This is a genomic window from Mycobacterium angelicum, from assembly GCF_002086155.1.
In the GTDB taxonomy this organism is placed as follows: domain Bacteria; phylum Actinomycetota; class Actinomycetes; order Mycobacteriales; family Mycobacteriaceae; genus Mycobacterium; species Mycobacterium angelicum.
Map to the genome: position 1 here is coordinate 113,498 of NZ_MVHE01000004.1, position 57,671 is coordinate 171,168.

General features: G+C 66.1%; 50 protein-coding genes and 3 pseudogenes (2 of these 53 running past the window's edge). 30 read left to right on the forward strand and 23 right to left on the reverse strand.

Going from position 1 to position 57,671, the window contains the following annotated elements:
* The 5 genes from BST12_RS04445 to BST12_RS04465 form a co-directional block, all read left to right on the forward strand.
* Nucleotides 1–918 carry the 3' portion of an MFS transporter gene (locus tag BST12_RS04445; protein WP_276029719.1) on the forward strand. Its footprint begins 387 nt before the window's first position, so only the last 918 of its 1,305 coding nucleotides appear in the window; its start codon lies beyond the left edge, outside the window; its stop codon occupies nt 916–918.
* The gene (locus BST12_RS04450) at nt 915–2,444 is read left to right on the forward strand and encodes a glycosyltransferase family 2 protein (RefSeq protein WP_139801485.1); all 1,530 of its coding nucleotides are present in this window, start codon (nt 915–917) and stop codon (nt 2,442–2,444) included. The genes BST12_RS04445 and BST12_RS04450 overlap by 4 nt, the downstream gene beginning before the upstream one ends.
* 97 nt (nt 2,445–2,541) lie before the next feature.
* Entirely contained in the window at nt 2,542–3,834 is a 1,293-nt protein-coding gene (locus tag BST12_RS04455) for an MFS transporter (RefSeq protein ID WP_083111792.1), read from the forward strand.
* On the forward strand, nt 3,818–4,777 hold the full coding sequence (locus tag BST12_RS04460) for a thiamine pyrophosphate-dependent dehydrogenase E1 component subunit alpha (protein WP_083111793.1): 960 nt from the start codon (nt 3,818–3,820) through the stop codon (nt 4,775–4,777). The genes BST12_RS04455 and BST12_RS04460 overlap by 17 nt, the downstream gene beginning before the upstream one ends.
* A gap of 75 nt (nt 4,778–4,852) precedes the next feature.
* Complete coding sequence (locus BST12_RS04465) at nt 4,853–6,073, forward strand: sensor histidine kinase (protein ID WP_211281202.1); 1,221 nt, start codon at nt 4,853–4,855, stop codon at nt 6,071–6,073.
* Here the strand turns inward: BST12_RS04465 and narL are convergent.
* Nucleotides 6,070–6,720: a two-component system response regulator NarL gene (narL, locus tag BST12_RS04470; protein WP_083111795.1), complete on the reverse strand. Its 651-nt coding sequence runs from the start codon at nt 6,718–6,720 to the stop codon at nt 6,070–6,072. The two genes, BST12_RS04465 and narL, sit on opposite strands and share 4 nt — an antisense overlap.
* 232 nt (nt 6,721–6,952) lie before the next feature.
* Between narL and BST12_RS04475 the strand changes: the two genes are divergently transcribed.
* The gene (locus tag BST12_RS04475; protein WP_083111796.1) at nt 6,953–8,173 is read left to right on the forward strand and encodes a sensor histidine kinase; all 1,221 of its coding nucleotides are present in this window, start codon (nt 6,953–6,955) and stop codon (nt 8,171–8,173) included.
* An 83-nt stretch (nt 8,174–8,256) separates the two neighbouring features.
* Here BST12_RS04475 and BST12_RS04480 read toward each other — a convergent pair whose 3' ends face one another.
* Both BST12_RS04480 and BST12_RS04485 read right to left on the reverse strand, forming a co-directional pair.
* A complete protein-coding gene (locus BST12_RS04480; protein WP_083111797.1) occupies nt 8,257–9,876 on the reverse strand; it encodes an FAD-dependent oxidoreductase in 1,620 nt (539 codons plus the stop codon).
* 14 nt (nt 9,877–9,890) lie between these two features.
* Nucleotides 9,891–10,568, reverse strand: a complete 678-nt coding sequence (locus tag BST12_RS04485) for an IclR family transcriptional regulator (protein ID WP_083111798.1) — start codon at nt 10,566–10,568, stop codon at nt 9,891–9,893.
* Between the two features lie 80 nt (nt 10,569–10,648).
* Between BST12_RS04485 and BST12_RS04490 the strand changes: the two genes are divergently transcribed.
* Genes BST12_RS04490 through BST12_RS04525 form a run of 8 tightly spaced genes read left to right on the forward strand, consistent with a single transcriptional unit; the run spans nt 10,649 to nt 19,759 of the window.
* Nucleotides 10,649–11,512, forward strand: coding sequence for an alpha/beta fold hydrolase (locus tag BST12_RS04490; protein WP_083111799.1), 864 nt, complete (start codon nt 10,649–10,651; stop codon nt 11,510–11,512).
* Entirely contained in the window at nt 11,512–13,197 is a 1,686-nt protein-coding gene (locus BST12_RS04495; RefSeq protein ID WP_083111800.1) for a bifunctional 3-(3-hydroxy-phenyl)propionate/3-hydroxycinnamic acid hydroxylase, read from the forward strand. The genes BST12_RS04490 and BST12_RS04495 overlap by 1 nt, the downstream gene beginning before the upstream one ends.
* Nucleotides 13,145–14,065 (forward strand): 3-carboxyethylcatechol 2,3-dioxygenase, encoded by a 921-nt coding sequence (locus BST12_RS04500; protein WP_245850057.1) that lies wholly within the window; start codon nt 13,145–13,147, stop codon nt 14,063–14,065. The genes BST12_RS04495 and BST12_RS04500 overlap by 53 nt, the downstream gene beginning before the upstream one ends.
* Nucleotides 14,062–15,792 carry an FAD-binding protein gene (locus BST12_RS04505; RefSeq protein ID WP_083111801.1) on the forward strand — a complete coding sequence of 577 codons (1,731 nt, stop codon included), beginning with the start codon at nt 14,062–14,064 and terminating at the stop codon, nt 15,790–15,792. The genes BST12_RS04500 and BST12_RS04505 overlap by 4 nt, the downstream gene beginning before the upstream one ends.
* A gap of 4 nt (nt 15,793–15,796) precedes the next feature.
* On the forward strand, nt 15,797–17,107 hold the full coding sequence (locus tag BST12_RS04510; protein ID WP_083111802.1) for an LLM class flavin-dependent oxidoreductase: 1,311 nt from the start codon (nt 15,797–15,799) through the stop codon (nt 17,105–17,107).
* A 20-nt stretch (nt 17,108–17,127) separates the two neighbouring features.
* Nucleotides 17,128–17,955, forward strand: a complete 828-nt coding sequence (locus BST12_RS04515; RefSeq protein ID WP_083111803.1) for a coniferyl-alcohol dehydrogenase — start codon at nt 17,128–17,130, stop codon at nt 17,953–17,955.
* Nucleotides 17,943–18,932, forward strand: coding sequence for a cyclase family protein (locus tag BST12_RS04520; protein WP_083111804.1), 990 nt, complete (start codon nt 17,943–17,945; stop codon nt 18,930–18,932). The genes BST12_RS04515 and BST12_RS04520 overlap by 13 nt, the downstream gene beginning before the upstream one ends.
* Nucleotides 18,932–19,759: an alpha/beta fold hydrolase gene (locus BST12_RS04525; RefSeq protein ID WP_083111922.1), complete on the forward strand. Its 828-nt coding sequence runs from the start codon at nt 18,932–18,934 to the stop codon at nt 19,757–19,759. The genes BST12_RS04520 and BST12_RS04525 overlap by 1 nt, the downstream gene beginning before the upstream one ends.
* Here the strand turns inward: BST12_RS04525 and BST12_RS04530 are convergent.
* Entirely contained in the window at nt 19,747–21,411 is a 1,665-nt protein-coding gene (locus tag BST12_RS04530) for a multicopper oxidase family protein (protein ID WP_083111805.1), read from the reverse strand. The two genes, BST12_RS04525 and BST12_RS04530, sit on opposite strands and share 13 nt — an antisense overlap.
* A 121-nt stretch (nt 21,412–21,532) precedes the next feature.
* Between BST12_RS04530 and lpqS the strand changes: the two genes are divergently transcribed.
* The 4 genes from lpqS (at nt 21,533) to BST12_RS04550 (ending at nt 25,409) form a co-directional block, all read left to right on the forward strand.
* Nucleotides 21,533–21,928: a putative copper homeostasis (lipo)protein LpqS gene (gene lpqS / locus BST12_RS04535; protein WP_083111806.1), complete on the forward strand. Its 396-nt coding sequence runs from the start codon at nt 21,533–21,535 to the stop codon at nt 21,926–21,928.
* A 154-nt stretch (nt 21,929–22,082) separates the two neighbouring features.
* On the forward strand, nt 22,083–23,204 hold the full coding sequence (locus BST12_RS04540; protein ID WP_139801493.1) for a PLP-dependent cysteine synthase family protein: 1,122 nt from the start codon (nt 22,083–22,085) through the stop codon (nt 23,202–23,204).
* Nucleotides 23,204–24,472 carry an MFS transporter gene (locus tag BST12_RS04545; protein ID WP_083111923.1) on the forward strand — a complete coding sequence of 423 codons (1,269 nt, stop codon included), beginning with the start codon at nt 23,204–23,206 and terminating at the stop codon, nt 24,470–24,472. Before BST12_RS04540 ends, BST12_RS04545 begins: the two co-directional genes overlap by 1 nt.
* A 55-nt stretch (nt 24,473–24,527) precedes the next feature.
* Nucleotides 24,528–25,409 (forward strand): PPE family protein, encoded by an 882-nt coding sequence (locus BST12_RS04550; RefSeq protein WP_083111808.1) that lies wholly within the window; start codon nt 24,528–24,530, stop codon nt 25,407–25,409.
* Between the two features lie 9 nt (nt 25,410–25,418).
* Here BST12_RS04550 and BST12_RS04555 read toward each other — a convergent pair whose 3' ends face one another.
* The 3 genes from BST12_RS04555 to BST12_RS04565 all read right to left on the reverse strand — a co-directional run bounded on the left by BST12_RS04555 (nt 25,419) and on the right by BST12_RS04565 (nt 29,808).
* The gene (locus BST12_RS04555) at nt 25,419–26,141 is read right to left on the reverse strand and encodes an SDR family NAD(P)-dependent oxidoreductase (protein WP_083111809.1); all 723 of its coding nucleotides are present in this window, start codon (nt 26,139–26,141) and stop codon (nt 25,419–25,421) included.
* 9 nt (nt 26,142–26,150) lie between these two features.
* Entirely contained in the window at nt 26,151–26,918 is a 768-nt protein-coding gene (locus BST12_RS04560; protein ID WP_083111810.1) for an SDR family oxidoreductase, read from the reverse strand.
* Between the two features lie 88 nt (nt 26,919–27,006).
* A complete protein-coding gene (locus BST12_RS04565; protein WP_083111811.1) occupies nt 27,007–29,808 on the reverse strand; it encodes a helix-turn-helix transcriptional regulator in 2,802 nt (933 codons plus the stop codon).
* An 88-nt stretch (nt 29,809–29,896) separates the two neighbouring features.
* Here BST12_RS04565 and BST12_RS04570 point away from each other — a divergent pair, with 88 nt between their 5' ends.
* From BST12_RS04570 to BST12_RS04615, 10 genes and pseudogenes are all read left to right on the forward strand, one after another.
* Nucleotides 29,897–30,703 (forward strand): SDR family NAD(P)-dependent oxidoreductase, encoded by an 807-nt coding sequence (locus BST12_RS04570; protein WP_083111812.1) that lies wholly within the window; start codon nt 29,897–29,899, stop codon nt 30,701–30,703.
* A 16-nt stretch (nt 30,704–30,719) separates the two neighbouring features.
* A complete protein-coding gene (locus tag BST12_RS04575) occupies nt 30,720–31,556 on the forward strand; it encodes an SDR family NAD(P)-dependent oxidoreductase (protein WP_083111813.1) in 837 nt (278 codons plus the stop codon).
* Nucleotides 31,557–31,710: 154 nt separating this feature from the next.
* Nucleotides 31,711–32,367, forward strand: a complete 657-nt coding sequence (locus BST12_RS04580; RefSeq protein WP_083111814.1) for a TetR/AcrR family transcriptional regulator — start codon at nt 31,711–31,713, stop codon at nt 32,365–32,367.
* A 13-nt stretch (nt 32,368–32,380) separates the two neighbouring features.
* A complete protein-coding gene (locus BST12_RS04585) occupies nt 32,381–32,575 on the forward strand; it encodes a ferredoxin (RefSeq protein ID WP_083111815.1) in 195 nt (64 codons plus the stop codon).
* A 51-nt stretch (nt 32,576–32,626) separates the two neighbouring features.
* Entirely contained in the window at nt 32,627–33,811 is a 1,185-nt protein-coding gene (locus BST12_RS04590) for a cytochrome P450 (protein WP_170062050.1), read from the forward strand.
* 38 nt (nt 33,812–33,849) lie between these two features.
* Nucleotides 33,850–35,016 (forward strand): amidohydrolase family protein, encoded by a 1,167-nt coding sequence (locus tag BST12_RS04595; RefSeq protein ID WP_083111924.1) that lies wholly within the window; start codon nt 33,850–33,852, stop codon nt 35,014–35,016.
* Between the two features lie 44 nt (nt 35,017–35,060).
* Nucleotides 35,061–36,230 carry a M24 family metallopeptidase gene (locus tag BST12_RS04600; RefSeq protein WP_083111925.1) on the forward strand — a complete coding sequence of 390 codons (1,170 nt, stop codon included), beginning with the start codon at nt 35,061–35,063 and terminating at the stop codon, nt 36,228–36,230.
* Entirely contained in the window at nt 36,220–37,338 is a 1,119-nt protein-coding gene (locus BST12_RS04605; protein WP_083111817.1) for a M24 family metallopeptidase, read from the forward strand. The genes BST12_RS04600 and BST12_RS04605 overlap by 11 nt, the downstream gene beginning before the upstream one ends.
* A gap of 90 nt (nt 37,339–37,428) precedes the next feature.
* Nucleotides 37,429–37,762: pseudogene (locus BST12_RS04610) on the forward strand (CoA transferase); the annotation flags it as partial.
* Nucleotides 37,763–37,764: 2 nt separating this feature from the next.
* Entirely contained in the window at nt 37,765–38,571 is an 807-nt protein-coding gene (locus BST12_RS04615) for an SDR family NAD(P)-dependent oxidoreductase (RefSeq protein WP_083111818.1), read from the forward strand.
* Nucleotides 38,572–38,573: 2 nt separating this feature from the next.
* On the opposite strand, the gene BST12_RS04620 is transcribed toward BST12_RS04615, so the two are convergent.
* The 9 genes from BST12_RS04620 to BST12_RS04660 form a co-directional block, all read right to left on the reverse strand.
* Nucleotides 38,574–40,016, reverse strand: a complete 1,443-nt coding sequence (locus BST12_RS04620; RefSeq protein ID WP_083111819.1) for a nitrate/nitrite transporter — start codon at nt 40,014–40,016, stop codon at nt 38,574–38,576.
* Nucleotides 40,017–40,127: 111 nt separating this feature from the next.
* Nucleotides 40,128–40,871: a respiratory nitrate reductase subunit gamma gene (gene narI, locus BST12_RS04625; protein WP_083111820.1), complete on the reverse strand. Its 744-nt coding sequence runs from the start codon at nt 40,869–40,871 to the stop codon at nt 40,128–40,130.
* The gene (gene narJ / locus BST12_RS04630) at nt 40,868–41,536 is read right to left on the reverse strand and encodes a nitrate reductase molybdenum cofactor assembly chaperone (RefSeq protein ID WP_083111821.1); all 669 of its coding nucleotides are present in this window, start codon (nt 41,534–41,536) and stop codon (nt 40,868–40,870) included. The genes narI and narJ overlap by 4 nt, the downstream gene beginning before the upstream one ends.
* Complete coding sequence (narH, locus tag BST12_RS04635) at nt 41,533–43,128, reverse strand: nitrate reductase subunit beta (protein ID WP_083111926.1); 1,596 nt, start codon at nt 43,126–43,128, stop codon at nt 41,533–41,535. Before narH ends, narJ begins: the two co-directional genes overlap by 4 nt.
* A gap of 11 nt (nt 43,129–43,139) precedes the next feature.
* The gene (locus BST12_RS04640; RefSeq protein ID WP_170062048.1) at nt 43,140–46,805 is read right to left on the reverse strand and encodes a nitrate reductase subunit alpha; all 3,666 of its coding nucleotides are present in this window, start codon (nt 46,803–46,805) and stop codon (nt 43,140–43,142) included.
* A gap of 285 nt (nt 46,806–47,090) precedes the next feature.
* Nucleotides 47,091–47,927 (reverse strand): SDR family NAD(P)-dependent oxidoreductase, encoded by an 837-nt coding sequence (locus BST12_RS04645; RefSeq protein WP_083111822.1) that lies wholly within the window; start codon nt 47,925–47,927, stop codon nt 47,091–47,093.
* Nucleotides 47,928–47,938: 11 nt separating this feature from the next.
* Nucleotides 47,939–48,778 carry a mycofactocin-coupled SDR family oxidoreductase gene (locus tag BST12_RS04650; protein ID WP_083111823.1) on the reverse strand — a complete coding sequence of 280 codons (840 nt, stop codon included), beginning with the start codon at nt 48,776–48,778 and terminating at the stop codon, nt 47,939–47,941.
* A gap of 21 nt (nt 48,779–48,799) precedes the next feature.
* Nucleotides 48,800–50,002 carry a cytochrome P450 gene (locus BST12_RS04655; protein ID WP_083111824.1) on the reverse strand — a complete coding sequence of 401 codons (1,203 nt, stop codon included), beginning with the start codon at nt 50,000–50,002 and terminating at the stop codon, nt 48,800–48,802.
* A 168-nt stretch (nt 50,003–50,170) separates the two neighbouring features.
* Nucleotides 50,171–50,830 carry a TetR/AcrR family transcriptional regulator gene (locus BST12_RS04660; RefSeq protein ID WP_083111825.1) on the reverse strand — a complete coding sequence of 220 codons (660 nt, stop codon included), beginning with the start codon at nt 50,828–50,830 and terminating at the stop codon, nt 50,171–50,173.
* Between the two features lie 176 nt (nt 50,831–51,006).
* On the opposite strand from BST12_RS04660, the pseudogene BST12_RS34800 reads away from it, so the two are divergent.
* Nucleotides 51,007–51,660 (forward strand): annotated as a pseudogene (locus BST12_RS34800) (acyl-CoA dehydrogenase family protein); the annotation flags it as partial.
* 60 nt (nt 51,661–51,720) lie between these two features.
* Nucleotides 51,721–52,182, forward strand: a pseudogene (locus tag BST12_RS34805) (acyl-CoA dehydrogenase family protein); the annotation flags it as partial.
* Nucleotides 52,183–52,266: 84 nt separating this feature from the next.
* Here BST12_RS34805 and BST12_RS04670 read toward each other — a convergent pair.
* The 7 genes in view from BST12_RS04670 to BST12_RS04700 are tightly spaced (at most 4 nt apart) and all read right to left on the reverse strand, a layout consistent with a single transcriptional unit that may run on beyond the window.
* A complete protein-coding gene (locus BST12_RS04670) occupies nt 52,267–53,043 on the reverse strand; it encodes an acyl-CoA dehydrogenase family protein (protein ID WP_083111827.1) in 777 nt (258 codons plus the stop codon).
* Nucleotides 53,044–53,046: 3 nt separating this feature from the next.
* Nucleotides 53,047–54,135, reverse strand: coding sequence for an acyl-CoA dehydrogenase family protein (locus BST12_RS04675; protein WP_083111828.1), 1,089 nt, complete (start codon nt 54,133–54,135; stop codon nt 53,047–53,049).
* Nucleotides 54,132–54,551, reverse strand: a complete 420-nt coding sequence (locus tag BST12_RS04680; protein ID WP_083111829.1) for a nuclear transport factor 2 family protein — start codon at nt 54,549–54,551, stop codon at nt 54,132–54,134. Before BST12_RS04680 ends, BST12_RS04675 begins: the two co-directional genes overlap by 4 nt.
* Nucleotides 54,535–55,755: a metal-dependent hydrolase family protein gene (locus BST12_RS04685; RefSeq protein ID WP_083111830.1), complete on the reverse strand. Its 1,221-nt coding sequence runs from the start codon at nt 55,753–55,755 to the stop codon at nt 54,535–54,537. The genes BST12_RS04680 and BST12_RS04685 overlap by 17 nt, the downstream gene beginning before the upstream one ends.
* 3 nt (nt 55,756–55,758) lie before the next feature.
* Complete coding sequence (locus BST12_RS04690) at nt 55,759–56,082, reverse strand: hypothetical protein (RefSeq protein WP_083111831.1); 324 nt, start codon at nt 56,080–56,082, stop codon at nt 55,759–55,761.
* Nucleotides 56,066–57,355: an aromatic ring-hydroxylating oxygenase subunit alpha gene (locus BST12_RS04695; RefSeq protein ID WP_083111832.1), complete on the reverse strand. Its 1,290-nt coding sequence runs from the start codon at nt 57,353–57,355 to the stop codon at nt 56,066–56,068. Before BST12_RS04695 ends, BST12_RS04690 begins: the two co-directional genes overlap by 17 nt.
* A gap of 4 nt (nt 57,356–57,359) precedes the next feature.
* Nucleotides 57,360–57,671, reverse strand: the 3' portion of a protein-coding gene (locus BST12_RS04700) for a carboxymuconolactone decarboxylase family protein (RefSeq protein WP_083111833.1). It continues 222 nt past the right edge of the window; the window shows 312 of its 534 coding nt (coding positions 223–534); its start codon lies off the right edge, out of view; the stop codon is at nt 57,360–57,362.

Sequence of the window (57,671 nt, forward strand, 5' to 3'; positions counted from 1 at the left end):
GACGCGGTGCGTCCAGCACTGGGCGCGTCGATCGTGCAGCATGTTCCGGATCCCGGGGAACGAGCCAAACTCGACGGCTGGCGCTTCGGCTGGATCGTCAGCGCGGGCCGTGCCGTCACCGGCGGACTCGGCGGGGTGCTGATCGGCTGGTCCGGGGTGCCCCTGCTGTACTGGATCAACGGTGTCGCCTGCGCTCTGTTCGCGGTGGTCGCGGCCTGCTGCATTCCAGCCCGCTGCACGCCGGCCCGGCGCTGCGCCGCCCGCGCGCGCAAATCGGCGCGCATCACCTACCGGCAGGCGTTCGCCGACCGTCGGCTGGTGCTGCTTTTCCTGTCCGGCCTGGCGACGCTGACGGCGGTCCGGGGTTTGTACGCCACCGTGCCGATGCTGATGGCCGACCGCGGCCTGGACGCCGGCCAGTTCGGCGAGGCGCAGTTGGCCAACGCCCTGCTGGGTCTCCTCCTTACCCCGGTGTTGACGCCCTGGCTCAGCAAGATCGTCAGCCGCACCAACCCGCGGCTCGACATCTTGGCCGTCGCCAGTATCTGGACGGCGCTGTGCATGGGGGCGGTCGCGCTGGCGCGGACCCCGCTGGCATTCATCGTCGCGACGGCGTTGTGCACGCCGGGCGAGATCGCCTGTCTGGTGATCGCGGCCGGTGTCGTGCACCAGATTTCGCCGCAGGGCAGCGGTGGCCGCTACCACGGGGCCTGGTCGATGGCCCTGGCCATCGCGTCGGTGATCGCCCCGATCATGGCGTCGAGCTGCCTGATGCACGGCGGCCACCAGATGGTCGCGTTCGTCACGGTCACGATCGGCCTGATCGGAGCGGCGCTGTGCCTGCCGTTGGCGCGTGCCCTAGGACACAACTCCCGTTCATTTCAGTTACTACGACCGAAGCGGAGCTATTCATCTTGAGCGCTGACCACCTTCGACGGACGCCGGCCGAGTTAGCTGACCTGCATGCGTTGCCGGTCCGATCCCAAGACCGCGTGTTTGCCGAGTCACCCGACGAGATCGCGCACGCGATCATGCACGACTTCGCCGAGAACAACCCGGACATGTCTGCCCGCCATGGGATTCGGACATGGCAGAAGCGCGTCGCCCAGGTTGTGGCAATCGCCTGCGTCGTCGGCGCGGTGCTGGCGCCCTCGGTGCTCCTGGTGGCCCTGCTCGCCGTCACGACGGTCATCGTGCTGGTGTCGTTCGTCGTCGCGATGGCCGGTCTGCAGTATTCGTTCGGCAAGGGTCGGGGACGCGCGCCGGTCCCGCAACTGGCCGACGAACAGCTGCCCACTTACACCGTGCTCGTCCCGGCATACCGCGAGGAAGAGGTGATCGGTGACCTGGTCGGATGCCTGGCCAAGCTGAACTATCCGGCCGACCGGCTCGAGGTGCTCTTCCTGGTGGAGACCACCGACTTCGAGACGCTGGACGCCATCACCGCGGCCAAGCCGCCGTCGTACATGCGGGTGGTGCCGGTGCCACCGGGACCGCCGCGCACCAAGCCGCGTTCGTGCAACGCGGGGTTGCTGGTCGCCAAGGGCGAATTGCTGGTGATCTTCGACGCCGAGGACCGGCCGGAACCCGATCAGCTGCGCAAGACCGCCGCGCTGTTCGCCGCCAACTCCGGCCGGCTGGCCTGCGTCCAAGCGGTGTTGCAGACCAGCAACGTGCGGACCAACCTGCTCGCGCACTGCTTCGGCGTGGAATACGCCCGCCGTTTCCGCCTGACGGTTCCTGGCCTGGCCGCGCTCGGCGCGCCCTTCCCGCTGGGCGGGACCAGCAACCACTTCCGCACCGAGGTGCTGCGTGAGGTCGGCGGCTGGGACGCCTGGAACGTCTCGGAGGACGCCGATCTGGGTATGCGCCTGCACGCCTTGGGTTACCGATCAGACGTCGTCGACTCCGTCACCTACGGTGACGCGCCGGATCGGTTGCGGGACTGGATATCCCAGCGTACCCGTTGGCACAAGGGATTCATGCTGACTGCGCTCGTGCACACCAGGACACCGCGCGAGACGATCCGCCGGTTCGGCCCGCACGGCCTGCTGACCCTGGTGGTCTTCGTTCTCGGTATGCCGGTCCAATTCCTCGCTCAGACAATGATTTTCGGACTCAGCATCGCCGACACGTTCGGCTACGGCGGCGTGCTGGGAGTGGAAGTCGACCCCGCCGCCATCGGCACGGTCCAGGCCGTCAGCACGGTGACCTGGTTGGTGGCGACCTATCTGGCCTACGGCGAGCAACGGGGCAGCCATCTGCGCGCGATCGCCGCATTGCCCGTGTACTGGGTGGCACACTGGGCCGCCGCGTGGCGCGCCCTCTATCAACTCATCACCGCGCCCTTCCTGTGGGAGAAGACAGCACACCGCGGTGCCGTTACGACCGGGCTCGCAGCAAACGGTGAGCGATTGCCCTTGACGGCCTATGGGGCCGCGTAAGCCCGCGCTGTCCCCCGATCGGGGGAACGGGCGTTCGTCTCATTGTCGGACCGATCGGAGGTACTGGCCGCAGCCCAACGCCTCTACCTTGGCTTTTGTGTCCAACGTGGCAGCCGTCACAGTTCTGGATCGGGTACCGATGACCGATCCGGTACTGACGGCCGCCAAGCCCGACCGGGTTCGCTATCCCGCGGTGATCTGGGTGCTGCTGGGCGGCAGCCTGCTGGTGCGCGCGGCCGGGTTCGCCTATCCCTTCCTGGCCTTTCACGTGGCAGAACGCGGCAATGCCGCCGGCGCGGTCGGCCTGGTTCTTGCCGGCTTCGGTCTGGGCTGGGCAGCCGGACAACTGCTCTGCGGGTGGCTGGTCGACCGGCTCGGCGCCCGCCCGACGCTGGTGGCGACCATGTCGGTGGCGGCCACCACGCTGGTTCTGCTGGCCGGCGCGCACACCGTCCCGGCATTGCTGGCCGGAGCGCTGATCGCCGGCCTGGTTTGCGATGCGCCACGTCCGGTGCTGGGTGCCGCGATCACCGCGCTGGTTTCCGATCCCGGTCAGCGCGCGAAGCTCGACAGTTTGCGGTTCGGCTGGATTCTGAACGTCGGGGCCGGGATCGCCGGCGGCGTCGGCGGTCTGTTGGCGGGCTGGTGGGGTACCCCGGTGCTCTACTGGATCAACGGCATCGCGTGCGCCGGCTTCGCGATAGTTGCGGCCCGTTTCATCCCGAGTGGCTCCGTGCCGAGCATGACCGCGAAAGCCGGTTACCGCCAAGCGTTTTCGGACACGCGCCTAGTTCTGCTGTGCGTATCGAGCGTGGCCACGCTCACCGCGATGATGGGTTTCATCACGGCGGTGCCGATGCTGATGCGCGCATGCGGATTGGGCGCCGGGGCTTACGGCTTCGTGCAGTTGGTCAATGCGCTGGCGGTCACCGCGCTTACGCCGTTGCTGACGCCGTGGCTGAGCAAACAGCTGGCGACTCGTACCAGGCTGGACGTCCTGGCCGGCGCCGGAGTGTGGATGACGGCATGCATGGCAGCGGCCGCACTGGCCCACACCACGGCCGGTTTCGCTTTGGCTACGGCCGCGGGCGCGCCCGCGGAGATCGCCTGGTTTGTGGTCGGCGCCGGCTTGGTGCACCGAATTGCGCCGGCCGCCAATGCCGGTCGCTATCACGGCACGTGGTCGATGACGACAGCGATCTCCGCGGTCATCGCCCCGCTCCTGGCGTCGTGGAGCCTCGGGCATGGCGGACGTCTACTGGTTGCCGCCGCCGCGGTGACCGTCGGTTTGCTCGGTGCGGCGTTGTGCCTGCCGATGGCACGAGTTCTGGCCGGTGCCAAGGAGTTTCCGGCCTACAGGAGGGAGCCGGCATATGACATGCACGCGTGAAGGGCTGACCGCGACCCTGCCCAGTCATCTGCAGCTCTATCGGCGCATGTGGATGCTTCGGTTGCTCGACATGGCTCTGGAAGAGCTGCACATCGAAGGTTTGATCAGCCAACCGGTGCCGGTGGCCTTCGGCCAGGAAGCGGTGGGTGTCGGTGCCACCGCGGCGTTGGTCGAAGGGGATGTCGCGATCACCACCCATCGCCCGCAGGCCCCACATGTCGGGCTGGGCAGCCGGCTCGGTCCGCTGATCGCAGAGATGATGGGGCGCTGCGGCGGCGGGCATGACGCCGTCGATTCTCCCCGCGTCCTGGAGCAACCGCCGTTGTTGGCCATCGGACACGGCTATACGCAGTGGCTGGACGACAACGGCCGGATCACCCTGTGCGTCACCGAGGACGGCGACGTGGATTCGGCTTCCTTCAACGACGCCGCGAACGTCGCCGTGGTTTGGCAACTTCCGGTGGTGATTCTCGTCGAGAACATCCGTCCGGCGTTGAGCGCCCGGCCGGACGGTTACGTGCCGGACACCCAGCTGTACCGCAAGGCGGCCTACTACGGGATGCCGGGCGTATCGGTTGACGGCAACGACGTCGAAGCGGTCCGGGACTGCGTGGCCCTGGCCGTAGAACGCGCCCGCGCCGGCGGAGGTCCCACCCTGGTCCAGGCCATCACCTACCGGACGATCGATTTCGACGAGTCCCAGCGCGGCGGCTATCACGATCCGGTCGGGTCGGCGCGGTTCTTGGACCCGTTGGTCTTCGCCAGAAGGCGGCTCATCGCCGGCGGTGCCAGCCAGGTGCGGCTGGACCAGGTGGAAGAGGCGGCGCGCCGCGAGGTGTCCGAGGCCGTGGCCTACGCCAAGGCCAGACCGCCCCGGCTGGACAGCGGTGAACTCAGCCAAACGGCGGGCGAGGCGGACGGACAGGCCGAGACCCGCTTCTAAAGCCGGCTGCCGGGTGCGCCCCGCGCCGTGGCGAGTGACCCGGTCCGCGGTTCCCGTGAGTACGGTGTTGCGGTAGTGAACGCCAGCGATATCGAACTGGAACGGGTGCGCACAGTTCACCAGTTGCGCTCCTACCGCATTGTTGCGGTGCTGCGCGTCGCTCTGCTCGGGTTCATGGTGGTCGCGATGTTCGTCAGCTCCCCGAAATCGGAGTGGCCCAGTCAGACCACGTTGATCGCCTTCTACTCGTTCGCCGCGCTGTGCGCACTGGTGCTGGCGTACGTGCCGTTCGACCGATTCGGGATGGGCCGTATGTCCGGCGCCGGCCGGTTCGAGCCGTTCGTCTTCACCATCATCGACGTGGTGGCGCTGACGGGGTTTCAGCTGCTGTCCACCGACGGAATCTTTCCGATCTTGATCATGACCCTGTTGCCGGTCCTGGTGGGGCTCGACGTCTCGTCGCGACGCGCGGCGGTGGTACTCACCGTGACCTTGATCGGGTTCGCCATCGCCGGACTTCAGGACCGGTTGGTGGTGCGTTCGCTGCTATGGCCGGATACGGGGTTTCTCTTCGCGCTTTATGCGTTTCTGTGCTGCATAGCGATGGTCGCGGTGCGCATCGAGGAGCGGCGGGTGCGCTCGGTCGCGGCCCTGAGCGCGCTGCGCGAGGAGTTGCTCGCCGAGACGATGACCGCCACCGAAGTGCTGCAACGCCGGATCTCCGAGGCCATCCACGACGGACCGTTGCAAGACGTGCTCGTCGCGCGGCAAGAGCTCGTCGAGCTGGAGACCGCTGCCCCCGGCGACGAGCGGGTGGGCCACGCGCTGGTCGCGTTGCAAAGCGCCTCAGAGCGACTGCGGCAGGCCACCTTCGAGCTGCATCCGGCCGTTCTGGCGCAGGTCGGACTGGGTGCCGCGGTACAACAGCTGGCCGCCTTCACCGCTGCGCGGTCGGGAATCGAGATCACCACCGATATCGACTACCCGGTCCGCAGCGCCAACGATCCCATCCTTTTCGGTGTGGCCCGGGAGCTGCTGTCCAATGTGGTACGGCATTCGCACGCCAAGCATGCGTCGGTCAGCCTTGCGGTCTCCGATGGGACAAGCGTCCTGGACATCGCCGACGACGGGGTGGGCGTCAGCGACGACACCATGGCGCGCCGCCTCGGCCAGGGGCATATCGGCCTCGCGTCGCACCGGGCGCGGGTCGACGCCGCCCGCGGAATATTGGTCTTCATGGAAACGTCGGCGGGCACCCGCGTCCTGGTGGAGTTACCCCTACGATGCCTGAACTAGTCGAGCAACCCCTGTCGCATCGCCTCGGCGACGGCCGCCGCGCGATCGCTGACGCCGAGCTTCTCGTACAGCCGCTGCACATGGGTCTTGACCGTGGACGGCGCCACGTACAACTCGGCCGCGATCGCCGGGATGCTCTGGCCGCGGGCGATGCGGTTGAGCACCTCGCGCTCGCGTGCGCTGAGCACCGGGGCCATCGGTGCCGCCCGTTGCCGAATCTCGCCGGCAAGCCCTCCGACCAGCGAAGGTGCCACCACATCGCGGCCCTTGGCGCAATCGAGCACCGCCTTGACGATCTCGGTGCGGGTGGAATCTTTCAGCAGGAATCCGGCGGCGCCCTGTTGCAGCGCCTGGTAGACAATCGCCGATTCGTCATGCGCCGAAATCAGCAGCACTCGGGTGGGCAGGTCATAGCTGCGTACCGCCGCGGCCACTTGCGCACCGTCCATTCCGGGCATGCGGTAGTCCAGCAATGCGACGTCGGGCAGGTGCGCCTTGATCAACTCAAGCGCAGCCGCGCCGTCGTCAGCCTCCCCGACAACGTTCACCGAGCCGCTCAACGAAAGCGCCCGAACAACGCCCTCGCGAAACAGCGGGTGATCGTCGCCGACCACCACGCGCACTTTCTCGGGCTTGGTCATTTCCATGCAGCGCCGACCATGGCGACGAGTTTAGCCGCTTGCCCGCAAAGTGCCGTTAACAATCGCGCGATGGGCATGTCGAGAGTTTGCTCCGAAGGAACGCCACCGTTACCACTCTGGTGTCCGCACGCGACGGGGTCAAGCGACTCGCAACAGACTTCCGCACTGAGCCAACAGGAGATGGACTCGCCAACCGCAACCACGGAGTTTGGAGGATCGTGATGAGTACGGTGTCCCTGTGGTGTTGACCAGCGACGTAGAACTGGATCGGGTGCGGCGGGCGCACCAACTACGTTCCTACCGAATCGCTTCGGTGCTGCGGCTGGGCGTGGTGTTGCTCATGGTCGCCGCCATGCTGATCGGCACCCGCAGGTCCGAATGGGTCCAGCAGTCCGTGATGATCATTTTGTACTCGTTCGCTGCGCTGGGTGCTGTGATACTGGTGTTTTCCCCGCTGCGGCAATGGATACGCCTGGGCCCACTGGCCGGCATGAGCCGCTATGAGCCGTTTGCGTTCACCGCGATCGATGTGTTGGCGCTGACCGGATTTCAGTTGCTGTCTACCGACGGCATCTATCCGCTGCTGATCATGACGCTGCTGCCGGTCCTGGTGGGCCTTGACGTTTCGACGCGGCGCGCGGCAGTGGTGCTGGCATTCACGCTCGTCGGATTCGCGGTCGCGGTGATCGAGGATCCGGTGATGGTGCGTGCCATTGGGTGGCCGGAAGCCATTTTCCGGTTCCTGCTGTATGCATTCCTGTGCGGCACGGCCTTGGTGGTGGTGCGTATCGAGGAGCGTCATGCCCGCTCGATCGCCGGATTGAGTGCGCTGCGCGAGGAATTGCTTGCCCAGACGATGACGGCCTCGGAGGTGTTGCAGCGCCGGATTTCGGAGTCCATCCACGATGGCCCGCTGCAGGATGTGCTGGCCGCGCGCCAGGAACTCATCGAGCTCGACACCGCCTCGCCCGGCGATGAGCGGGTGGGACGGGCACTGGCCGGGCTGCAGAGCGCGTCGGAGCGATTGCGGCAGGCCACTTTTGAGTTGCATCCGGCAGTCCTCGAGCAGGTTGGGCTGGGTGCTGCCGTGCAACAGCTGGTCACGTTCACCGCCCAGCGCTCGGGCATCAAGATCACCAGCGACATCGACTACCCGGTACGCAATGCCATCGACCCCATCGTATTTGGCGTCGCTCGCGAATTGCTGTCCAACGTCGTGCACCACTCGCGGGCGAAGAACGCGTCGGTCACCCTCGGGCTGACCGACGGCAGATGCGTTTTGGATGTGGCCGACGACGGCGTGGGCATCACCGGTGAAACCATGGCGCGCCGCCTCGGGGAGGGCCACATCGGGCTGGCATCGCACCGGGCACGCGTCGACGCCGCCGGCGGGGCGTTCATCTTCCTCGATACGCCTACGGGCACACATGTCTGCGTGGAATTGCCGCTCAAGACCTGAGTGTGAATCCTGGGCGCTGTAGCTGGCGGTGTGCCGCCCAGCGCGCACACTGAAAGCCCTGAATTCACACCCGATTCCCGGGACTACTGCTGGTCGACGGACTTCCCGGTGGCCGCGGCGTATCCGGCGCGATAGCCGAAAACCATTGCCGGGCCGATGGTTCCGCCGGCACCGCCGTATGCCCGCCCGGTCACTCCCGCCATCGCATTGCCCGCGGCGAACAGTCCGGGTATGGGCTCGCCTTGGCCCTTGACGTGCAGCACCCGGCCGTCGCGGTCGGTGCGGGGTCCACCCTTGGTTCCCATCGCGCCCGCACACACCGGCACCGCATAGTAGGGGGCGCTGTCGATGGGGCCCAGGGTTTTTCCGGCGACGGTGCTCGCGCTGTCGTCGCCCCAATAGCCGTCGTAGGCGCTGGAGCCGCGGCCGAAGTCGGGATCGGAACCCGCGGCGACATTGCGATTCCAGCGCGCGACGGTTTCGGCCAGGCCGTCGGCGTCGATGCCGGTCTTTGCGCCCAATTCGGCCAGATCGGCAGATTCGCAGAACCATTGCGGAACCGCTTCCCCGCGAGCAACGCCCAGAAATCCATAGCGCTGCAAGTGGATTGAATCGAAGACTATCCAGCCGCGATCGTTGACGTAGCCGTTGCGGGGATCGAGGTAGTGGAACGCGCCGGCCATCGAGTTGTAATCGCAGGCCTCGTTGACGAATCGCCGCCCGGCCCGGTTGACGATGATGCTGCGCGGCCGGGTTCGTTCCAGCCGGACGCTGCGGCTGCGCTGTTTGCCGTCGATGGTGTCGTCGGGGATGCGCACGATCGGTACCCACCACGCTTCGCCCATGTTGGCCAGGTCGGCGCCCTGCGCCATCGCCATGCGCAGCCCGTCACCGGTGTTGTTCGGTGGTGAAACCGCGCCGTGCATGGGGCCGCGCAGAAAGGCTTGCACCAGAACGGGATCCCATTCGAAGCCGCCGGTGCCCAGTACGACGCCGCGCCGCGCGCGCACGGTGATGTCCCGCCCGTCGTGGGCGATCCGCACCCCGGTGACTTCGCCGGACTCCGCGATGAGTTCCTCGGCGCGCGCCTTGGTCGCCGGCGCCACGCCGGCGTCGAGCAGGCCCTCCAGCAGCCCGGCGATCAGTGCGGTGCCGGCCACGCACAATTCGCCCGAGCGCTCGATGTCGGCGTGCAGACGGGCCCTGGTCTCGGCGTCGAAACCGACATTGGACCAGTCGGCGGGGAACGACGTGATCCGCCCGGCCCAGTCGCCCAGCCGGTTGAGATCGAAGGGCGCCGCGCTCAGGGAGCGGCCTCCGGTAGGTTGTCCGCCGGGCAATTCGGGCTGGTAATCGGGGAAGCCTTCGGCGATGTCGAAGCGCAGGCCGCTGTGTGCCTCGACGAAGTCGAGCATTGCCGGACCGGTCCGAACGAACGTCTCCACCAGGGCGTCATCCATCGAACCCAACGACTGCGCGCGCAGATATTGCAGTGCGTCGGCGATGGTCAACTCCCGGTCGGGGCAGCGGCGATGGGCGGGGATCCACACGATTCCGCCCGACACCGCCGTGGTGCCGCCGACAGTTGCGGCCTTCTCGTACACCTGAACCGCGGCGCCGCAGTGCGCCGCCGTCAGCGCGGCGGTGAGGCCTGCGCCGCCGGTACCGAGCACCACCACGTCGCATTCCTCGTCCCACCTCATGCCCTGATATCCCTTCAGCTCAGCAGTGCGGACAGCTGCTGTGCGGCCTTGACGACGGCGTCCTTGCCGCGCATCACCACGTCTTCGCGGTGGGAGATGAGGTTGATGCAGGTCGGCGGGGACGTCGCGGGCCGGTGCACGGCGACCGCCAGACCGTAGGTGTTCGGTTCGATCTCGCCGTGGGTGGTAACCCAGCCGCGCTCCCGGGCCGAGGTGACCAGATCTCGTTCCCCCGGACGCGGGGGCATGCACGCCAGCAACGCGATGCCGGCGGCGCCGCGGTCCAGCGGATAGCGACTGCCCTCGTGGAAGGCGAGCTGGTAGGCGACCTGAGTCGGCACGATGACGGCAATCGCCACCTGCTCGTCGCCCTCGGCGATCAGCAACGACACCGTGGTGCCCAGCTCGTCGGCCAGGCCGCGCAGCGTCGGCAGACACAGTTGGCGCACGTTGTGGTCGAACGACGCGCCCAGCACCGCAAGCCCGGACGCCGGCCGGTAGCGTCCGTCCTCGCCCTTGGCGACCAGGCGGAACTGGGCCAGCGTCGACAGCAGTCGGTAGGCGATGGTCCGGTGCACGCCGACCTGATCGGCCACCTCCTGCATGGTGAGCCCGGCCGGGGAGGCGGCTACCAATTGCAGCGCGGTGAGGCCCCTGGCCAGGGTCTGCGATCCCGCCTGAGCCCCCGTCACAGGCTTGACAGACCCAGACGCGCGGGCGAAGCTCTATATATATCGCACATTAGCGTGCGATATTAGCACAGAATGGGACTGTGGTGGAGTTCGAGAGCGTTTGGAGTGATCTGCAGGGCGTTGGGTTCCAGCAGGGCTATCTGGACGCGGGCGGAATCCGGACTCGTTACCTGCGCGCGGGTGAACCCGGCAAACCGGTGTTGGTGTTGCTGCACGGGTCCGGCGGCCACGCCGAGGCGTATGTTCGCAACCTGGCAGCGCACGCCGAGCATTTCTGGACCTGGTCGATCGACATGCTGGGCCACGGCTATACGGATAAGCCGGGCCATCCGCTGGAAATCCACCACTACGTCGAACACCTGATGGCGGTAGTCCGCGCCATCGGGGTGGCGCGGATCAGCCTGTCCGGCGAATCGCTGGGAGGCTGGGTGGCCGCACGCGCCGCGGTGGACCACCCGGACGTGATCGACCGGCTCGTCCTGAACACCGCCGGCGGATCACAGGCCGACCCGGCGGTGATGCAGCGGATCATCACGTTGTCGATGGCGGCCGCCGAGGACCCCACTTGGGAGACCGTGCAGGCGCGGATCAAGTGGCTGATGGCCGACAAGTCGAAGAATTACGACGATCTGGTGGCCAGCCGGCAACGGATCTACCGTCAACCGGGATTCGTTGCGGCGATGCGCGACATCATGGCACTGCAGGACCCGCAGATCCGGGCCCGAAACCTGTTGGGGCCAGCGGAATACGGCGTCATCACCGCCCCCACCCTGGTGCTCTGGACCAGTCATGACCCCACCGCTGACGTGCCCGAGGGCCGCCGCATCGCGTCGATGATCCCGGGTGCGCGCTTCGAGGTGATGACGGGCTGCGGTCACTGGCCGCAGTATGAGGACGCCAAGACCTTCAACCGCCTGCACCTCGATTTCCTGCTGGGTCGTTGATGGCCGCGGTCGATGTGCTGGTGGTAGGCGCGGGCCCGGTCGGGTTGACCCTGGCCAATATCCTTGGCCGGCAAGGTGTTCGGACGCTGGTCGTCGACGAACGCGCCACGCTCATCGACTACCCGCGCGGTGTGGGGCTGGACGACGAGGCATTGCGTACCTTTCAGTCGATCGGTCTGGTCGAGCGCATCCTGCCGCACACCGTGCCCAACCAGATTCTGCGGTTCGTCGACGCCAAACGCCGTGTGCTGGCCGAAATGGCCCCGCCCGACGCGCGTTTCGGCTGGCCGAAGCGCAATGGCTTCGTGCAGCCGCTCGTCGATGCCGAATTGCTGGCCGGTTTGGACAGATTCGAGCATGTCGAAGTGTGGTGGAGTCGCCCGATGACGTCGTGCCAGCAAGACGGTGACGCGGTGACCGTCGAACTCGGCGGTGACGGCGAGGCCGCTACGGTAGGCGCCCGCTACGTCGTCGGCTGCGATGGCGGTCGCAGCGCGACGCGCCGGATGATGGGGGTGTCGTTCGACGGGACGACGTCCTCGACCCGGTGGCTGGTCGTCGACATCGCCAACGATCCGCTCGGTCACCCCAACAGCGAGGTCGGTGCCGACCCGGAACGTCCCTATGCGTCGATCTCGATCGCGCACGGAATTCGCCGGTTCGAGTTCATGATTCACGCCGACGAGACCGACGAGCAGGCGCAGGATCCGGCCTTCCTGACGCGCATGCTGGCGCGGCTGGTGCCGCATCCGGACCGGGTCGACGTGATCCGGCGCCGCGTCTACACCCATCACTCGCGGATCGCCGGCGCGTTCCGCAGCGGGCGGCTGCTGCTGGCCGGCGACGCCGCGCATCTGATGCCGGTGTGGCAGGGGCAGGGCTACAACAGCGGTATCCGGGACGCCGCGAACCTGGGCTGGAAGCTGGCGGCCGTAGTGACTGGCCGGGCCGGTGACGCGCTGCTGGACACCTACGATGTGGAGCGCCGCAAGCATGCCCGGGCGATGATCGACCTGTCCACCATGGTGGGCCGGGTGATCTCGCCCACCAACCGCCGGGTGACCACGGCCCGGGATCTGCTGGTGCGCTCTGCTTCAATTGTCCCGTCGCTCAAGCGCTATGTGCTCGAGATGCGGTTCAAGCCGATGCCACGTTACGAGCGCGGCGCGGTGGTGCACACCGACCCCGGCGACCCGTCCTCGCCCGTCGGCACGTTGTTCATCCAGCCCCGCGTCGATACCCGCACCCAGCAGGACGTGCTGCTCGACGACGTGCTCGGCGATTGGTTCGCGGTGTTGTGCTGGAACAACAACCCGCGCAAGATCCTCGGCGAGGACGCTTTCGGTGGCTGGAAGTCGTTGGGCGCCAGGCTGGTAACCGTCCGCCCGCTGGTCGGAATGCAGTGGACCGGGCAGGACGATCCGGACGTCCTCATAGTGGGCGATCGCACGGGTGAGCTCAAGGCGTGGTTCGACGCCCACCAGGAATCGGTGTTGTTCCTGCGCCCGGATCGCTGCATCGCCGGCGCTTGTATCGCCCAGCTCGCTGCGGAGCTGAGCGCATCGCTGGTCGATGCGCTCACACTTACTCCCGGAGGAGGTGAATCCGACCGTGCCACTGGCTCTTTGCTGTATGTCACACAGCCCGCTGCTGAATCTACCGGGGCCGCCGCAGGATCTGCTTGACGACGTCGATGCCGCTATAGGCCAGGCGCGCGAGTTCGTCAGCGACTACGACCCCGAGCTGGTCGTCGTCTTCGCGCCGGATCACTACAACGGGTTCTTCTACAAGGTGATGCCACCGTACTGTATCGGGTTGCGCGCCAACGGAGTTGGTGACTACGGCACGCACGCAGGTCCGCTCGACGTCCCCGGGGAGCTCGCCGCGGAATGCGCGAAGGCCGTGCTCGCGGCGGGTGTCGACGTCGCGGTGTCGGCGGGCATGGATGTCGATCACGGCACCGTGCAGCCGCTGCAGAAGCTGTTCGGTTCGGCCACGGCCGTCCCGGTGATCCCGATCTTCATCAACGCGATCGGCGTTCCGTTGGGACCGCTGCATCGCTGCCGGGCGCTAGGCACCGCGGCCGGCGAGTTCCTGGCAACACTGGACAAGCGGGTGCTGCTACTCGGGTCGGGGGGACTATCGCACAGTCCTCCGGTGCCCACGCTGGACACCGCCGGTCCGGCGGTGATCGACCGGATCGTCCATGGCCAACCGATGACCTCCGAGCAGCGCCAAGCTCGCCAGACCGCGGTGATCGATGCGGCCCGCAACTTCGCCGGAGGCGACAGCGACCTGCAACCGCTCAACCCGGCCTGGGATCAGCACTTCCTGGAGGTCGTCGACGGCGGACACCTCGCCGATCTGGACCACTGGTCCAACTCGTTCGTCGTCCATGAGGGCGGCACCTCCGCGCATGAAATCAGAACATGGGTGGCGGCTTTCGCGGCTCTGGCCACGGCGGGCCGTTATCAGACCGCGGTGCGTTACTACAAGCAGGCCCCGGACCTGATCGCCGGGTTCGCGATCAGAACGGCGGCGCCGGTCGCATGAGTGCTGAACTTGTCGGCGACTTCGATCACCTGGTGGACGTGCTGGTGGTCGGCTCCGGCGGTGGCGGCATGACAGCCGCACTGACCGCTGCGGCAGCCGGACTCGACGTGCTGGTGGTGGAAAAGTCCGGTCAGTTCGGCGGCTCCACCGCCCTGTCGGGCGGCGGCATCTGGGTGCCGGGCGCGCCTGCCCAGCGCAGAGCGGGCTATGTCCCCGACCCCGAGGACGTGGTTGGTTACCTGAGCCGGATCACCGACGGCCTGGTCAGTGAACGGCGCATCCGGCAATACGTCGAGTCGGCGCCGCAGATGCTGGAGTTTCTGGAAAATCTCAGCCCCTGGCTGGAATTCGTGTGGAAGCCGGGCTACGCCGACTACTATCCCGAACTGCCGGGCGGTTCCGAGCTGGGCAGCACCATCAACGTGCCGCCCATTGATCTGCGCAAGCTGGGTGACGACGAGGACAAACTGCTCAAGCCGCTGGCGCTGGCGCCTAATGGAATATGGTTGGGCCCCAGGGAATTACGGTCCTTCTACCGGATCCGCCAGTCGTGGGCGGGGAAAGGCGTGCTGGTTAAGCTGGTTTCGCGCATGGTGCGGGCCAGGCTTTTCGGGGAGCGCGTCGCGGCGATCGGGCAGTCGCTGGCGGCGCGGCTGCGGCTGGCAATGAAGGACCGCGAAATTCCGCTGTGGCTGAATTCGCCGCTGGCGGAGTTGCTTACCGACGCCGATGGATCGGTGACCGGCGCCTTGCTGGATCGCAACGGCACTACGCAGCGCATCGGGGCACAGCGCGGGGTGATCCTGGCCTCCGGCGGTTTCGACCATGATCTGGCGTGGCGCAAAGAGCACCAACCACTCGTCGACCAAGACTGGAGCTTCGGGAACCCCGCGTCGATGGGCGACGGCATCCGGGCGGGCCAGCGCGTCGGCGCCGCCGCCGACCTGCTGGACGAGGCGTGGTGGTTTCCTGCCATCCAATGGCCGGACGGCCGAATGCAATTCATGCTCAACGAAAGGATGATGCCGGCCCAGTTCATCGTCAACGGCGACGGCAAGCGCTTCATCAACGAGGCCGCGCCGTACATGGATTTCGGCCACGCCATGATCGAGGGCCAAAAGTCCGGGGTCACCCACATCCCGTGCTGGCTGGTGACCGATCACCGCTCCTTCAACCGCTACGTGGTCGGCGGCCACCTGCCGATCCCGAAGATCCCGGGCGCGCCAGTACCCACCGGCCGCAAGGTACCGGCGGCCTGGCTGGACTCCGGTGTGGTCAAGGCCGCGTCCAGCTGGGACGAACTTGCCAGCAAGATCGGCGTACCGGCTGACGAATTCCTAACGACCGCAAGGCGTTTCAACGAGCTGGCGCGCAAGGGCCACGACGACGACTTCAACCGCGGCGACAGCAGCTACGACAACTACTACGGCGACCCGACCCTACCCAACCCCAACCTGTATCCGCTGGGCGATCCGCCGTATTACGCGTTCCGCATCGTGCTCGGCGATCTGGGCACCTCCGGCGGCCTGCGCACCGACGAATACGCCCGGGTGTTGCGGCCCGACGACACCGTGGTGCGCGGGCTCTATGCGGTGGGGAATACCAGCGCGCCGGTGATGGGCCGCAGCTATGCCGGTGCCGGCGCCACCATCGGGCCGGCCATGACATTCGGCTTTGTCGCAGCCAAACACGCTGCGACGCAGACCTTTAATGCTCATAGGAGGTAACTGGATGAGGATTTCACTGTTCTACGAGTTCGCGTTGCCGCGGCCCTGGGCCCCCGACGACGAGTGCCAGATGCTGCAGGATTGCCTGGACGAAGTAGAAGCCGCCGACAAGGCGGGCTTTTCCACGGTTTGGCTTACCGAGCACCACTTCCTTGAGGAGTATTGTCACTCCACCGCGCCGGAGATGTTCTTGGCCGCGGCCAGCCAGCGCACCAAGTACATCCGGCTGGGCTTCGGCATCATGCACCTTCCGCCGGCGGTCAACCATCCCGCCCGGGTGGCCGAGCGGATCGCCACCCTCGACCTGATATCCAACGGGCGCGTCGAATTCGGCACCGGGGAATCCTCGTCCGTCGGCGAACTCGGCGGATTCAACATCGACCCGGCCGACAAGCGCGCGCAATGGGAGGAAGCCCTCGAGGTCGCGATCCGCTGCATGATCGAGGAGCCGTTCACCGGATTCAAGGGTGAGCACATCCAGATGCCCGCCCGCAATGTCGTTCCCAAGCCGCTGCAGAAGCCGCACCCGCCGGTGTGGGTCGCCTGCACGCGACCGGCCAGCGTGCAGATGGCCGCCCAAAAGGCCATCGGCGCACTGAGTTTCGCCTATACCGGCCCCGGGCCGCTAGCCGAGCGGGTCAATGGCTACTACAAGGAGTTCGAGGAGAACGGCGTCCCCGTCACCCCGGCGATCAACCCGAACATCCTGGCCATCGGTGGTGACCTGTCGATGATGGTCGCCAAAACCGACGAGCAGGCGCTGCAGCGTCTCGGGCAGGGCGGCGGCTTCTTCTCGTTCGGAATCATGCATTACTACATGACAGGTGTGCACACCCCTGGGCGCACCGGAGTGTGGGACCGGTATCTGGAAGAGGTGGAAAAGGATCCGACGCTGGCCTACGGACCCGGCCGCGGCGCGATCGGTTCACCGGCCACCGTGCGCGAGTTCCTGCGGGGCTACGAAGAGAGCGGCGTCGACGAGATCATTCTGCTGCTCAACCCGCGCAGTCATGAAGGCACCATGGAGTCCATCGAGTTGATGGGCAAAGAGGTGTTGCCCGAATTCATCGAGCGTGAGGCGAAGGCGGTAGCCGACAAGGCCGCACGCCTGGCCCCAGTCATCGAAAAAATCGAAGCTCGCCGGCCGGAGTCCAGACCTTTTGAAATCCCGCCATTCGACGAAAACTACTCCTTCGGTGGCCTGCCGACCGGGCGCGGCGGTAAGTTCACCGCCAGCGAGATCCCCGAGGCCATGGCCGAGATCAACGAGGGCCGCGTGCAGGCGGCGCAGCGTCTCAAGGAGCAGGGCAAGTGATACGGAAACACGGCTGACCGTTGGACGAACTGTGGCGCTACGACGGCCGCCGTGCCGTGGTGACCGGATGTGCCTCTGGCATCGGCGCGCAGGTGGTACAGCAGCTCACCGAACTGGGCGCACACGTCGTCGGACTGGACAAACGCCGGCCCCCCTTCGCGCTCAACGACTTTCACGAAGTTGACCTGGCCGACCCGGCGTCGATCGACCAGGCCGTCGCGTCCATCGGTGGGCCAATCGATGCCCTGTTCAATGTCGCCGGTGTCTCATCGGGCATCGGCGACCCGCCGCTGATTGTCACCACCAACTTCCTGGGACTGCGCCACATCACTGAGGCGCTGATCCCGCAGATGGCCGCCGGCTCGGCGATCGTGAGCGTCTCGTCGCTCGCGGCATCGGGGTATCGCGATCACCTGCGACAGGTCGCTCCGCTGCTGAACACCGCCACGATGCAGGACGGCATTCAGTGGTGTGCCGCCAACCCCGACGCGCTGGGCAGCGGCTACCAATTGTCCAAGGAAGCAGTCATTCTCTACACCATGCGCAGTGTCACAGCTCTCGGCGCGCGCGGCATCCGGATCAACTGCACCGGTCCCGGCGTCACCGAAACGCCGATCCTCGACCAGTTGCGCACCGCATACGGACCTGAATTCCTCGACGACATCGCCAAGCCGCTGGGCCGGGTTTCGGATCCCGCCGAGCAGGCCGCCGTGCTGCTGTTTCTGAATAGTCCTGCGGCCGGTTATATTTCGGGTCAAGTCGTGTGGGTCGACGGCGGGAATGTCGGCGCGACGATAGCCCGCGACCTCCCGGAAGAACAGGAAGGAGTGGATCCGTGGCCAGCATGACCGACTTTCGCAAGGCCGCTCGCGATGTCAGCAACTGGGGCCGGTGGGGGGAGGACGACGAGCTGGGCACCCTCAACTTCATCACTGCCGAGAAGGTCCGCCAGGCCGCCGCGCTGGTCCGCCACGGCAAGGTGTTCCCGCTTGGGGTGGAGTTCGGCTCCTCAGGACCGCAGGGCGCCTTCGGGTTTCGGCACAACCCCATCCATGTGATGACCATCGACGGCGGGGACGCCGAAACACTGGCCCGCTACGGGCCGGGCTGGACTCAGAATCCGACCGCCGACCAGATGGGCAACTACCTGGTGGACAATCCGTTCCGCTTCAACGACGACATGATCATCATGCCGTTGCAGGCGGCCACCCAGTGGGACGCGTTTTCACACGTCTACTACGAGGACCAGCTCTACAACGGCTTCCCGGCCGGTTCGGTGACCAGCCTGGGTGCCTTTCACTGCGGCATCGACAAGGTGGACAGCAAGGGCATCACGTCGCGCGGGGTGCTGCTGGACCTGGTGCGCCACCGTGGCGCGGAGGTGTTCCTCGAACACGGAAACCCGATAACTCCCGAAGAACTCGACGACGTGGTTCGTGCGCAGGGAATGTCCTTGGAGCGCGGCGATATCGTGTTGGTCCGAACCGGTTGGTGGGCGAGGTTTCTCATGACGGGCAACAAGACCGAACCCTATGCCGGTCTGGATTGGCGATGCGCCCAGTGGCTGCACGATCACGAGATCGCCGCCATCGCCGCCGACAACCTGCAGGTCGAAGATCCGGTCTCGGGAATCGACGGCCTCTTCTTGCCTTTCCACTTGTTGTGCCTGCGCGACATGGGGCTGATGCTCGGCGAGTACTGGGACCTCACCGCGCTGGCCGCCGACTGTGCCGCCGACGGCGTGTACGAATTCCAGCTCATTGCGCCGCCTTTGCGGGTCGTCGGCGGCGTTGGCTCTCCGGTGAATCCGATCGCAATCAAGTGATCGGAGTGCAGCGCAGCACCGTCGAGGTCGACGGCCTGCAGACCAGCTACCTGGAAGCCGGCGACGGCGATCCGGTGGTCTTGCTGCACGGCGGCGAGTTCGGGGCCAGTGCCGAATTGGGCTGGGAACGCAACATCGCCGCGCTCGCAACGCAATACCGGGTGGTGGCGCCCGATCAACTCGGATTCGGGCAGAGCGCGAAGGTTATCGACTTCGTCAATAGCAGGGCGATGCGGATTCGCCATGTGGCCCGGTTATGCGGGCTTCTTGGCATCGACCGAGCGCACTTCGTCGGCAACTCGATGGGCGCGATCAATTTGCTCACCGACGCGACCTCGGAGGCACCGCTGTTGCCGATCCGCAGCATGGCGATCATCTGCGGCGGGGGAGAGATCCAGCAGAATCAGCACTTTGCGGCGTTGCAGGAGTACGACGCGAGCCGGCCGGCCATGCGGCGCATCGTCGAGGCGCTGTTCCATGACGCCGGCTATCCGGCCGACGAGGACTATGTGCGGCGGCGCTACGAGTCGAGTATTGCGCCCGGAGCGTGGGAAGCGGTGGCGGCGGCGCGTTTTCGCCGGCCCAATGCGGCGCCGGCGAGCATTGCGTCGAGTACGCGGCCCTATGCGCGAATTGCTGTTCCGGCGTTGATCATCGAGGGCGGCAATGACAAGTTGCTGCCCGACGGCTGGGCCGCGGAAATCGCCGCTCAGATACCCGGCGGGCGTTCGGTCGTGGTCGACGGCGCCGGGCATTGCCCGCAGATCGAGCGGTCCGGCGCCGTCAACGAGCTACTGCTGGACTTCTTCCGCCGTCACAGTGTGTAGTCGAGCCGGGTCATCATGCCGGCGTCCTGGTGATACGTGTTGTGGCAGTGCATAACCCACGTGCCGGGGTTGTCAGCCAACAGGACGACCTGGACCTTCTGCTTGGGTAGCACGATGACGGTGTCCTTGCGGGGGCCGAGTGTCCCGTCGGACTTGATCACCTGATAGGTGTGGCCGTGCAAATGAATTGGGTGCCACATCATCGTGGTGTTGTCGAACGTCAGGGTGGGACGCTGGCCCTCTCGTATGTGTAATGGTTTGGTGCTGCTGTAGGGCTCGCCGTTGATAGTCCAGTCGTACTTCGCCATGGTTCCGCCCAGTACGACCGGCAGGTCGAGGTTGGGTTCGGGCCGGCCCAGATTGACAGATGTTGCGGCGATGAAGGTTTCGACGGTACCCACCCGTTTGTTGAGTTCATTCGGGCGGAACTGCGGATCGGGCGCGCTGCCGGATCCGGTCGAAAGCAGCGCCCGGGCAACGGCGTTCTTGCCCTCGGCGGCCGCCACCAATGGAAAGACGCCGTCGCCGGCGGTCACGACGACGTCATAGCGCTCGGCCATGCCGATCAGTAGTGCGTCGACAGGGGTAGGGATGACCGGGTAACCGTCGGTGTGGGTGACCGTCATCGTGTGCCCGGCCAGCGCGACTCGAAACGCCGTGTCGGACCCGCTGTTGATGAAGCGGATGCGGATGCGCTGCCCGGGCTTGGCGTTAAATGTGGTGGGGGCGGCCGGAATCCGGCCGTTGACCAGATAGTACGGATACGCGATGTCGCCGGCGTCACCGCCGAGTAGGTCACTGGTGCCGACACCGCCCGGCATCCCGGGCATCCCCGGCATGCCTGTCGTTGAGGTCGGCGAGGCCGAAGTCGAAGTCGAAGTCGAAGTCGAGGTCGCTGAGGTTGAAGTCGAGGTAGGCGAGGCCGAGGTTGAAGTCGAGGTTGGGGTCGAGGTCGAGGTGGAAGTCGTGCTCGTCGGCGGCATGCTTTCGGTGGTCGGCTTGTTCGGCGAGGTCAGCTCGTCGTACCACTGCTGCGGACTCTTGCCGACTCCATCGGTCCAATCGTCAAGGATGACAATCCATTCGGCGTCGTAATGGCCCTGCTCCGTCGGATCGTCGACGATCACCGGGAGATAGAGTCCCATGTCGGCATCCAGCCCGGTGTGCGGATGAGCCCAGTACGTGCCCGCGTCCGGCACGGAGAATCGGTAGGTGAAGTCTTGACCGGCCCCGATGTTGGGAGTTGCCGGCTCGGCGCCGTCCATGTCGTTGCGCAACGCAATGCCGTGCCAATGCACCGACGTTGGATGGTCGAGCCGATTGCTCACCGACACGACCAGCTCATCGCCGACGGTCGCGCGGATCAGGGGTCCCGGGATCGCGTCGCCGTAGGCCAGCGTGTGGACGATCGGCCCACCCAGATCGACCACTGCCTGCTGCGGGGTCAAATGGGCGGTCACCGTGCGGCCACTGTGCGGCCGGGCCTCTTCGGCGGCGTCGATCGCAGCGGCCATTCGTGCGGCCGGTGACGGGGTCTTGTTTCGACTGCACGCCGCCAGCGCGAAGCCGCCGGCGATACCTGCGCCGATAAAGCCGCGCCTGCTGAGCTGTACTCCGCCGAAGGGGTTACCACTCGTTGGCAGTACCGGCATTAACCGCTCCTCGTTGTAAGTTGATTCGGCCCTGCGCTTTGTACCCTGCTAGGACATCGGGCATCGCGCAAGCGCAAGTCCACCTTTACAGGGTACCCCTCGGGGGTATACAGTGGCCGCCATGGCAAGCCGCCGGGTCTGGACACGAGCCGCGATCGTCGCGGTCGCGCTGGCCTGGGTGGTCGCCGTGATAGCCGCGCAGTGCTGGCTTCCGCAGATCCATCGACACGCGACGCACTCCGCTCACCCCCTGGTGACATCGGTGGGCAAGGAGTTCGCGGTCAACACCAACCATGCGCACCTGACGGACAACCCATCTTGCCCCAAGCAGTTTGCGACCGTGGTATTGCCGCGCCCGGCAGCCGAAACCAAGGCGGCCGCCGCCGTCGTGACTGCTACGGCTATCGCTGTGTTCGCCTTCCTGATCGCGCCGGCCGGGCGAGGCCCGCCCGCGGTGCTGTCGTCCATTCTTACCGGCCGAGACTTGTTGACTCTGTTCTGCCTGGCACGTCGCTGACCGGTCAGCGCCAAGCCCTGGTGGCCATTCACCACCGCTGGTGACCGCTGACCGACATCAACCTGCCGCGCATTCCCGCGCGCCCCGATGCAGAAGCGACGACAACATGAACAACCCACGCATCCTCATCCCCAACCGTTCCCACGTCACCTCGGTGCGGCCGCGTCCGGCCCGTGACCGGATCCGCGTCATCCCCGAGGGCTATCACCTCACCCCCGGACGCAATCGGCAACCGGGCACTATGGTCGGCAACACCCCGGTGCTCTGGGTCTCCGGCGAGTCAGGCCCGGTCGGCACCGCCGACAGTGGATTCTGGGCCAAGCTCGAAGGATTCAACCCCGGCGGGATGAAAGACCGTCCCGCGCTGCACATGGTGGACCGGGCCCGCGCCCGCGGCGACCTGCTCCCCGGCAGCGCCATCATCGAATCGACCAGCGGCACTTTGGGATTGGGCCTCGCGCTGGCCGGCAACGTGTACGGGCATCCGGTCACCCTGGTCACCGATCCGGGCCTGGAACCGATCATCGCGCGCATGCTGACCGCCTACGGCGCCCGTGTCGACATGGTCACCGAACCGCACCCGGTCGGCGGCTGGCAACAGGCCCGCAAGGACCGGGTGGCTGCGCTGATGGCTGCCGACCCCACCGCCTGGAACCCCAACCAATACGCCAATCCGGACAACGTCGACGCCTACCGGGGCCTGGCGCTGGAACTGGTAGAGCAGCTCGGGCGCATCGACGTCTTGGTGTGCTCGGTGGGCACCGGCGGTCATTCGGCCGGCGTGGCACGGGTGCTGCGGGAGTTCAACCCGCGCCTGCGGCTGATCGGCGTGGACACCATCGGGTCGACCATCTTCGGCCAACCCGCGACAAGCAGGCTGATGCGCGGCCTGGGCTCGAGCATCTATCCCGACAACGTGGACTACGGCGCGTTCAACGAGGTGCACTGGGTCGCACCTGCCGAGGCCGTCTGGGCGGCCCGGAACATGGCGGCCACCCACTACGCCAGCGGCGGATGGAGCGTCGGAGCCGTCGCTCTGGTTGCCGGATGGGCCGCCCGGACCTCCACGTCCGACACGACCATCGCCGCGATCTTCCCCGACGGCCCGCAGCGCTACTTCGACACCATCTACAACGACGACTACTGCAATGACCACGAATTGCTCGCCGGACCGCCGCCCGGCGAACCCGACGAGATCGCCTCTCCCTCAGCCGCGGTGGTTACCCGGTGGACTCGGACGACCACGGTGGTCAACCCGGCCAAGGCGGTGGCGTGATGGGCGTGGTTGCCGAGTTCCGCAGCTTCAACCGGGCCAGCCAGGTGCTGATGATCAACCAGTTCGGCATCAACATCGGCTTCTACATGCTGATGCCCTATCTGGCCGACTATTTGGCCGGCCCACTGGGCTTGGCTGCGTGGGCGGTGGGTCTGGTGCTGGGCGTACGCAATTTCGCCCAGCAGGGCATGTTCTTCGCCGGAGGCACCCTGGCCGATCGGTTCGGCTACAAGCCGTTGATCGTGGCGGGCTGCCTGATCCGCACCGGCGGATTTGCCCTGCTGGCCGTCGCACACTCCTTGCCCAGTCTGCTGATTGCCTCGGCGGCAACGGGTTTCGCGGGCGCCCTGTTCAACCCGGCCGTGCGCGCTTACGTTGCGGCCGACGCCGGGGAGCGCAAGGTCGAGGCGTTCGCGATGTTCAACATCTTCTACCAGTCCGGCATCCTGCTCGGGCCGCTGGTGGGACTGGCGTTGTTGGCGTTCGATTTTCGGATGACCGTGCTGGGCGCGGCGGCGGTGTTCGCGGTGCTGACGGTCGCGCAGCTGGTGGCGCTGCCGCAGCACACGGCCGAGTTGGGCAGCGAGAAGACCTCGATACTTCAGGATTGGCGAACGGTGGTGCGTAACCGGCCGTTCCTGTGGTTCGCGGCCGTCATGACCGGCGCATATGTGTTGTCGTTCCAGATATATCTCGCGCTGCCCATGCAGGCGTCCGTGTTGGTTCCAGGTCACCAATCCCTATTGGTGGCAGCGATGTTCGCGATATCGGGGTTGGTCGCCATCGCCGGGCAGCTGCGCCTCACCCGGTGGTTGGCCGCGCGGTTGGGAACCGGGCGAAGCCTGGCTGCCGGGGCGATGATCCTGGCGGCCGCCTTCGTGCCACTGTTGATAGTCCCGGACGGCCAGCGGTTCGGCACGTGGGCCGGGGTGGTGGCGTTGTTGCTGTCGGCGAGCTTGCTCGCCATCGCCTCTGCGGCGTTGTTCCCCTTCGAAATGCGCACGGTGGTCGCACTCGCCGGTGACCGGCTGGTGGGGACGCATTACGGGTTCTACAGCACCATCGTCGGGGTGGGAATCCTGGTCGGCAACCTCGCGGTGGGATCGCTGATGTCGGCGGCACACCGCCTGAACGCCGACGAACTCGTCTGGGGCGGTCTGGTGCTGGTGGGCTTGGCCACCGTTGCCGGGTTGCATCGGTTGGTCAACGGCTCGGTAACGATTTCGGCCGACTCTCGCCGCAATAGCCCGGCAGCCTGCACCGCATAGTTATGAAGAGCGCCAACGCGATTGAATTCGGGCAGCCACTCGGAGGTAAGACCAAATGGATTTCGGGGAATTGCCACCGGAGGTCAATTCCGCCCGGATGTACTCGGGCGCCGGCTCGGAGCCCATGGTGGTCGCTGCCGCGGCTTGGGATAAGTTGGCCGATGATCTGTATGCCACTGCGGCTCTTTACAATTCGACGCTCACGGCGCTGACCGACGACGGGTGGCAGGGTCCGGCTTCCGACGCGATGGTCGCCGCGGTCGCTCCCTACCTCGGCTGGCTGACCGGGACCGCAGCCCAGGCGCAGGCCATCGCCGGGCAGGCCAGGGCCGCCGCGAGCGCGTTCGAGAATGCGTGCGTCGCCACCGTGCCGCCGCCGGTTATCGACGAAAACCGTGCTCGCCTGGCATCTTTGATCAAAGGCAATGTGATCAGCCAAGATACGCCGGCCATCACCGCCCTCGAAGCCGACTACGGCGAGATGTGGGCGCAGGACGCGTCCGCGATGTATCGCTACGCGGGGGCCTCGGCATCCGCGGCGACGCTGGACCCGTTGCGGCCGCCGATGTCATGCGCAAACATTCCCGGGCCGACGGGACTGGACGCAGACGCGGACACACCAGACGCCCTGGCCCAAGCGATGTCCGGCATTCCCCAGGCGCTGCGAAGTCTCGGCAACCCCGTGCAGTCGGCGTCGTCGAGCGCGGCGATGACGAGCCTGCTTCGATTGCGGCCCTTCGTCTCGGCGATAGGGCCGTTCGCGGCGGCGATAAGTTCCCCGGCGAGCATGACGCCGTCGGGGACCTCGGCCGCGATGGCCGGCTCGCCCAAGCCCACGGTGCAGGCGGCGTGGGGCGCCAGTGTGGTGGTCGGCCGGTTGGTGGTGCCGCCCAGTTGGGGTGGTGCCGCGTTCGGCTCGCTGAGATCGATTGCCTAGTAACGATTCTCAGACGGCAGCGCCGCCACCGTCGACGTGCAGGGTCGACCCGGTGATGAAACTGGCGCGCGGCGAGCTGAGGAAAAGCACGGCCTCGGCGATCTCGGCGGCGTAGGCGGTGCGGCCCAGCGGGAGCGCCTTGCCGAGTTCTTCGTTGGTGTCGCCCCATTCGGCGGCGACGCCCGGCGTGCGAGTCGGGCCCGGCGCGACACTGTTCACCCGCACGCCACTCGACCCGAATTCGGCGGCCCAGGTGCGGGTCAGCGACTCCAAAGCGGCTTTGGAGGCGCTGTACCCGGATGCACCTGGAATCCCCTTGAACGCGGCCATGGTGGTGATGTTGACGATGCTGCCGCGCCGCCGCCGAACCATCCCCGGGACCAGGCCGGCGACCAGAAAGTAAGCGCCGCGCACGTTGGTGTCGAACATCGCCTCGAAGACGCCCATGTCCTGGTCAATGGTCAGCGCTGCGGGAAAGCTGGCGGCGTTGTTGACGATGATGTCGGCCTCACCGCACTGCTGCACAAGCGAATTCACCGATTCCGCATCGGCCATGTCGGCCTGGACGAACCGGGCCTTGCCGCCGATGGCATCGGCGGCTTCCTGGCCGCGGGCCTGGTTTCGGCCCGTGATGATGACCGTGGCTCCTTCGCTTGCCAGCAGACGCGCCGACTCCAGTCCGATGCCCGCCGTTGCGCCGGTGACCACCGCGGTGTGGTCGAGCAACTCCATGGCGCATTCCTAACGCGCAGCGCCGGATAGGTGTGCGGCGGCCCAGTCGCCGAAGCGGGTCTCGAAGATCGTGACGTCTTCACCTTCGACGGGAACGATGCTGCGCTCGTCGAGCACGGCGCCGTAGTAACGGGCCGTCGGGTCGGTCACCACCTGGCGCGAGTCGCCCGTGGCGCTGAACCGGTTGCGGATGAAGTCGTCCATTCCGAGTTTTTCCGGGCCGGCGATATTGATCACGCCGTTGACCGGTCGTCCGATCGCCGCGCGGGTGACGCCGGTAGCCACGTCCGCGGCGGCAATGGGCTGGAATGCACCGTGCGGCGCACGAACCGTGTCGCCTTCGGTCAGCGAATCGGCGATGCCGTCGACGAACTCGAAGAACTGGGTCGCGCGCACGATCGAATACTGCGCCCCGGATTCGGCGATCAGCTTTTCCTGGGCGACCTTGGCCCGCATGTAGCCACTTTCGGACGCGCGGTCGGCGCCGACGATCGAGAGCGCGACATGGTGTCGCACCCCGGCGGCCCGTTCGGCTTCCAGCAGGTTGCGCGTCGAGGTGGTGAAGAAGTTCAGCACGTCGTCGTCGGCCCAGGAGGGTGAGTTGGACACATCCACGACCGTGTCGACTCCGGCGACGGCGTCGGCAACACCTTCCCCGGTCACGGTGTTGACCCCCGAGCTCGGCGACGCCGGGACGGCCTCGTGTCCCAGTTCTGTGAGCATGGCGACAACCTGCGATCCGATGAGCCCACTGCCGCCGATGACTAATACCTTCATGACCTAGCCTTCCCCAAGGTTGCGCGATGAACTGGCCTTTCCAGCATCGCCCACGGGGCCGGTCGTGCGAACCCTTGAAAGTCCGTAGTCAGTCCGTAGTCGCCACGCCACGCAATTGCCGGCGCGACTTGATGCCCAGCTTCGCGAACACCTTCCTCAGGTGCCACTCCACGGTGTGGGTGCTGATGAACAACTGCGCCCCGATCTCGGGGTTGGTCAGTCCTTCGCCGGCCAGCTTGGCGATCTGCGCCTCCTGGGCCGTGAGCTCGCCGGCCGACACCACCGAGCGCTTGGTCACCTTCTGGCCGGTGACCAGCAGCTCGCGCCGGGCGCGCTCGGCGAAGGCTTCGGCACCCATGCGCGTGAACATCTCATGGGCGGTGTGCAACTGTTCACGGGCGTCGACGCGGCGATTGCAGCGGCGCAGCCATTCTCCGTAGAGCAGGCGGGCGCGGGCGAGGTGCACGGCGATCCGGGTCCGCCCGAGCTTGTCGATGGCCTCGCGGTAATCGCGTTCGGCCACCTGGTCGTGGGCCAGCAGGGCTCGGGAACGCGCCAAAACCCCTGCTGCCCAATCGGTTTCGCTGCTCAACGCCCGCTCTTCGAGCTGGCCGAGCGCATCGCGCGCCGCCTGCGGATCACCGCTTCGAACGCCGGCTTCGATCAGCTCGACGAGGCTCCAGCCGAACAGGCCCAAATCCTCGTCTTCACATGCCTGCCGGGCAGCACTGAAGGCGTCGTCGTAGCGGCCCAGGCCGTTGTACAACACGGCCTTGGCGTAACCCGTCAACCCGATTATTCGGCCCTCACCGCGGGCGACTCCGTCGGCAAACGCGGTCTGGATCAGGCTCACGGCGTCCGTCTCGACCCCGCGCAACGCCGCCAACAGCACCGAGTGGTATTTCAGCGGCGCGTAACCGGTTGCGGCCGTGATGGCGTTGGCCTCCTCGATCAATGCCGAAGCCGCGGCGAATTCGCCCGCCTGCGCGTGCACCCCCGCGCGGTAAACCAAGGCGAGCGGGAGCACGGCCAGTGCGCCCGCATCGCGGGCCAGCCGCACCGCGTGGGTGGCGAGTCGATGCCAGACGTCGTCGTCCCACAGTTCATGGGCCGCGGACTCCTGCACGATGGGAAAGGCCTGCCAGAACCAGCCCATGATGTCGCCGGCGCTCTGCTCGGCCTGCGCGTGGATGAGGCTTAGCGCCTCGCGCAGCGCCGACATACTGGCCGCGTGGCCGTCGGTAACGCGCAGTGTGATGCCGTCCAGCAGCAAATCGACCGGCCGGGCGGGTTTTGGCCCTGGCGGTGCCGAGCGGGCGGCCGTCGCCGTCATGGTAATACCGCCGTGCGGGCACAACCGGCCACCGAACAACGCGGCCCCGACGGCAGCCAGATACGTCTCCCGCGATTGCGCATCATCAAGTGCCTCAAGCTTTTTGGCGGCATCGAGCAGTCCGGCGGCGGAGTCGGAGACGGTCGGCGCGTCCGCTTCACCGCTGCGGCTGCGGGCGAAGGCGATCTGCGCGCGCAATTGCGCGACCGTGGCCCGCTGTAGCTCGTCGAGCGTCGCTGATTCTGCAATCGTCAACAGGTCGTCGGCGGCATCGAAGGCCGCCGCGTCGCGCTTGGCCTGGGCGGCGGCCAGTGCCCGAGCGCCGCGGCGAACGGGGTCCGCGGTCAGCTGGGTCGCGCGCTCCAGGAAGGCGGCCGCCGCGGCCACCCCGCCGCGGGCTTGCGCGCGTTCGGCGGAGTGCTCGAGTTGGCGGGCCACCGACTCGTCGGGCGCCGCGGCCGCGATGGCGAGGTGCCAGGCACGCCGGTCGGGATCGGACTCGGAATCGGTGGCCTCGGCCAGCGCGCGATGGGCACGCCGGCGTTGCATCAGGTCCGCGGCGCGGTATGCCGCCGAACGCACCAGGGGATGGCGGAACCGAACCCGGGTCCCGACGTCGATGAGTCCCGCGGCTTCGGCGCCCGACGCGGCATCGGGTGGGATTCCGAGGTTTTCGGCGGCACGCATCAGCAGCGCGGCATCACCGACCGGTTCCGCGGCGGCGGTAAGCAACAGCTGCTGGGTGTGGCTGGGCAGCGTTTGGATCCGGCGCAGGAACGTCTGCTCGATCTGCCCGGCCAGCGGTCGCGCATCCGGTGGCCCGAAACCTCCGGCCAACTCCTCGACGGTCAGGCCTTTCGGCAGTTCCAGCAGGGCCAACGGATTTCCCCGCGTCTCGGCGACGATGCGGTCGCGCACCTGGTTGTCCAGCCGGCCCAGGACGACCGAGTCCAGCAAGGCGCGCGCGTCGCCGGCGGCCAGGCCGGCGACGGTCAGCTCCGACAAGCCGGCGAGCTCGTCGGCCCGCCCGTTCTGGCAGCCGTCGCGCACCGCGAAGATCATGGCGACGGGCTCGGCGATCAGGCGGCGCGCGACGAACGCGAGTGTTTGAGCCGAGACGTGGTCGATCCACTGCGCGTCGTCGACGACAAAGATCAGCGGCCGGCGTTCGGCCGCGGCGCCGATCAACGTCAGGACCGCCAGCCCGACCAGAAATCGATCCGCCGGCGACCCGCCTTTGCGGCCGAACGCGACGTCCAGCGCGTCGCGCTGCGGAGGAGGCAGCGCATCACTGCAGTCCAGCAGTGGCGCGCAGAGTTGTTGCAACGCGGCAAACGCGAGCTCCATTTCGGACTCGACACCCGCAACCCGGGCCTTTTGAAAGCCCGATGCGTTCTCGAAAACGAAGTCAAGGAGCGCGGTCTTGCCGATGCCGGCCTCGCCGCGCAGCACGAGCACCTGGCTTTGACCGGAGCGGGCCAGCGACGTCAACCGTTGCAGGGCCGCGCATTCCGCGCGCCGGCCCCGTAAGGACAATGCTCGGTCTGTGTCGGTCACGATTGTGTTTTGACCTTACCCATTCCATCGTCGGCCGGCTTAAATCAACTGCTTGACTTAATGAGGCCATCGCCGATTAACTCGTCATGTGGTCGATGAAATGGCCGGCAAGGTTGCCGTCGTCACCGGCGGGGCCTCCGGGATCGGACGTGGCATCGTGGAGCGCTTCGTTGCCGAGGGCGCCCAGGTGATGATCGCCGACGTCGCGCAAGACCTCGGTGCCGGGCTGGCCACTGCGCTGGGACCCGACGCGATGTTCCGGCGCACCGATGTCTCCGACCCCGAACAGGTCGGCGCGCTGGTCGAAGCTGCCGTCGCGCAGTTCGGTGGCTTGCATGTCATGGTGAACAACGCCGGGATCTCGGGAACCATGCACAACCGATTTCTCGACGACGACCTGGCCGACTTCCACCGCATCATGGCGGTCAACGTGCTCGGCGTGATGGCGGGCACCCGGGATGCCGCCCGGCACATGGCTGCCAATGGCGGGGGATCGATCATCAACGTGAGCTCGATCGGCGGCATCCAGGCCGGCGGTGGTGTGATGACCTACCGAGCGTCGAAAGCGGCCGTCATCCAGTTCACCAAATGCGCGGCAATTGAGTTGGCGTACTACGAGATTCGGGTGAACGCCATCGCACCGGGCAATATCCCCACTCCGCTGCTGTCGAAGTCGGCGGCGAACCTTGATCCCGAGGACCTAGAGCGCTTCGAGGCCAGGATTCGTCAGACGATGCGCGACGACCGGCCCCTCAAGCGCGAGGGCACCCCCGACGACATCGCCGAGGCGGCGTTGTATTTCGCCAACGACCGGTCGCGTTACGTCACCGGGACCGTGCTGCCGGTGGACGGCGGCACGGTCGCGGGCAAGGTGATTCGGTCCCGCAAGCAGTAGGGCCGATACTGGCGCCATGAAGGGATTCAGTGGAAAGGTGGCCGCGGTCACCGGCGCCGGTTCGGGCATCGGGCGGGCTCTCGCGGTGGAACTGGCCAGGTCGGGTGCGCGGCTGGCGATCAGCGATGTCGACGCCGACGGGCTGCGCGAGACGGAGGAACTTGTCGCGAGCATCGGCGCGCAGGTCCGGTCGGATCGGCTCGACGTCGCCGAGCGGGCGGCGTTCCTCGCTTACGCCGACACCGTCAACGGGCACTTCGGGACGGTCAACCAGATCTACAACATCGCCGGCATCGCTTTTCTCGGCGACGTCGAAGTCAGCGGCTTCAAGGACATCGAGAAGGTGATGGACATCGACTTCTGGGGCGTGGTGAACGGGACGAAGGCGTTTTTGCCGCACCTGATCGCTTCGGGCGACGGGCACGTCGTCAACATGTCGAGCATGTTCGGGTTGTTCGGCGTGCCGGGGCAAGCCGCCTACAACTCGGCCAAGTTCGCGGTGCGCGGATTCACCGAGGCGCTGCGCCAGGAAATGGCCATTGCCGGCCGTCCCGTCGCCGTCACGGTCGTGCATCCGGGCTACGTCAAGACCGCGATCGCGCGCAATGCCGGGCACGCCGAGGGCGTGGATAAGGAATTCGGGGTTCAGTCGTTCAACAAGGTCGCCATCACCAGCCCCGAGAGCGCGGCGCGGATCATCCTCAAGGCGGTTCGCAAGAAGAAGGCACGCGTGGTGGTGGGCCCGGATGCCAGGGCCATCGAGTTGCTGGTGCGGGCTTTTCCCGCGGGGTATCAGCGGGTGGTCGGTCCCATGACGGCACGCTTCCAGCCGCGGGATGGCCGCCGAAAGTGACGCTGCAGTCGCGTTCGGCGCCGAGCGTGACTGTGGCGTGACGCTCGGCGCGAGGCGAGGCGAGGCGGCGAGGCGAGGGGAGAGGCGAGGCGACGCGGCGAGGATTTAAATCAATCGCTTGACTTAATACGCCATAGCGCGGTTGACTGGCGTAATGACCACACTCGGTCGGCCAGTGCGCAGCGAGCGGGCCAATTCCACCCAGGAGGCAATCCTGGTGGCCGCCGAGCGGCTGTTCGCCGAACACGGCGTGTTCGCGGTGTCCAACAGGCAGGTGAGCGAGGCCGCCGGGCAGGGCAACAACGCCGCGGTCGGCTATCACTTCGGCACCAAGGCCGATCTGGTCCGCGCGATCGAGCACAAGCACCGCGGGCCCGTTGAGGAGCTGCGCGAACAAATGGTGGGCGCGCTGCCCGAATCGGCGCAGATGCGGGATTGGGTGGCCTGTCTGGTGCGGCCGCTCACCGACCATTTAGCGGCGCTGGGCAACCCCACCTGGTATGCGCGTTTTGCCGCGCAGGCAATGACCGATCCCGCCTACCAGAACATCATCGTCAAGGATGCGCTCAGCTCGCCGTCGTTGGTTCAGGTCATCGACGGCATCAACAGCTGCCTGCCCGATCTGCCGGTCGATGTCCGCTTCGAGCGAAACATCATGGCCCGCAACTTGTTAATGCATACCTGCGCAGACCTCGAGCGCGCGCTCGCGACGGGCACTTCGGCGCCTCGGCGTTCATGGCGGACCGCGGCGACGGGCCTCATCGACGCGATCGTGGGCCTGTGGCTGGCGCCGGTGACCCCACCGGAGTGAATGGACCTCGAAGATGAAAGTGACTGTCAACCAAGACATCTGCGCATCATCCGGCAATTGCGTCATGAACGCTCCGGAAATCTTCGACCAGCGCGACGAGGACGGCGTCGTGGTGCTGCTCAACGACCATCCGCCGGCCGAACATGCCGAAGGCGCCCGCAGAGCTGCCGCCCTGTGTCCGGCGATGGCGATCCAGATCGAGGAGTGAGGCGTGTCCGACACACTGGCGACAACCACAACCGGCATCCCGGAGTACCCGATGGCCCGCGCGGCGGGCTGCCCCTTCGCCCCACCGCCGGACGTCATGTCACTGGCAGAAGCCAAGCCGCTCAGCCGAGTCCGGATTTGGGACGGCAGCACGCCGTGGCTCATCACCGGCTACGAGGAATGCCGTGAGCTGTTCTCCGATTCCCGGGTCAGCGTGGACGACCGGACGCCCGGATTTCCACACTGGAACGCGGGCATGCTGTCCACGGTGCACAAGCGGCCGCGTTCGGTGTTCACCGCGGACGGCGAAGAGCACACCCGATTCCGGCGCATGTTGTCAAAACCGTTCACCTTCAAGCGAGTTGAAGGCCTGCGCCCGACCATCCAAGAGATCACTAACGACCACATCGACGCGATGCTGGCCGGACCGCAGCCGGCCGACATCGTCACCGCACTGGCGCTGCCGGTGCCGTCGCTGGTGATCAGCGAGCTGTTGGGGGTGCCCTACCAGGACGCCGAGATGTTCCAGCATCACGCCAACGTGGGCCTGGCCCGCTACGCCACCGGCGAGGACACCGTCAAAGGCGCGACGAGTCTGCACAAGTACCTCGCTGCGCTGGTCGAGGCCAAGATGGAGACGCCAGCAGAAGACGCCGTCTCCGATCTGGCCGAGCGGGTCAAGGCCGGCGAACTAAGCGTCAAGGAGGCTGCGCAACTCAGTACCGGCCTGCTGATCGCCGGGCACGAGACCACTGCCAACATGATCGGCCTGGGAGTGCTTGCGCTGCTGGAAAATCCGGACCAGGCCGCTGTCCTGCGCGAGGCCGAAGACCCCAAGATCGTCGCCAACGCGGTCGAAGAACTACTGCGCTACCTCAGCATCATCCAGAACGGCCAGCGCCGCGTGGCGCTCGAAGACATCCGCATCGCCGGCGAAACGATCTACGCCGGCGACGGCATCATCATCGACCTGGCGCCGGCCAACTGGGATCCCGACGCCTTCACCGAACCCGACCGGTTGTACCTGCATCGCTCGGGGGCCGACCGCAACGTCGCATTCGGCTACGGCCGGCACCAATGTGTGGGCCAGCAGTTGGCCCGCGCCGAACTGCAGATCGTCTACCGCACGCTGTTGCGCCGCGTTCCCACGCTGGCCCTGGCCGTACCAGTCGCCGACATTCCGTTCAAGCACGACCGGCTCGCGTACGGAGTGTACGAGCTGCCGGTCACCTGGTGAGCACCTTCGAAAACGCCGATCCGAATGGAGGGGCCGTCATGTCGACGCCGACCGTTTCGCTCTACCCGCCCGAAGGCTTTGGCGCACCGAAGGATCGCCGCGGTCACGCCGACGGCAGTGACGTCGGTTTGCCCGAAGGGACCGTCGTCTTCTCCGCGGACAACCACATCTCCCTGGCCGCCGACATCTTCTACGAACGGTTTCCCGACGAACTCAAGGAGAAGGCGCCGCGCATCTGGTACGAGGACGGCGCCTACCAAGTGGGGCGCAAGGGGCAGTCGTTCCTGCCGGGTGACTTCAGCGCCGTGCTCATGCAGTACGACGACCTGCCCGGAGCTGCCAGCACCAACATCGAGGCCCGCATCCAGGAACTGCACGAGGACGGCGTCGACAAGGAACTCGCCTTCCCCAATGCGGTGCTGGCGTTATTTCACTACCCGGACAAGAAACTTCGCGAACTCGCGTTCCGCATTTACAACGAATACCTCGCCGAACTCCAGGAACGGTCCAACGGGCACTTCTACGGCGCCGGACTGATCAACTGGTGGGATCCGGAAGGAACCCGCCGGACACTGGAAGAGCTGAAGTCGTTGAGGCTCAAGACGTTTCTGATGCCGCTCAACCCGGGTAAGGATGACGAGGGTAATCCGATCGACTACGCCAGCACCACCATGAGCGCGGTGTGGGACGAGATCGAGGCCTCCGGCGTTCCGGTCACCCACCACATCGGAGAGACCCCGCCCAAGAGTCCGTGCGAATTCAACAGTGTGGTCGTGGGCATGATGATCAACATCGACGGCTTCCGGGAGACGTTCTCCAAGTACATCTTCGGCGGCATCCTCGATCAGCACCCGGCGCTGCGCATCGGCTGGTTCGAGGGCGGAATCGCCTGGGTGCCTTGGGCTTTGCAGGATGCCGAACACCTGGTGGCGTCGTATCAGCACATGTTCAACCGGCCGCTCGAGCACGACGTGCGCTACTACTGGGACAAGCACATGAGCGCCTCGTTCATGGTCGATCCGCTGGGGCTGGAGCTGATCGACCGGATCGGGGTCGGCAAGGTCATGTGGTCGTCGGATTACCCGCACAACGAAAGCACCTACGGCTACTCCGAAAAGTCCTTGGCCGCGGTCGTCAACGCCGTCGGGCCGGAGAACGCCGCGCGGATAGTCAGCGGAAACATCACCGAATTCCTGGGACTGTGACCACTTTTGCGCAAGCGATTCCGGAGACTCCGGATCTGAGCCGCATGCGCCGGGAGACCGGCGCCCGGCTGCGGACCGCCATGGCCGAACGCGGTATTGATGCAATGGTGCTGCTGGGCAATAACGCCGTGGTGTATGCCACCGGAACAAGTTGGCCACTGGGCGATGCCGGGCTGTCCCATGTCGAGCGGCCGGTGGCCGTGGTGCTGGCCGATGATGAGTGGCCGCACCTGTTTCTGCCGTTTCGGGAGGGTGTGGCGCACGAGTCGGACTTGCCCGCCGATCACCTGCACGGACCCGTCTATCTCGAATTCGACGAAGGCGTGGACAATTTCGGGCGCCGACTGGCAGATCTGATCCCCGGCGGTGCGGCGATCGCGGTCGACGAACTCACTGGCGCCATGTCGCGGGCCCGAAAAGTATTGTTCGGCAACGGTTCTCCATCGGATGCCACTGCCGTCGTCAGCGCCGCCAAGGTGATCAAGACGCCCGACGAACTGGCCTGCATCCGCACGGCGGTGCGGATCACCGACGAGGCCATGGTGGAAGTCCACCGGGCACTGGCGCCGGGCATCCGCCAGATCGACCTGTCCGCACGGTTTCTGCGCCGGGCGTTCGAGTTGGGCGCCACGGCCAGCATGCTCGAGCCGATCTGGCAGGTGATGCCGCACAGCAAGGCCGAGGGCGTATGGACCACACACGGCGACCTGGCGCTGCCGTTGCTCACCACCGAACGGGAACTGGCCGAGGGCGACGTGCTGTGGACCGACGTCAGCATCACCTACCGCGGCTACTGTTCGGACTTCGGCCGAACCTGGATCGTCGGGCGCGATCCCACCCCGCGGCAGCAGGCGCAGTTCGACAAATGGCACGAGATCATGTCCGCGGTCGTGGGCGTGGCCCGTGCGGGCGTTACGGCCGCGGATCTAGGTCGCGCCGCGACCGCGGCCAATGGCGGCGCCAAGCCGTGGCTGCCACACTTCTACCTGGGCCACGGCATCGGCGTGAACGCCGCCGAAATGCCGATGATCGGGACGGATCTCGGCGAGGAGTTCGACGAGAACTTCGTCCTGCAACCGGGCATGGTGTTGGTGCTGGAGCCGGTGGTGTGGGAAGACGGGACCGGCGGCTACCGCAGCGAAGAAGTACTGGTGATCACCGAGGAAGGCGCGACACGGTTGACCAACTACCCCTATGACCCATATGTCAGTTGACGTCTGTCCCGACGATCGCGCGCTGCGCTGCGGGCGACGGCAACGGGCGCTCGACCAGATGGCGGCCCACGATCTCGACATCCTGGTGCTCGGCCGCCAGGCCAACGTCCGATACGTCACCGGAGCGCCGCAACTGTGGGTCGCCGGGACGCGGCCGTTCGGCCCGAGCTGCGTCCTGGTGCGGGATACCGGTGCGCTTCATCTGCTCAGCACCTGGGACGAAGGGGTGCCCGAAGACATTCCGCACGAGAACCTTTACGGCATCACCTGGAACCCGGCCAACACGATCGCGGCGCTCAAGCGGATTCAGGGTGCGGCCACCGCGCTGCGCGTCGGAACCGATGCGCTGTCACCGGTTTTCGCCGAACTGTTGCCGGCGGCGTTTCCCAGCGCCGAACTCGTCGACGGGGAACTGGCCATGCGCGCAGCCCGGCGGATCAAGACCGACGAGGAAATCGGCGCGCTGCGTGCGGCGATCGCGGTGGCCGAAAAGGGCTTAGCCGCAGCGGTATCCGAACTGCGGTCCGGGGTAAGCGAACAAACGTTGGCCGGGGTCCTGTTAGAGGCACTGGCGGCCGGCGGGGTGAGCACCCCGGCGAATCAGGATGTCGCCTGGGTGACTTCGCGCGAGCATCCATGGCGGCGCTGCGGCGGCGACGGCCGGGTCCAGCCCGGCGACCTGGTGGCCTTCTCGGCCGGCGTCCTGGCCGGGGGCTACATCGGGGAAGTCGGCCGCACCCTGCCGGTCGGGGACGCCGCGGGAGCGGGTTCCCTATACCGACGCTGGGATAGCTTGTGGGCCAGGCTGATAGCGGCCTGCGGGCCGGGTGCCGTCGCCGCTGATCTGCTCGCCGCCTACGGCGCGGCGGGGGAGCCGGCGCCGCCGATGCCGGTGGCCCGCGGGCTGGGTATGGGCTTCGACCCGCCCGTCATCTCAGCGGAGCTGCCGCAGACGGCGGCCGGCGAACGGCTGGCGCCTGGAATGGTCCTCGCGGTCACGGGCTATGTGTGGGAGCGGGGAATCGGCGCGGTGTTCGGGCGCGAGGCTGTTCTGATCACCGAAGGCGGTCCCGAAGTGCTGACCAGCAGCCCGTTCTGGCAGGCGTGAGTGCCCCAATCTCAGGTCGAACCGCCGCTGACCGGCTATACCGTCGTTTCGACCTCTCCAGCGCAATAGCGGCCGCCTGGACAGCTGGATCGCAGCGCTGATGACATCGTGGCAGCGCTGTGGCGTGTGGGCGTGCCGGTGGCCAAGGTGATGCAGCCGCATCGGCAGACAGAGTTGGCCCAGCTGGAATCGCGCGGCTTTTTGGAAACGGTCGGAAGGCCCGGTCAACGGCCCGGCTAGGCTCAGCACCGTGCCGATGCGCTTCTCCGGTGGTCCGTGCCGGTTCTACACTCAGCCCGCACCACTGCTGGGACAGCACAATCACGAGCTGTTGACCGAGCTGGGCGTGACCGCCGCGCAGATCGCCGAACTAGCAGCCGAGGGCGTCATCGGCCACGCACCGGCCGGGTACGGGGTCACCTGATCATGCCCATCGGGCCTGAACGCATTCTGCTCACCGACCGAGTCGCCGTGGTGACCGGTGGCGGCTCGGGTATTGGGCGCGGCATCGCTGCGGGCCTCGCGGCCTTCGGCGCCTCGGTGGCCATATGGGAGCGGGACCCCGAAAGCTGTGCACAGGCGGCGGAACCCCTTGGCGCCCTGGCTATCACCGCCGACGTCCGGGACGGCGGCCAAGTCGACGCGGCCCTGCAACGCACCCTGGCCGAACTCGGTCCGGTCACGATCCTGGTGAACAACGCCGGCGGCGTGTTCTCGTCGCCGCTGCTGGAAACCACCGAGAACGGGTGGGATGCGCTCTACCGCGCCAACTTACGGCATGTGCTGTTGTGTACCCAGCGTGTCGCGCGGCAACTGGTCAGCGCCCAGACGCCCGGCAGCATCATCAACCTGGCATCGATCGAAGGTGCCCGTGCCGCACCGGGTTACGCCGCGTACGCCGCAGCCAAGGCCGGCGTCATCAACTACACCAAGACCGCAGCGCTGGAACTGGCCACCCATGGCATACGTGTCAACGCCATAGCACCCGACATCACATTGACCGAGGGACTGCTACAGCTTGGCGGCGATGCGGCGCTGGCCGGTGTGGGTAATGTCGTCCCACTGGGACGGGCCGGCCATGTTGACGAAATCGCCGGCACCGCCGTATTTCTCGCCTCGGACATGTCGAGCTACATCACTGGACAGACGATCCACGTCGACGGTGGAACGCACGCCGCGGGCGGCTGGCATCACAATCCGCAGACCGGGGAATACCAACTCGGGCCCAGGTAGCATCACGCCGGCGTCAGCGCCGGTGTGTTCGTGGCGGTCTTGGCGGCCGGTGCCCGGTTGGGAGTGCGGACGTACACGAACCAGGTGATCGCGGCGCACAGTACGTAGAAGCCCAGGAACACCCAGAACGCCGTCGTCGCAGACTTCGCGGGCGACAGATACGACGCCCGCAGCACGATGTTGATGCCGACGCCGCCGAGCGCGCCGATGGCCCCGGCGATCCCGATCAACGCACCCGACATCCGCCGCGACCAGGCGGCCTTCTCGGCGGGGCCGCAACCGTCCAGGCTCTGTGCCTTGGCGTCCAGGACCGAGGGGATCATCTTGTATACCGACCCGTTGCCGATTCCCGACACGATGAACAGCGCGACGAAACCGGCCACGTAGGCAGTGAGCATTCCGCCGGACAGCGCGCTATGCGTGGCGTCGCCCATCTCGCCGAAGGCGACGAGCCAGCCGGCCGCGGCGATCATCGCGACGAACGTGTATAGCGTGACCCTGCTGCCGCCGATGCGGTCCGACAGCCAGCCACCCATCGGCCGGGCGATGGAGCCCAGCAGCGGGCCGATGAAGGCGATCTGCGCGGCGTGCAGCGCCGCCTGGGCCGTCATCGCCGGGGTGATCGTGGCGCCGTGGCTGAGGTTGGCCAGAAAGCTTATTTGCAGCACCTGCCCGAACGCGAAGGAATAGCCGATGAACGATCCGAAGGTGCCGATGTACAGCAACGCGATCAGCCACGAGTCGCGGTAGCGCATCACGTCCATCATGGACCGGCCGTCGGTGCGCTGACTGGACAGGTTGTCCATGAACAGTGCGGCGCCGACCGCTGCGACCGACAGCAGCACCAGATACACCGCGCACACCCAATGCGGGGAGCGGTTGCCAGCCAGGGCGATCACCATCAGTCCGACCAGCTGGATCGTCGCCACGCCGACGTTGCCGCCGCCGGCATTGAGGCCCAGGGCCCATCCCTTGAGCCGTTGCGGGTAGAACGCGTTGATATTGGTCATCGACGAGGCGAAGTTGCCGCCGCCGAACCCGGCGACCGCCGCGACAACCAGATATGTGGCGTAGGACGTGCCGGGATGTGCCATGAAATACAGCGTCAATATCGTTGGGACCGCGAGTGCCAGCGCCGCGAACATGGTCCAGTTGCGGCCGCCGAACCTGGTGACCGCGAAGGTGTAGGGCAGCCGCAGGAACGCCCCGACCAGTGTCGGCATCGCCACCAGAAAGAACTTCCCGGCGACGTCGATGTGGTAGACGTTCTGCGGCATGAACAGGACCATCACCGACCAGATCGACCAGACGGAGAACCCGACGTGTTCGGCCACGATCGACCAGATCAGGTTGCGGCGCGCGATCTTCGCGCCGCCGTTGTTCCAGGCGTCGACGTCTTCGGCGTCCCAGTCTTCGATGGTGTGTTGGCGCACCTGTATTGGCATGCCATCACAGTAGGAATGTGTTGTTGCCGCAACGATTCCCGTGATGACCCGTGTGCTACAACCTGATCACAAACGCGATTTGCGGCCGGTGAGCTGTCGGTGCACTGCTCGTTACACCCAGCGGCTGCGGGCCGGAGGTGCCTCGGGCGCTGCCCACGCTCTCGCGTATCGGTTGCCTGATGCCTTCTGCGGATCCCGGCTGCGGTAGACGAGATCGGGACGCGTCAGGTATCCGATCGGCGCACTGAACATGTGCACCAGCCGGGTGTAAGGCCAAATGCCAAGCAGCACAAGCACTATAAACGCGTGCAACTGAAACGTCCACGGCGCCTCAGCCATCAGATCCACCGCCGGATGCAGCGAAAACAAGCTGCGGAACCACGGCGAAACGGTATCGCGGTAGTTGTAGCGGGCGAACACGTTGGTCAGCGTATTGAGCATCCCGGTCACCAGCGCGCCGGCCAGCAGCAAGTACATCAGCCTGTCGCTGCGGGACGTCGCCTGACGCACCGCGGGCACCGTAACACGCCGGTAAAGCAGGATTCCCAGGCCGGCAACTACGGCGAAACCCGCAAGTGAACCCATCGTCACGGCCGCCAAATGGTAAGCGGTCTCGGTGATTCCGGCCGCGGAGGTCCACTTTTGCGGAACGAGCAGACCCACCACGTGGCCACCGAACACGCCGAGCAGGCCGAAGTGGAACAGCGGGCTGCCTAGGCGCAGCAGCCGGCTCTCGTGTACCTGTGACGATCGCGTGGTCCAGCCGAACTGATCGGTGCGATAGCGCCAGATATGCCCCAGCACAAACGAAGTCAGCGCAATGTAAGGGGCGATCATCCACAGCAGGCCGGTCATCGACGACCGCCGGCGGTGAGCGGGTCCATCGCGAACGGTTCCAGGCCGACGTCCTCGCCGGGCGGGCCCTGTGCGGCCAACTCGGCAATCCGCCGGCGGTCCGCGGTGCTGATCGGCGGCAGCGTGGACAAGACCGCCGCCAGCACATCGGCATAGCTAGATTCACTGTCTACCAGCGATAGCCGCAACAGCTCCAGAACCGGGACATGCTCGCCGAGCAACCGCCGCCCCTGCGAATAGTCGATCGTGGCGGCGAATTCGAGAACCAGCGGCAGGTAATCGGGTAGTTCGCCATCGCCCAGCTGTATCCCGGCCTGGCGGTAAGCGTGCTTGAACCGCAGCAATGCCATGCCGCGCTTGCGGGTATCGCCGTATGCGTAGTAGGTCAGGTGCAGCGTGGCGCGGCGACGCATGTCGAAGGTTTCGACGTAGCGGGCGGCGAGCTGTAGCTGATCTGCGCTGCGGATCTCACCTAGGAAGCCCAGCAAGGGCGCGCCGACCGATATGGGCAATTCCGTTGTCGCAGCGACGAGTTGATCGGCCATTGCGAGCATCTGCTGTGCGGGGTAGTCCAGCAGCAGCGCGGCTATGCGCCATACCAGTCGCTGGTCGCGCTCGGGCAGCCCAATGCTGTCGGTGCGGCCCTTGCGGGTCAGCGTTTTCATTTGGTGGGCACCAGCCCGTCGGTACTCTTGCCGTCCCAGTTGAGCAGGTTGCGGGCCTTGCCGGAATGGCCGTTGCCGGTGCCGGAATGGCCGTTGCCGTTGGTGAGATGGAACTTATCGGCCATGGCGTCGAACGCCGTCATCCCGGGCCCGCCATCGCTGTCGAGACTGCATCCGGTGGCCAGCGCGTCGAGCCGGTGCGCGTCCGAACCCGCGCCGTTGGGAATGACATAGCGGTCGGCGTACTTGGCGATCGCCAGCAGCCGGTACATCGATTCGATCTCCTCGCCACGCAGCTGCACCGACGCCGGGATCGTGTCGTCGAATTCCTCACCCAGGCTGGCCGCCCGCATGTACGACCGCATCGCCGCAAGCCGTTGCAGCGCAAGGCGAACCGGCCCGACGTCGCCCGCGGTGAACAGCTCGGCCAGGTATTCGATCGGTACCCGCAGCGCGTCGATGGCGCCGAACAAGTTGTTCTTGTTCTCGCCGTCGTGGCCCGTCTTGGCCAGCACATCGACGACGGGGGACAGCGGCGGGATGTACCAGACCATGGGCATGGTGCGGTACTCGGGGTGCAGCGGCAGCGCCAGCTGATAGTCGACGATGAGCCGGTATACCGGCGAATTCTGTGCTGCCTCAATCCATTCGGTGGAGATCCCGGCGCGCTCGGCCTCGGCGACCACCCGTGGGTCGTGCGGGTTCAGGAAGACACCCAGTTGCGCGGGATACAGGTCCTGCTCGTCTGGTACCGACGCCGCGGCCGTCACGGCATCGGCGTCGTACAGCAGCACCCCGATGTAGCGCAGCCGCCCGACACACGTCTCCGAGCACACCGTCGGAATGCCCACCTCCACCCGTGGGTAGCAGAAGGTGCACTTCTCGGCCTTGCCCGTCTTGTGGTTGAAGTAGATCTTCTTGTAGGGGCAGCCGGTGACGCATTGCCGCCAACCGCGACACCGGTCCTGATCGACCAGCACGATGCCGTCCTCGCTGCGCTTGTAGATCGCGCCGGACGGGCAGGAGGCGGCACAGGCGGGGTTGAGGCAGTGCTCGCAGATGCGGGGCAGGTAGAACATGAACGTCTGCTCGAACTCGAGCTTGACCTTGTCGGATATGTTGGCCAGCAATGGATCCCGGCCCACCTGATCGGGGCCGCCGCCGAGGTCGTCGTCCCAGTTGGCGCCCCAGGTCACCTTGGTGTCCTGTCCGGTGATCAGTGACTTGGGGCGGGCCACCGGAGTGGTGTCCATCGCCGGGGCGGCAAGCAGGTTCTCGTAGTCGTAGGTCCACGGGTCGTAGTAGTCCGACACCGTCGGCAGGTCCGGATTGGCGAAGATGTTCAACAGCCGGCGCAACTTCGACCCGGATTTCAGCGTCAGCTTCCCGCGCTTGTTGAGCGTCCAGCCGCCCTTCCACTTCTCCTGATCCTGATAGCCGCGCGGATATCCCTGTCCGGGGCGGGTTTCCACGTTGTTGAACCAGGCGTACTCCATGCCGCCGCGGTTGGTCCAGGCCTGTTTGCAGGTGACGCTGCAGGTGTGGCAGCCGATGCACTTGTCGAGGTTCATCACCATCGCGAGTTGGGCCATGACTCTCATCGTCAGTACTCCACTTCCTGCGAGCGTCGCCTGATCGTGGTGACCTCGTCGCGCTGGTTTCCGGTGGGGCCGTGGTAGTTCAGGGCGAAGGACTGCTGGGCGTAGCCGCCGATCAAGTGAGACGGCTTGATCATGATCCGGGTCAGCGCGTTGTGGATACCGCCGCGCTTGCCGGTCTTCTCGGTACGGGGCACGTCCACCGCCTTGTCCTGCGCGTGGTACATGAACACCAGTCCCTCGGGCATCCGGTGGCTGACGATCGCCCGCGCATTGACCACACCGTTGCGATTGGTGCATTCGATCCAGTCGTTGTCCTGGACGCCGATCTTCGCCGCGTCGACGTCGGACATCCAAATCGCCTGTCCGCCACGGGAAAGTGTGAGCATGTACAGGTTGTCCTGGTATGCGGAGTGGATCGACCACTTGGAGTGCGGAGTCAGGTAGCGCACCGTGATCCCGCCGCTGGTGTCACCAACCGCCGGCTCGTTGAACAGCGCCGTCATGTCCAGCGGTGGCCGGAAGATTGGCAACTGCTCGCCGAGTTCGCTCATCCAGTCGTGATCGAGGTAGAAGTGCTGGCGGCCGGTCAGCGTGTGCCACGGCTTGAGGCGTTCGGTGTTGATCGTGAACGGTGAATACCGCCGGCCTCCGGTCTCCGACCCGGACCACTCCGGTGAGGTGTTCACCGGAACCGGGCGAGACTGTGTGTCGGCGAAGCTGATTCGCCGCCCTTCGTTCTCTTTCGCGAGGTCGGCCAGTTCGATGCCGGTGCGACGCTGCAGCGCCTCGAAGCCCTCGACGGCCAGGCGCCCGTTCGTCGTTCCGGACAACGCCAGGATCGCCTCGGCGGCGTGAATGTCCTTGGTGAGCAACGGTCGTCCCGCAGCCGCTCCGGACAGCGCCGTACCGTTGACGCCGCGCAGATACTCGACCTCCGCCTCGGGATGCGTGGTGACTCCCTTGACGGTGAGGCCGACCGTTTCGACCATCGGCCCCAGCGCCGCCATCTTCTCGGCGATCGCCGGGTAGTCTCGTTCGACCACAACCAGGCGCGGCATGGTCCGGCCCGGAATCGGCTCGCATTCACCGGCTTTCCAGTCCAGCACTCGTCCGCCCGGTTGTGCGGTCGCGTCTGCGCTGTCGTGTTGCAACGGCACCGCGACGATGTCTTTGCGCTTCCCCAGGTGCTTTTCGGCCAGCCAGGAAAAGCCGCGGGCGATTCGGTGGAACGCCTCGAAGTCGGTCTTGGTTTCCCAGGGCGGCGAGATGGCCGGCGAGAACGCGTGCACGAACGGGTGCATGTCGGTGCTGGACAGATCGTGCTTCTCATACCAAGTGGCGGCGGGAAGGACGATATCGGAAAACAGTGTGGTGCTGGTGTTCCGGAAGTCCAGCGATAACAACAGGTCCAGCTTTCCGGCCGGCGCCTCGTCACGCCAGCGCACCTCTTGTGGACGCACCGCGTCCATATCGCGTGCGGCGACGTTGGAATCGGTACCCAGCAGGTGTTTGAGGAAGTACTCGTTGCCCTTCGCCGACGAGCCGAGCAGGTTGGAGCGCCAGACGGTAAGGCAGCGCGGGAAGTTCTCCGGGGCATCCGGGTCTTCGCACGCGAACGAAAGGTGGCCGGACTTCAGCCCGTCCACGACGTGCGCCGGTGCATCCTTGCCCAGCCGATCGGCCTCGTCGGCCAGATCCAGCGGGTTGCGGTTGAACGTGGGATAGCTCGGCATCCAGCCCAGCCGGCTGGCCAGCGCGATATTGTCGGCCGCGGTGCGTCCGGTGAACCGGCCCTCGGCCAGCGGGGAGGCCATCACCTCCGAAGTGAACGGGTCATAGCGCCACTGGTCGGTCGACAGATACCAGAACACCGTGCCCTGCATCTGCCGCGGCGGCCGCTGCCAATCCAACCCGAAAGCCAGCGTCGACCATCCGGTTACCGGCCGGCACTTCTCCTGGCCGACGTAATGCGCCCAGCCGCCGCCGTTTACCCCCTGGCAGCCGGTCAGCATCACCAGCGTGAGGAACGAGCGATAGATCTGGTCGGAGTGGAACCAGTGGTTGGTGCCAGCGCCCATCAGGATCATCGACCGGCCGCGGGAGCGTTGCGCGTTGTCGGCGAATTCCCGCGCGATCCGTTCGGCCGCCTGGGCGGGTACGCCGGTGATCGGTTCCTGCCAGGCCGGGGTGTACGGGTGGTCAGCGTCGTCGTAGTCCGCCGGCCACTCGCCGGGCAGGCCGGAGCGGTGCACGCCGTACTGCGCGAGCAGCAGATCGAAGACGGTCGTAACCCGTTGACCGGCAATGATTCTCGTCGGAACACCGCGCGTTAAGATGCCGGGCCGGTCGCCGTCGAACCGCGGCAATTGCACCGCCGTCACGTTGCTGCCAGTGCCGTGCAGGGTCAGCAATGGGTCCACGCCGTGCAGGTCGAGGTTCCAATTGCCCTCACCGGATGCGGTGAACCGGTGTCCCAGTGAACCGTTCGGTACCACCGGGTTGCCCTGGGCGTTGAGTAGCACCGTCTTGGATGCCGCGCCTTCGCCGCTGTCGCCGAGGTCGGTTGCGGTAAGGAACTTTCCGGGTAGCCATCGTCCGTCGCGCTCGGTCAGCGTCACCAGGAACGGTAGGTCGGTGTACTTCTTCACATAGTCGGTGAAGTAGGGGGTCGTGCGTTCGACGAAGAATTCCTTGAGGATCACGTGGCCCATCGACATCGCCAGCGCGGCGTCGGTGCCCGGCCGCGCCGGCAGCCACTCGTCGGCGAACTTCGTATTGTCCGCGTAGTCAGGTGAGACCACGACGACCTTCTGGCCGCGGTAGCGGGCCTCGGTCATGTAGTGCGCATCGGGCGTGCGGGTGACCGGGACGTTGGAGCCCCACATGATCAGATAGCCGGCATCGAACCAGTCGGCCGATTCCGGGACGTCGGTCTGGTCACCGAAGACCTGGGGCGAGGCCACCGGGAGGTCGGCGTACCAGTCGTAGAACGACAGCATCGACCCGCCCAGCAGCGAAATGAACCGAGCCCCAACGGCATGACTGACCATCGACATCGCCGGGATCGGTGAGAAACCCGCAACCCGATCCGGGCCGTACCGCTTGATGGTGTGCACGTGGGCCGCCGCCGCGATCTCGGCGGCTTCCCACCACTCGGCGCGAACGAAGCCGCCCTTGCCGCGCGCGGCCTTGTAGCGGCGGGACTTCACCGGGTCGTCGACGATGTCGGCCCAGGCCAGCACCGGATCGTTCAGCCGTGCTTTGGCCTCGCGGTAGTACTCCAGCAGAATGCCGCGCACGTACGGATAGCGCACCCGCGCAGGCGAATACGTGTACCAGGAGAACGAGGCGCCGCGCGGGCAGCCGCGCGGTTCGTATTCCGGCTTGTCGGCGCCGACCGATGGGTAGTCGGTCTGCTGGGACTCCCACGTGATGACGCCGTCCTTGACGTAGATCTTCCACGAACACGAGCCGGTGCAGTTGACGCCGTGGGTGGAGCGCACCACCTTGTCGTGTGCCCAGCGATCACGGTAAAAATCGTCGGCCGATCGGCCCCCGATCTTGTGCAGGGCGCGGTGGTCCGCGGAGATCTCGCCGCGATGAAAATATTTGCCGAATCCGAGCAAGGCGTCGGCGGCGGTCTGCCGATTCTGGTTCAGATCGACCACGATGCCTCCTCGGCGAGCAACAGCGTCGTGCTGTGATTCACCGAGGGTAGGGCAGGTTTTTGGGCCCGCAAAAATACTCACCGACGGGCCGTGGCGATAGTGCGATTGCTTTAACACCCGGGTCACATTGCGGTTGGTGCGGCCCTCACACCACGTTGCGGCGCAACCGCGATAAGCGCTGCTGGACGCCGTGGCCGGCGGATTGCAGCGGCAGCAGTCCGCAACATGCGACGCCCAGCGTCACACCGCGGAATTGAGCTTTTTTCTTCTCGTTAACACGCGTTTTCAGTGGCTCCAGCCCGCGGCGGCCTGGTCGTCGAAGGCGCGGTCGATGCGTTCGAACCTGCGCCGCACCGACGCGCGCGCGGCCTCGTGCGGAAGGATGTAGAGGCGGTTGGCCAGGACGGCATCGGCCGTCAACCGGGCGACGTCACCGACGCTGAGGGTGTCGTCCTGTGCCGGGAGGGAACCGACCGACCCGGTCACGTCCGGGGTGGACGCCAGGCCGTAGTCGGCCCCGCGGATTCGTTCCGAGTTGGACACCAGCTTGGTTTCGACGACCATCGGGCAGAGCACCGAAACGCCGATGCCGTTGTCCTTGACCTCCCGGGCGAGCGTCTCGGCCAGACCGACGACGCCGTACTTGGCAACGCCGTAGGCCCCGAGTCCCGCGTTGGGCACCAGCCCGGCAAACGATGCGGTGAATGCGATGTGGCCGCCGGTGCCCTGTTCGAGCAGCCGGGGCAGGAACGCTTCGACGGCATGGATGTTGCCCCACAAGTCGATATCGATCACCCAGCGCCAGTCGTCGTTCGTCATCTCCGCGATCGGACCCGCCACCACGATGCCGGCGTTGCTGAATACCACGTCGACCTGGCCGAGCAGCCGGAAAGCTTCGTCAGCCAGGTGAACGACCTCGTCGAGATGACGGACGTCGCACATCACGCCGTGCGCCTCGAACCCGTCGTTGCGCAGCCGCGCCACGGCGTGCTCCAGACCGGGCTTATCGACGTCAGCGAGCACGAGTTTGGCGCCGCGACGGGCGAATTCGAGTGCGGTGGCAAAGCCGATGCCACTGGCGCCGCCGGTGATGACCGCCCCGCGTCCGTCAAATGAGTCCATAGGACGCAACGCTACTTAAGACAACTCCCCGCGTCGATGGGCAGGGTGACACCGGTGACGTATCGCGACTCGTCAGAGGCGAAGAACAGCACCGCGTTGCTGATGTCCTCGGCGTCTACCCAGGGAACCGGCAGCGTGTGGAACATCTGGCAGATGGGGGCCATGTCGTCGGGACCCGGATTCTCCAGATCCGGCCGGAACAATTTCCAGGTCCCCGCGTTCATGATCATCCCGGTGCTCACGTGCGTGGGATGCACCGAGTTGACCCGAATCATGTGCTGCCCCAACTCGACTGCGAACGAGCGCATGATCCCCACCACACCATGCTTGGCCGCGACATAGTTGCCGCAGTGCGGGTAGGCCTTGAGCCCGCCGACCGAACTGGTCAAGATGATCGAACCGCCGTTCTTAGCCGCGATCATATGGGGCACACCGGCTTTCACCGTTTTCCATACGCCGGACAGGTTCACGTCGATCATTTCCTGCCAGTCGTGTTCGGTGCACTTGTCCAGGGTGTCGCCGCCGTTGCCGATGCCTGCGTTGGCAACGATGATGTCGAGCCGGCCCAGCTGCTCGACGCCGGCGTCGACCGCGGACTTCAGGGCGTCATAGTCGCGCACGTCCACTTCGGCGGTGAAGATGCGGCGGTTGAGGCCCTTGACCAGATCGGCCGTCTCGGCCAGATCCTCCGGCGTCGCCGGCGGAATCGGGCTGTTCTGCACGATTCGCTTGCAGACGTCGATGGCGATGATGTCGGCGCCCTCCTGCGCTAACCGCACCGCGTGACTGCGGCCCTGACCGTGCGCCGCCCCGGTGATGAAGGCGACTTTGCCTTCCACTCGACCCGCCATGTTCCCTCCTCTTAACGTCGCTCAGCCCAGAACGGCCGGCATGGTCTCCCAGCCCCGCACGGTCGACGTCGGGGACAGCTTGGCGGCGGTGAGGTCGACGTCCCATTCGGGGAAACGCTTCAGGATTTCCTCGAGCGCGATCCGGCCTTCGAGACGGGCCAGCGCCGAGCCCAGGCAGTAGTGGGTGCCGACACTGAAGGTCAGGTGCTGGCGTGGCTCACGCCGGATGTCGAAAACGTCACCGTCCGGCGGGAATTGGCGGTGGTCGCGGTTAGCGGCCCCGATGAGCATCATCATGATGCTGCCCTGCGGCACCCGCTGGCCGTAGAACTCGACGTCGCGAGTGACATACCGGGCCACGTGCGGAGCCGGCGGCTCGAACCGCAGCAGTTCCTCGACGGCCTGCGGGATCAAGGACGGGTCCTGCGCCAGGGCTCGACGCTGGTCCGGGTGCTCGGCCAAAACCTTTCCGGCCCAGCCGATCAGGCGGGTCGTGGTCTCGTTGCCGGCCCCGGAGACGACGGTGACGTAGGTAAGAAGTTCGTCGCGGGTGAGCCGGCGAACGGTTCCGGTTTCGTCGGTGAACTCGACGTTGAGCAGCTCGGTCATGATGTCGTCGGAGGGGTGTTCGGCACGCCAGTCGATGTACTGGCCGAAGAATTCTCCGTTCAGCATGCTTTCGGGTGTGGTGTTCATCGGCTTGCCGACCTCGGTGCGCATCTGCGCATTCGCGAAATCCCGTGCGGCTTCCTGATCTTCTTCGGGAACTCCGAGCAGCATGCCGATCACCCGCATCGGCATCTGCGCCCCGAGGTCGGCCACGAAGTCGAATCCGTCGGCGCCGATCAGCGGATCCAAACTGCGAGCGCAGAATTCGCGGATCTGCGGCTCGAGTTGGCTGATCTTGCGCGGAGTGAACATGCGCGACAACAGCTTACGGTGAATGTCGTGGATCGGTGGGTCCTCGAAAATCAGCACGCCCGGCGGCATCTCGATGTTCGCTCGGATGATCTCCAGGATCGCGCCCCTGGCCGAACTGAACGTGTGGTAGTCGACGATCCCGGCGTCGACATCGCCGTACCGGCTCAGGGCGTAGAAATCGTGCTGTTCGTTGTAGTACAGCGGCGCCTCTTCGCGCAGCCGCCGGAACATCGGGTACGGGTCGGCGTTGAGCGTGACGTCGTAGGGGTCGAAGTAGACGTCGCTGGCTGCGCTGACTGTCACGGGTTATCGCCTCTCGCCGGAACCGTGCCGCAACTGAACTCTGTCATCACCCACCAACGAGTGTCAACGCAAAATCCATTTTGGCTATTTGCAGTTCTTACTATTCGAGAATACCGTTCTCGCGTGCCGCGCCGGTATCTCGGCAGCGCAGTGGCGACTAGCGGGCGTTCAGGCCCGGGTGCTTGCGAATCCGCGTGAGCAGAAGTCCCACACCTCGTCGGCGGTGATGGGATGGGTGGTGGCGTCATCGGCGCCGCCGCTGGATTGTGCGACGAACATGACTGTCTGCATGGTCATCGCCGCGATCCGCTTCGGATTGACCTCCCGGCGCAGTTTGCCGGCGTCGCCTGCGGCTTCCATGAGCTCGGTGAGCAACGCGAGCAGCGGCGCATGTGCGGTCTTGACCTCGGCGGGATGGGTGACCAGCAGCCGTGGCGCAAAGTCGGTGAAAAGCGGCCGCTGGGCCGTCGGGTCGGGCCGAGAGGCCTCATAGAGCAGTTCGACGGCAACTTTCAGCCGCTCCAGGGGATCGGAGTGGTTTTCGGTAGCCGCGCGAATCTGGTCCGCCGAGCGGCTCAACGCGTCCTCGAACAACGCCAGCAGTAGCTCGTGTTTACCGTCGAACTGCAGGTAGAAGCTTCGCAGCGACTGCCGGGACCGGTCCACGACCTCCTGGACGGTAAAGTCCGTGCTGCCTTTCTCGATGATGATGGCCTGCGCTGCGTCCAAGAAGCGCTGAACGCGCTGCGCGGCCCGTAATTTCGCGGTCTTGATGGACCGCTCGACGGCGCGCTGCTTCCAGGCCGGCTCTTCGCTCGGATTGGTCACGGGCGGCTCAGCTGATTGCCGCGAGGAGAGAACATGGTTGGACTGTACCGGAGAACGCCGTGCCATCGCTGCGCTCGACCTCCTCACGGGCCTCGTTTTGGAGATTGTAACTTCCTCACCGCGAGAATACTATTCTCTTACGCGTATGTTTGGGAAGCGGATTTGAAAGAGTACTCGTGCAACTGACGTTCGACGCCGACGTCGAGGCGTTCCGCGCCGAATTCGTCGCCTTTCTCGACGAACACCTGCCCGCCGAAGCAGACGGGATCGCTCGGCCCCGATCGTGCTCCCATGTGCCGGAGTGGGCGGCGCGCTGGCAGCGACTGTTGTTCGACAACGGCTGGCTACTGCCCGGCAACCCGCCGGAATTCGGCGGCCGCAACGCCACGCTGTTGCAGCAGTACGTGCATGCCGACGAGATGGCACGGCGGCGGATCTACCGCAGCTTCAACCCGCAGGGCGTGGGCATCATCGCCGCATCCCTGTTGTCGTTCGGAACGGCCGAGCAGAAGCAGCGCTGGGCGGTGCCGATTCTGCGTGCCGAGATCACCGCTTCGCTGGGCATGAGCGAACCCGGCGCGGGCTCGGACCTGGCGTCGCTGAAAACGCGGGCGGTGCGCGACGGCGATGACTTCGTGGTGAACGGACAGAAGGTATGGACGTCAGGCGCACACGACGCAGACGTGTTACTGACGTTCGTGCGCACCGACCCCGGTGCGCCAAAACACAAGGGCATCAGTGTCTTTATGATCCCGACGGACACACCGGGCGTGGTGCGACGGCCGTTCGCGTCGGTGTGCGACCACGACGACGTCGAATTCAACGAGGTGTTTTTCACCGACGCGAGGGTGCCGGCCGAGAACTTGATCGGCGAGCTCAACGGCGGCTGGCGGGTGGCTACCGGGTCGCTCGGCCATGAACGCGCCATGCTGTGGATGGACTACGCCAACCTGTTGGACGAGATGACAATCGACTACCGGCCGCGTGGACACTTGGACCGAGATCGCTTCGCCACGCTGGTGATGGACGCGCGGGCGATGCAGTTGTTGGGCTCTGCGGCAATGGCCAAGGCCGCGCGAGGCGAAGAAGACGTGCCCGCACAATCGGTGCTCAAGCTGCTCGGCTCGGAGGCGTTGCAGCGCGCCTCGGAGGAGGCGCTGAACGCCAGGGGCGCCGACGGGCTCGCGCATCCGGGCATGACGGCGCCGTTTTCGCCACTGAACCTCGATGACCACTACGGCAGTTGGTTCGACCGCTACGCACGCAGCTTCGCCGGCACCATCGCGGGCGGAACTTCGGAGATTCAGCGCAACATCATCGCCGAGCGGATACTCGGGCTGCCGCGCAGCTAGCGCCGGCGCGTGTCCCGTCTCGCCGTGACTGTGAATCTCACGACGGCTCAACGGCGTGTCGCGTCGTGAGATTCACACTCGGCGCTAGAGGTCGACCAGCCGGGGGGCGGATCCATTGCGGCGCAGGACGGTTCCCGCCTCGCGGGTCAGTTCACGGGCGCTGCCGAGCAGCCCGTCCAGCAGCAACGACCGCTTGATGTGGTGATGCAGTTGGTGTTCAGCGGTGAAGCCGATGCCGCCGAACACCTGTTGACAATGGCGTGCGGTGCTCAGCGCCGCCTGGCCTGCCGCGGCTTTGGCCAGCAGGCAACTCAAGGCGTCGGCATCTCTGGCGGCCGCCACGGTGGCCTCGGCGCCTTCAATCGCGACGAGCGCTTCGGCCAACCGGTGCCGGACCGCCTGAAACGATGCGATGGACCGGCCGAATTGGATTCGGTCCAGCGCATGCCGGCGTGCCAGGGACAGCATCGCGCGACTGGTGCCGACCAGCCACCAGCCCAGCGCCCGTCGCCCAGCTTCGAGTGGCACCGGATCACCGTGCGGCACTCGATGAATCGGTAACGCTTCGTCCAGCGCCGAGGTGGTCTGGTCGGTGCGCTCCCACACCACCCAGGAGCCGCCGGCATACGGCAGCGGCACGGTAGCACCCGCCGACCGCAGTACGACGTCATTGAGCACAGGCGCGTGCGCGCCGGTTTCACCCAGCAGCCGGAACACCAAAGGGATTGCGGTGTCGGGTATTTCGTCGAGCATATCCCGCCAGCCGAGGTCGGCCAGGGCGGCGTCGAGCTTTGCGCCGGACGCTGCATTCATGGTGGTGCGCAACGAATCGGCCAGCATGCGCAAGGCCTCGGGGTCCATGGCTCACTCCTTCCCGAGGTCGAGCAGCCGGCGCGCGATGATGTTGCGCTGAACTTCGGCGGTACCGCCGTAGATGGTCGCCGCGCGCGAGTACAGGTACTCCGACCGCCATGGTGTCGCGTCGAGTTCGAGCGCTCCGGGCAGCAGGTCGTGCACGGTGTCGTAGAGCCGCTGTTCGGCCGTGGCCAGCAGCACCTTGTCGATGGACGTCTCCGGCCCCAGCCGCGCCCCTTCTTCGAAGCGGTGCTGGGTGGCACGTGAGCGGCAGCGCAGTGTGTGCAACGCGAGATATGCTGCGCCAAGATCAGATTCGTCGGGCTCACGCGCCTGGGCGATCAGTTCATCGAAGCGCGAGTACAGGTATGCGATGCGCTGCCAGAAACACGTCGAACGCTCATAGGGAAGCAGGTCCATCGCCAGCCGCCAGCCATCGCCGGGCTTGCCGAGCATCCGGCTGGACGGGATCACCACATCGTCGTAGTAGACCTCGCAGAATTCGTCGACGCCGTGCATGGTGCGCAGCGGGCGAATCGTGATGCCCGGCGTGTCCAGGTCGACGAAAAACGCTGTGATGCCGTCATGTCCGGGCCCGGTGCGGGTGAGCAGAACGCAGCGGGTGGAGAACTGCGCATAGCTGGTCCAGACCTTCTGCCCGTTGATAATCCAATCCTCGCCATGGGGTTCTGCACGGGTGGACAACGACGCCAGGTCGCTGCCCGATCCCGGTTCGGAGAACCCCTGACACCACTGTTCTCGCCCGCTGAGCAGCCTTGGCACCATCTCGACGGCCAGTTCCGTTGGGGCGTAATCGATCATGGTCGGGGCCAGCACCTCGACCATGGAGTACGGGCCCGGTTCGGCGAGGCGGCGGCCGACGACCTCTTCGCCGACGATCGCACGCAACAGGGCCGACCCGCCCAGCCCGCCGACCTCGACCGGCCAGCCGTAGCGCATCCAGCCGGCTTCATACAGCGCGCCATGCACTCTGGCCAGCTGCTGCATGTGGCCTTTTAGTGAGTGGTCCGGTCCGGGGGTCAGATCATTCTCGTCGAGCCAGGCGCGCAGGTCGGCCCGGAACTTCTCGACATTCACGGGGCCGGGCGGCCAATTGCGTGCGGTCGCCCCGAATCATGCACACCGCTGCGCCGAATGAACGTCATGGCACGGGTTTTCAGCCGCCACCCGTCCGCGGTGCGCAGGTAGGTGTCGCGGTAGTAGCCGATTCGCATGTCGTGCGTGGCGTGCTCGATGAAGCACAGCGGTTGGGTGCCGCTGGCCGAATCGCCGTCAAGTTCCACCACGGCGGTTCCGGTGAGGAACAACCCCTTCGGGGCGGCGGCCACCAATTCCGGGAAGCGGTCCAGGCGGTAGGTGTCGCCGAATGCGCTGTAAGTTCCGTCGGGCGTGAAGACGCCGATCAGCCCCTCGATGTCTTCCTGAGTGATGGTTACCGCGTAGCGGGCGAGCAGCTGCTGGATCTCGACGAGGTCGTCAGTTCTGGTTGGCATACACCTTGCCCCCTTTCATGACAAAGCTCACCTTCTGTGTAACGGCGATGTCCTGCAACGGGTTTCCCGGCACCGCTATGACATCGGCGAGCTGGTCCTCGGCAAGCCGTCCCCGGTCGGTGGCATTGATCAACTCGGCGGCGGTCACCGTGGCCGCCCGCAGTACCGCCACCGGCGGCAGGCCCCAATTGACCAGGGTGACAAGTTCATCGGCGTTGCGGCCGTGTGGAATTGCGGGAGCATCGGTGCCGACGGCTATCTTCACCCCGGCTTCGTAGGCGGCCAGTATCGATGTGCGCGCCTTGGGAAACATCTCGGCGGCCTTGGCCTGCAATTCGGGCGGCGCGTGCGAGATGTCCATGGCATCGCCGTCGGCGAGGCGGCGCGTGGACACCAGGAAGGTGCCGTGTTCGACCAGCATCGCGATCGCGTCGTCGTCGATCAGGAAGCCGTGCTCGATGCAGTCGATGCCGGCTTGCACCGCGTGCTTGACCGCTTCGGCGCCGTGGGTGTGCGCGGCGACGCGCAGTCCGCGCCGGTGTGCCTCGTCAACGATCGCGCGCAGCTCGTCGTCCGAATAGTGTTGTGCGCCAGGTGGTCCTGTCAACGACATCACCCCGCCCGAACAGCACACCTTGATCAGCTCGGCGCCGTGCTTGATCTGGTAGCGGACGGCGCGGCGGATCTCGTCGACGCCGTTGGCTATGCCCTCTTCGATGGTCAAGTCCAGTACGTGCGGTGCGAAGGCGGCGAACATCGTCGGATCCAGATGCCCGCCGGTGGGCGTAATCGCGTGTCCGGCAGGCACAATCCGGGGTCCGTCGATCCAGCCGGCATCGATGGCTTTGCCCAGCGCGACGTCGAGCAGATACCCGCCGGTCTTGACGAACAGACCGAGATTGCGCACCGTGGTGAACCCGGCGCGCAACGTGCGACGGGCATTGCCGACCGCACGTAACACGCGCGTCGGCGGGTCGTCTTGCACCTGGGACAGTCCCGGCTTCTCGCCGCGCCCGCCCATCAGGAGGTTGACCTCCATGTCCATCAGCCCGGGCAGCAGGATCTGCTCACCGAGGTCGATCAGCTCACCTTCGGCTGCACCGCCGACGCCGACGATCCGGTCACCTTCGATCCGCAGCAAGCCCGGCCGGACGATCTCGCCGGCATCGACATCGAGCAGCCCGGCGGCCTTGAGCGTCAACACCTTTCAGATCACCGGCTCCCTGACCAGCTCCACCCAGGCTGCCCCGCTGTCGGGCACTCGCGGCTGCTTCCACGCCTCGATCGGGAACGACACCATGATCAGCGATTGCATTAGATGCATGAGCGTTCTCGCGTCCTCGGGCAGTTCGTCCAATGGGTATTTGTCACAGTAGGCGATTACGTCGTTCATCAGCGGGAATGCCGCGTCATAGAACGCCTGCATTTCGACCATCGAGGAGGCCAGCCGCTTCGCGTAGCGCTCGGGTTCGGTGGCCAGGTCCCAATCGAGATATGGTTCTAGAGCTGCGAATTCAGTGGGTAGCGCCATTGGTGGCGACCTCCTTTTGCCAGCCGGCAACATAGTCCCCGGTTACCTTGTGCAGATGGCGGAGCAGGATTTCCTGGTCACAGAGCAGAAAGTCGCTGACCACCCGGGTGCCGATCATGGTCTGGGTCGCCTCCAAAGTGTTGGCGTCCTGCAGCGCGTACTCCTTGAACGTCACCGCGGCCAGCTCCTGGGCCAAGCGTTCCCGAGCGTTTCGCGGCGGAACGAAATAGAGGCTCGATTCGAAGATGTGGCGGTCGACTGACGTCGGCCAATAGTGATAGGTCAGGTACCAACCCGGTTCCCAGATCAGCAGCATGAAGTTCGGGAAGAAGTGCCACGAATCAATGCCCCACTGCTTGGCTTTCGCCGGATTAACACCAGGGGGCAGTTCATTGAGCCCGTCGATGTCGGGCTTGTCCCAGGGGCCGAACAGTCCGCTGCGCAGCACCTGGTCCATGGGCTTGACCATCTTCAGGTCCGCGGGCGGGGCCTGGCCGCCCCAGGTAGAGATCATCCCGTGCGGGCTGGCCAATTCGTAGTGCAGCGCCTCGAAGCCGTACTTCTGTATCTTGGCGGCCTCTTCCTTGGTGTACTGCCCCTGGTGCAGCACCGGCGCGTGGTAGAACTCGGCGAATGCGTCGATGAACAGCTTCCAGTTGCTGCCCACGTCGGCCCGATACGAATAGACCTCGGTCATCTCGTGGAACGGGTAGCCTTCGATGCCTTTGGCCAGTGGGCCCAGGTAGTCGACGAGTGGCTTCGCGGTTTGGTCGAGGTTGACGAAGATAAAGCCTTCCCACACTTCGCAGCGCACGGACACCAATCCGTAGTCGCTCTTGTCGACGTTGAAGAACTCGTCTTCCTGCTGGATGAAGGTCAGGTCGCCGTCGAGGTTGTAGCGCCAGGCGTGGTACTTGCAGGTGAACTGCCGGCACGTGCCCGAGGTCTCCTCGTGCGGATAGTCGTTCCACACCAACTTGTTTCCGCGGTGCCTGCACACGTTGTGGAACGCCTTGACCGAGCCGTCCTTGGTTTTGACGATGATCACCGACATGCCCTTGCCGGCCGACGGCAGCTCCTTGGTGAAGTAGCTGCCGGTGCGCGGCAATCGCTCGACGCGGCCGACGTTGAGCCAGGTCCGCTTGAAGATCGCGTCGCGCTCGGCGTCGAAGAAGGCCGGATCGATCGAATCGGTGTAATCGACTGGCGTGGTGCCCAATTCGGGATAGTTCTCCGTCCAGCTCCCCGCGGCCGGTTTGGTGAAGTGGGGCAAGGTTCTACCTTTCTACTTCTACGCCAAAGGTGTTGAAGGCCATGGCCAGCAGCGTGTAGCAGCCGACCGTGAAGATGTAGTCCATCCGTTGGCGCTCGTCGAGGCGCTCGCCGAGCGTGGCCCAGGTTTCGTCGGACAGTTGAGATTTCTCGTCGAGTTCGTCAACGCCGGCGACGACCGCGCGGTCGAAGTCGTCGAACGGGCCGTCGGCCGCGCCGGGCCTACGCACCGCGGCGATCTCCTCGTCGCTGACTCCCACCCGCTTGGCCAGGGTCACGTGATGTGTCCATTCGTAGTCGCACTGGCGGCGATGAGC

What these genes read in the sequence shown, in the direction of transcription:
- narJ (WP_083111821.1), bottom strand. Translation starts at nt 41,536, where the DNA reads ATGAAAACGCTGACCCGCAAGGGCCGCACCGACAGCATTGGGCTGCCC.
- BST12_RS04585 (WP_083111815.1), top strand. Translation starts at nt 32,381, where the DNA reads ATGAAAGTGACTGTCAACCAAGACATCTGCGCATCATCCGGCAATTGC.
- BST12_RS04575 (WP_083111813.1), top strand. Translation starts at nt 30,720, where the DNA reads ATGAAGGGATTCAGTGGAAAGGTGGCCGCGGTCACCGGCGCCGGTTCG.
- BST12_RS04645 (WP_083111822.1), bottom strand. Translation starts at nt 47,927, where the DNA reads ATGGACTCATTTGACGGACGCGGGGCGGTCATCACCGGCGGCGCCAGT.
- BST12_RS04600 (WP_083111925.1), top strand. Translation starts at nt 35,061, where the DNA reads ATGCGCCGGGAGACCGGCGCCCGGCTGCGGACCGCCATGGCCGAACGC.
- lpqS (WP_083111806.1), top strand. Translation starts at nt 21,533, where the DNA reads ATGGCAAGCCGCCGGGTCTGGACACGAGCCGCGATCGTCGCGGTCGCG.
- BST12_RS04460 (WP_083111793.1), top strand. Translation starts at nt 3,818, where the DNA reads ATGACATGCACGCGTGAAGGGCTGACCGCGACCCTGCCCAGTCATCTG.
- BST12_RS04670 (WP_083111827.1), bottom strand. Translation starts at nt 53,043, where the DNA reads ATGGACCCCGAGGCCTTGCGCATGCTGGCCGATTCGTTGCGCACCACC.
- narL (WP_083111795.1), bottom strand. Translation starts at nt 6,720, where the DNA reads ATGGAAATGACCAAGCCCGAGAAAGTGCGCGTGGTGGTCGGCGACGAT.
- BST12_RS04480 (WP_083111797.1), bottom strand. Translation starts at nt 9,876, where the DNA reads ATGAGGTGGGACGAGGAATGCGACGTGGTGGTGCTCGGTACCGGCGGC.
- BST12_RS04495 (WP_083111800.1), top strand. Translation starts at nt 11,512, where the DNA reads ATGGCCGCGGTCGATGTGCTGGTGGTAGGCGCGGGCCCGGTCGGGTTG.
- BST12_RS04595 (WP_083111924.1), top strand. Translation starts at nt 33,850, where the DNA reads ATGTCGACGCCGACCGTTTCGCTCTACCCGCCCGAAGGCTTTGGCGCA.
- BST12_RS04555 (WP_083111809.1), bottom strand. Translation starts at nt 26,141, where the DNA reads ATGGAGTTGCTCGACCACACCGCGGTGGTCACCGGCGCAACGGCGGGC.
- BST12_RS04580 (WP_083111814.1), top strand. Translation starts at nt 31,711, where the DNA reads ATGACCACACTCGGTCGGCCAGTGCGCAGCGAGCGGGCCAATTCCACC.
- BST12_RS04620 (WP_083111819.1), bottom strand. Translation starts at nt 40,016, where the DNA reads ATGCCAATACAGGTGCGCCAACACACCATCGAAGACTGGGACGCCGAA.
- BST12_RS04530 (WP_083111805.1), bottom strand. Translation starts at nt 21,411, where the DNA reads ATGCCGGTACTGCCAACGAGTGGTAACCCCTTCGGCGGAGTACAGCTC.
- BST12_RS04650 (WP_083111823.1), bottom strand. Translation starts at nt 48,778, where the DNA reads ATGGCGGGTCGAGTGGAAGGCAAAGTCGCCTTCATCACCGGGGCGGCG.
- BST12_RS04560 (WP_083111810.1), bottom strand. Translation starts at nt 26,918, where the DNA reads ATGAAGGTATTAGTCATCGGCGGCAGTGGGCTCATCGGATCGCAGGTT.
- BST12_RS04605 (WP_083111817.1), top strand. Translation starts at nt 36,220, where the DNA reads ATGTCAGTTGACGTCTGTCCCGACGATCGCGCGCTGCGCTGCGGGCGA.
- BST12_RS04615 (WP_083111818.1), top strand. Translation starts at nt 37,765, where the DNA reads ATGCCCATCGGGCCTGAACGCATTCTGCTCACCGACCGAGTCGCCGTG.
- narH (WP_083111926.1), bottom strand. Translation starts at nt 43,128, where the DNA reads ATGGCCCAACTCGCGATGGTGATGAACCTCGACAAGTGCATCGGCTGC.
- BST12_RS04500 (WP_245850057.1), top strand. Translation starts at nt 13,145, where the DNA reads ATGTCACACAGCCCGCTGCTGAATCTACCGGGGCCGCCGCAGGATCTG.
- narI (WP_083111820.1), bottom strand. Translation starts at nt 40,871, where the DNA reads ATGACCGGCCTGCTGTGGATGATCGCCCCTTACATTGCGCTGACTTCG.
- BST12_RS04510 (WP_083111802.1), top strand. Translation starts at nt 15,797, where the DNA reads ATGAGGATTTCACTGTTCTACGAGTTCGCGTTGCCGCGGCCCTGGGCC.
- BST12_RS04550 (WP_083111808.1), top strand. Translation starts at nt 24,528, where the DNA reads ATGGATTTCGGGGAATTGCCACCGGAGGTCAATTCCGCCCGGATGTAC.
- BST12_RS04505 (WP_083111801.1), top strand. Translation starts at nt 14,062, where the DNA reads ATGAGTGCTGAACTTGTCGGCGACTTCGATCACCTGGTGGACGTGCTG.
- BST12_RS04680 (WP_083111829.1), bottom strand. Translation starts at nt 54,551, where the DNA reads ATGCCAACCAGAACTGACGACCTCGTCGAGATCCAGCAGCTGCTCGCC.
- BST12_RS04690 (WP_083111831.1), bottom strand. Translation starts at nt 56,082, where the DNA reads ATGGCGCTACCCACTGAATTCGCAGCTCTAGAACCATATCTCGATTGG.
- BST12_RS04590 (WP_170062050.1), top strand. Translation starts at nt 32,627, where the DNA reads ATGGCCCGCGCGGCGGGCTGCCCCTTCGCCCCACCGCCGGACGTCATG.
- BST12_RS04545 (WP_083111923.1), top strand. Translation starts at nt 23,204, where the DNA reads ATGGGCGTGGTTGCCGAGTTCCGCAGCTTCAACCGGGCCAGCCAGGTG.